Annotated in this window: 55 protein-coding genes and 1 pseudogene (1 of these 56 running past the window's edge); 41 read left to right on the top strand and 15 right to left on the bottom strand. The window is 32.2% G+C overall.

Annotation, left to right across the window (positions count from 1 at the left end):
• From BED47_RS19705 to BED47_RS19655, 11 genes are all read left to right on the top strand, one after another.
• Positions 1-365, top strand: partial view of an SRPBCC family protein gene (locus BED47_RS19705; RefSeq protein WP_069035052.1) — the 3' portion only. Its footprint begins 91 nt before the window's first position; only the last 365 of its 456 coding nucleotides appear in the window; its start codon lies off the left edge, out of view; it ends in the stop codon at positions 363-365.
• 178 nt (positions 366-543) lie between these two features.
• Positions 544-969, top strand: a complete 426-nt coding sequence (locus BED47_RS19700; protein WP_069035051.1) for a MarR family winged helix-turn-helix transcriptional regulator — start codon at positions 544-546, stop codon at positions 967-969.
• Positions 953-1,291, top strand: coding sequence for a DUF3147 family protein (locus tag BED47_RS19695; protein ID WP_069035050.1), 339 nt, complete (start codon positions 953-955; stop codon positions 1,289-1,291). The genes BED47_RS19700 and BED47_RS19695 overlap by 17 nt, the downstream gene beginning before the upstream one ends.
• Before the next feature lie 86 nt (positions 1,292-1,377).
• Positions 1,378-1,761 carry a YkvA family protein gene (locus tag BED47_RS19690; protein ID WP_069035049.1) on the top strand — a complete coding sequence of 128 codons (384 nt, stop codon included), beginning with the start codon at positions 1,378-1,380 and terminating at the stop codon, positions 1,759-1,761.
• Between the two features lie 427 nt (positions 1,762-2,188).
• Complete coding sequence (locus BED47_RS19685) at positions 2,189-2,656, top strand: DUF3291 domain-containing protein (RefSeq protein ID WP_069035048.1); 468 nt, start codon at positions 2,189-2,191, stop codon at positions 2,654-2,656.
• A 141-nt stretch (positions 2,657-2,797) separates the two neighbouring features.
• A complete protein-coding gene (locus BED47_RS19680; RefSeq protein ID WP_069035047.1) occupies positions 2,798-4,189 on the top strand; it encodes an L-cystine transporter in 1,392 nt (463 codons plus the stop codon).
• Positions 4,190-4,574: 385 nt separating this feature from the next.
• Complete coding sequence (gene pbp4b, locus BED47_RS19675) at positions 4,575-5,843, top strand: penicillin binding protein PBP4B (RefSeq protein WP_254664637.1); 1,269 nt, start codon at positions 4,575-4,577, stop codon at positions 5,841-5,843.
• 504 nt (positions 5,844-6,347) lie between these two features.
• Positions 6,348-6,521: a hypothetical protein gene (locus tag BED47_RS23825; RefSeq protein ID WP_175403529.1), complete on the top strand. Its 174-nt coding sequence runs from the start codon at positions 6,348-6,350 to the stop codon at positions 6,519-6,521.
• Positions 6,522-6,945: 424 nt separating this feature from the next.
• Positions 6,946-7,308: a lipoprotein gene (locus BED47_RS19665; protein ID WP_069035045.1), complete on the top strand. Its 363-nt coding sequence runs from the start codon at positions 6,946-6,948 to the stop codon at positions 7,306-7,308.
• A gap of 263 nt (positions 7,309-7,571) precedes the next feature.
• A complete protein-coding gene (locus BED47_RS19660) occupies positions 7,572-8,213 on the top strand; it encodes an FMN-binding negative transcriptional regulator (protein ID WP_069035044.1) in 642 nt (213 codons plus the stop codon).
• A gap of 567 nt (positions 8,214-8,780) precedes the next feature.
• Entirely contained in the window at positions 8,781-9,761 is a 981-nt protein-coding gene (locus tag BED47_RS19655; protein ID WP_069035043.1) for a cation diffusion facilitator family transporter, read from the top strand.
• A gap of 64 nt (positions 9,762-9,825) precedes the next feature.
• Here the strand turns inward: BED47_RS19655 and BED47_RS19650 are convergent, their stop codons facing one another.
• A complete protein-coding gene (locus BED47_RS19650) occupies positions 9,826-10,596 on the bottom strand; it encodes a hypothetical protein (RefSeq protein WP_069035042.1) in 771 nt (256 codons plus the stop codon).
• Positions 10,597-10,608: 12 nt separating this feature from the next.
• Positions 10,609-11,187, bottom strand: coding sequence for a matrixin family metalloprotease (locus tag BED47_RS19645; protein WP_069035041.1), 579 nt, complete (start codon positions 11,185-11,187; stop codon positions 10,609-10,611).
• A gap of 497 nt (positions 11,188-11,684) precedes the next feature.
• Between BED47_RS19645 and ftsZ the strand changes: the two are divergent.
• Positions 11,685-12,749: pseudogene (ftsZ, locus tag BED47_RS19640) on the top strand (cell division protein FtsZ); the annotation flags it as partial.
• A gap of 456 nt (positions 12,750-13,205) precedes the next feature.
• Here ftsZ and BED47_RS19635 read toward each other — a convergent pair.
• Entirely contained in the window at positions 13,206-13,418 is a 213-nt protein-coding gene (locus tag BED47_RS19635) for a hypothetical protein (protein ID WP_069035040.1), read from the bottom strand.
• A gap of 404 nt (positions 13,419-13,822) precedes the next feature.
• Here BED47_RS19635 and BED47_RS19630 point away from each other — a divergent pair, with 404 nt between their 5' ends.
• Positions 13,823-14,344, top strand: a complete 522-nt coding sequence (locus tag BED47_RS19630; RefSeq protein ID WP_069035039.1) for a sigma-70 family RNA polymerase sigma factor — start codon at positions 13,823-13,825, stop codon at positions 14,342-14,344.
• A complete protein-coding gene (locus BED47_RS19625; RefSeq protein WP_069035038.1) occupies positions 14,337-15,650 on the top strand; it encodes a DUF4179 domain-containing protein in 1,314 nt (437 codons plus the stop codon). Before BED47_RS19630 ends, BED47_RS19625 begins: the two co-directional genes overlap by 8 nt.
• An 83-nt stretch (positions 15,651-15,733) precedes the next feature.
• On the opposite strand, the gene BED47_RS19620 is transcribed toward BED47_RS19625, so the two are convergent.
• Positions 15,734-16,672 (bottom strand): patatin-like phospholipase family protein, encoded by a 939-nt coding sequence (locus tag BED47_RS19620; protein WP_069035037.1) that lies wholly within the window; start codon positions 16,670-16,672, stop codon positions 15,734-15,736.
• Positions 16,673-16,985: 313 nt separating this feature from the next.
• Here BED47_RS19620 and BED47_RS19615 point away from each other — a divergent pair, with 313 nt between their 5' ends.
• The 6 genes from BED47_RS19615 (at position 16,986) to BED47_RS19590 (ending at position 25,513) form a co-directional block, all read left to right on the top strand.
• Complete coding sequence (locus tag BED47_RS19615; RefSeq protein ID WP_025568698.1) at positions 16,986-17,186, top strand: alpha/beta-type small acid-soluble spore protein; 201 nt, start codon at positions 16,986-16,988, stop codon at positions 17,184-17,186.
• A gap of 307 nt (positions 17,187-17,493) precedes the next feature.
• Positions 17,494-17,925, top strand: coding sequence for an AbrB/MazE/SpoVT family DNA-binding domain-containing protein (locus tag BED47_RS19610; protein ID WP_254664631.1), 432 nt, complete (start codon positions 17,494-17,496; stop codon positions 17,923-17,925).
• Positions 17,926-18,446: 521 nt separating this feature from the next.
• Positions 18,447-19,403, top strand: a complete 957-nt coding sequence (locus tag BED47_RS19605) for a hypothetical protein (protein ID WP_069035036.1) — start codon at positions 18,447-18,449, stop codon at positions 19,401-19,403.
• 156 nt (positions 19,404-19,559) lie between these two features.
• Positions 19,560-20,303 (top strand): AlbA family DNA-binding domain-containing protein, encoded by a 744-nt coding sequence (locus tag BED47_RS19600; protein WP_069035035.1) that lies wholly within the window; start codon positions 19,560-19,562, stop codon positions 20,301-20,303.
• Between the two features lie 444 nt (positions 20,304-20,747).
• The gene (locus BED47_RS19595; protein ID WP_069035034.1) at positions 20,748-21,278 is read left to right on the top strand and encodes a hypothetical protein; all 531 of its coding nucleotides are present in this window, start codon (positions 20,748-20,750) and stop codon (positions 21,276-21,278) included.
• A 473-nt stretch (positions 21,279-21,751) separates the two neighbouring features.
• Positions 21,752-25,513, top strand: a complete 3,762-nt coding sequence (locus BED47_RS19590) for a S8 family serine peptidase (protein WP_069035033.1) — start codon at positions 21,752-21,754, stop codon at positions 25,511-25,513.
• 145 nt (positions 25,514-25,658) lie between these two features.
• On the opposite strand, the gene BED47_RS19585 is transcribed toward BED47_RS19590, so the two are convergent.
• The gene (locus tag BED47_RS19585; protein WP_025568705.1) at positions 25,659-25,841 is read right to left on the bottom strand and encodes a hypothetical protein; all 183 of its coding nucleotides are present in this window, start codon (positions 25,839-25,841) and stop codon (positions 25,659-25,661) included.
• 564 nt (positions 25,842-26,405) lie between these two features.
• Here BED47_RS19585 and BED47_RS19580 point away from each other — a divergent pair.
• From BED47_RS19580 to BED47_RS19565, 4 genes are read left to right on the top strand one after another with little or no spacing between them, the layout of a single operon-like run.
• Complete coding sequence (locus tag BED47_RS19580) at positions 26,406-26,996, top strand: TetR/AcrR family transcriptional regulator (RefSeq protein WP_069035032.1); 591 nt, start codon at positions 26,406-26,408, stop codon at positions 26,994-26,996.
• Between the two features lie 44 nt (positions 26,997-27,040).
• Positions 27,041-28,360 (top strand): purine-cytosine permease family protein, encoded by a 1,320-nt coding sequence (locus tag BED47_RS19575; RefSeq protein WP_069035031.1) that lies wholly within the window; start codon positions 27,041-27,043, stop codon positions 28,358-28,360.
• Between the two features lie 29 nt (positions 28,361-28,389).
• Positions 28,390-29,484, top strand: coding sequence for a DUF917 domain-containing protein (locus BED47_RS19570; protein ID WP_069035030.1), 1,095 nt, complete (start codon positions 28,390-28,392; stop codon positions 29,482-29,484).
• The gene (locus BED47_RS19565; RefSeq protein ID WP_069035029.1) at positions 29,484-31,064 is read left to right on the top strand and encodes a hydantoinase/oxoprolinase N-terminal domain-containing protein; all 1,581 of its coding nucleotides are present in this window, start codon (positions 29,484-29,486) and stop codon (positions 31,062-31,064) included. Before BED47_RS19570 ends, BED47_RS19565 begins: the two co-directional genes overlap by 1 nt.
• A gap of 179 nt (positions 31,065-31,243) precedes the next feature.
• Here the strand turns inward: BED47_RS19565 and BED47_RS19560 are convergent, their stop codons facing one another.
• Together BED47_RS19560 and BED47_RS19555 are read right to left on the bottom strand one after the other, a co-directional pair.
• Positions 31,244-31,786, bottom strand: a complete 543-nt coding sequence (locus BED47_RS19560) for a DUF1003 domain-containing protein (protein WP_025568706.1) — start codon at positions 31,784-31,786, stop codon at positions 31,244-31,246.
• A 334-nt stretch (positions 31,787-32,120) separates the two neighbouring features.
• Entirely contained in the window at positions 32,121-33,233 is a 1,113-nt protein-coding gene (locus BED47_RS19555) for a zinc dependent phospholipase C family protein (RefSeq protein ID WP_069035028.1), read from the bottom strand.
• 263 nt (positions 33,234-33,496) lie between these two features.
• Here BED47_RS19555 and BED47_RS19550 point away from each other — a divergent pair, with 263 nt between their 5' ends.
• The 5 genes from BED47_RS19550 (at position 33,497) to BED47_RS19530 (ending at position 37,197) form a co-directional block, all read left to right on the top strand.
• Positions 33,497-34,303 (top strand): protein phosphatase 2C domain-containing protein, encoded by an 807-nt coding sequence (locus BED47_RS19550; RefSeq protein WP_069035027.1) that lies wholly within the window; start codon positions 33,497-33,499, stop codon positions 34,301-34,303.
• Between the two features lie 157 nt (positions 34,304-34,460).
• Complete coding sequence (locus tag BED47_RS19545; RefSeq protein WP_025568710.1) at positions 34,461-34,658, top strand: helix-turn-helix domain-containing protein; 198 nt, start codon at positions 34,461-34,463, stop codon at positions 34,656-34,658.
• A gap of 144 nt (positions 34,659-34,802) precedes the next feature.
• A complete protein-coding gene (locus tag BED47_RS19540; RefSeq protein ID WP_025568711.1) occupies positions 34,803-35,264 on the top strand; it encodes a GNAT family N-acetyltransferase in 462 nt (153 codons plus the stop codon).
• A gap of 425 nt (positions 35,265-35,689) precedes the next feature.
• The gene (locus BED47_RS19535) at positions 35,690-36,586 is read left to right on the top strand and encodes a LysR family transcriptional regulator (RefSeq protein WP_069035026.1); all 897 of its coding nucleotides are present in this window, start codon (positions 35,690-35,692) and stop codon (positions 36,584-36,586) included.
• 152 nt (positions 36,587-36,738) lie between these two features.
• Positions 36,739-37,197, top strand: coding sequence for a GNAT family N-acetyltransferase (locus BED47_RS19530; RefSeq protein ID WP_069035025.1), 459 nt, complete (start codon positions 36,739-36,741; stop codon positions 37,195-37,197).
• Between the two features lie 98 nt (positions 37,198-37,295).
• Here BED47_RS19530 and BED47_RS19525 read toward each other — a convergent pair whose 3' ends face one another.
• The 5 genes from BED47_RS19525 to BED47_RS19505 form a co-directional block, all read right to left on the bottom strand.
• Positions 37,296-37,514, bottom strand: coding sequence for a helix-turn-helix domain-containing protein (locus BED47_RS19525; protein ID WP_025568714.1), 219 nt, complete (start codon positions 37,512-37,514; stop codon positions 37,296-37,298).
• A gap of 10 nt (positions 37,515-37,524) precedes the next feature.
• A complete protein-coding gene (locus BED47_RS19520) occupies positions 37,525-38,010 on the bottom strand; it encodes a DUF2975 domain-containing protein (protein WP_069035024.1) in 486 nt (161 codons plus the stop codon).
• A 172-nt stretch (positions 38,011-38,182) separates the two neighbouring features.
• Entirely contained in the window at positions 38,183-39,367 is a 1,185-nt protein-coding gene (locus BED47_RS19515) for a COG4705 family protein (protein ID WP_025568716.1), read from the bottom strand.
• Between the two features lie 205 nt (positions 39,368-39,572).
• Entirely contained in the window at positions 39,573-40,970 is a 1,398-nt protein-coding gene (locus tag BED47_RS19510; protein ID WP_139116377.1) for a tetratricopeptide repeat protein, read from the bottom strand.
• A 1,482-nt stretch (positions 40,971-42,452) separates the two neighbouring features.
• Complete coding sequence (locus BED47_RS19505; protein WP_069035022.1) at positions 42,453-42,968, bottom strand: DUF421 domain-containing protein; 516 nt, start codon at positions 42,966-42,968, stop codon at positions 42,453-42,455.
• Between the two features lie 445 nt (positions 42,969-43,413).
• Here BED47_RS19505 and BED47_RS19500 point away from each other — a divergent pair, with 445 nt between their 5' ends.
• Together BED47_RS19500 and BED47_RS19495 are read left to right on the top strand one after the other, a co-directional pair.
• The gene (locus BED47_RS19500) at positions 43,414-43,827 is read left to right on the top strand and encodes a VOC family protein (protein ID WP_254664630.1); all 414 of its coding nucleotides are present in this window, start codon (positions 43,414-43,416) and stop codon (positions 43,825-43,827) included.
• 268 nt (positions 43,828-44,095) lie between these two features.
• Positions 44,096-44,674, top strand: a complete 579-nt coding sequence (locus BED47_RS19495) for a dihydrofolate reductase family protein (RefSeq protein WP_069035020.1) — start codon at positions 44,096-44,098, stop codon at positions 44,672-44,674.
• A gap of 304 nt (positions 44,675-44,978) precedes the next feature.
• On the opposite strand, the gene BED47_RS19490 is transcribed toward BED47_RS19495, so the two are convergent.
• Positions 44,979-45,704 (bottom strand): YwaF family protein, encoded by a 726-nt coding sequence (locus BED47_RS19490; protein ID WP_069035019.1) that lies wholly within the window; start codon positions 45,702-45,704, stop codon positions 44,979-44,981.
• A 356-nt stretch (positions 45,705-46,060) separates the two neighbouring features.
• Here BED47_RS19490 and BED47_RS19485 point away from each other — a divergent pair, with 356 nt between their 5' ends.
• The 7 genes from BED47_RS19485 to BED47_RS19450 all read left to right on the top strand — a co-directional run bounded on the left by BED47_RS19485 (position 46,061) and on the right by BED47_RS19450 (position 51,280).
• Positions 46,061-46,546 (top strand): hypothetical protein, encoded by a 486-nt coding sequence (locus BED47_RS19485; protein ID WP_139116376.1) that lies wholly within the window; start codon positions 46,061-46,063, stop codon positions 46,544-46,546.
• A gap of 244 nt (positions 46,547-46,790) precedes the next feature.
• Positions 46,791-47,138 (top strand): DUF6054 family protein, encoded by a 348-nt coding sequence (locus BED47_RS19480; RefSeq protein ID WP_069035017.1) that lies wholly within the window; start codon positions 46,791-46,793, stop codon positions 47,136-47,138.
• Positions 47,139-47,343: 205 nt separating this feature from the next.
• A complete protein-coding gene (locus tag BED47_RS19470) occupies positions 47,344-47,820 on the top strand; it encodes a hypothetical protein (RefSeq protein ID WP_069035015.1) in 477 nt (158 codons plus the stop codon).
• Positions 47,821-48,274: 454 nt separating this feature from the next.
• A complete protein-coding gene (locus BED47_RS19465; protein WP_069035014.1) occupies positions 48,275-48,751 on the top strand; it encodes a GNAT family N-acetyltransferase in 477 nt (158 codons plus the stop codon).
• A 328-nt stretch (positions 48,752-49,079) separates the two neighbouring features.
• Entirely contained in the window at positions 49,080-49,916 is an 837-nt protein-coding gene (locus tag BED47_RS19460; protein ID WP_069035013.1) for an aldo/keto reductase, read from the top strand.
• Positions 49,917-50,012: 96 nt separating this feature from the next.
• Complete coding sequence (locus tag BED47_RS19455) at positions 50,013-50,492, top strand: ankyrin repeat domain-containing protein (protein ID WP_069035012.1); 480 nt, start codon at positions 50,013-50,015, stop codon at positions 50,490-50,492.
• A 218-nt stretch (positions 50,493-50,710) separates the two neighbouring features.
• Positions 50,711-51,280: a hypothetical protein gene (locus BED47_RS19450; protein ID WP_069035011.1), complete on the top strand. Its 570-nt coding sequence runs from the start codon at positions 50,711-50,713 to the stop codon at positions 51,278-51,280.
• 71 nt (positions 51,281-51,351) lie between these two features.
• Here the strand turns inward: BED47_RS19450 and BED47_RS19445 are convergent, their stop codons facing one another.
• Entirely contained in the window at positions 51,352-53,058 is a 1,707-nt protein-coding gene (locus BED47_RS19445; RefSeq protein ID WP_069035010.1) for a hypothetical protein, read from the bottom strand.
• Between the two features lie 440 nt (positions 53,059-53,498).
• Entirely contained in the window at positions 53,499-54,413 is a 915-nt protein-coding gene (locus BED47_RS19440) for an LCP family protein (RefSeq protein WP_069035009.1), read from the bottom strand.
• Positions 54,414-55,133: 720 nt separating this feature from the next.
• Between BED47_RS19440 and BED47_RS19435 the strand changes: the two genes are divergently transcribed.
• The 3 genes from BED47_RS19435 (at position 55,134) to BED47_RS19425 (ending at position 57,167) form a co-directional block, all read left to right on the top strand.
• A complete protein-coding gene (locus tag BED47_RS19435; protein WP_069035008.1) occupies positions 55,134-55,946 on the top strand; it encodes a hypothetical protein in 813 nt (270 codons plus the stop codon).
• Positions 55,947-56,071: 125 nt separating this feature from the next.
• Positions 56,072-56,662, top strand: coding sequence for a hypothetical protein (locus BED47_RS19430; protein WP_139116375.1), 591 nt, complete (start codon positions 56,072-56,074; stop codon positions 56,660-56,662).
• Between the two features lie 199 nt (positions 56,663-56,861).
• Positions 56,862-57,167, top strand: coding sequence for a hypothetical protein (locus BED47_RS19425; protein WP_069035006.1), 306 nt, complete (start codon positions 56,862-56,864; stop codon positions 57,165-57,167).
• Positions 57,168-57,671 lie beyond the last annotated feature (504 nt).

Below are 57,671 nucleotides of genomic sequence, written 5' to 3'. Positions count from 1 at the left end.
AATACTTTTTTGGAACTGCGATTGAATCTGATTGGCAAGTAGGATCAACTGTTTCTTATTTACGAAATGGCGAGGTTACAGACTACGGAACAATTTTAAAATGTGAACCAAATCGCTTACTCTCTTATACTTGGAATCACACAAACGATCCCACGAATCGTAAAGAACCATCTATCGTTACATTTGTGTTGAAAGAATTAGAGTCGACAGTTAGATTAACGCTGAAACATGAAAATCTAGAGCCTACTGATTTAGTAGATCGTGATGACACGTTTGAAGGATTAAATAACGGCTGGCCAGCAATTTTGAGTAACTTAAAAAGCTTGCTTGAAACAGGAACTACATTGCCACCAATTTCGATTTAAGAAAGGTAGTTTAAATGGTTTTTGAAAGGGACTCCCCATATGTCATGTTAACTGGCAGAGGGACGTCCCTTTTTTTATTGTAATAAATCTCCTAACTTTCTATTTCACATATATCGTATTATAAGATATAATCTGTCTATAAGAACTAATCGTATTATACGATATAAGGAGATTCGAAATGGATAAAGAAATAAAACAACTGAACCAATTATGGACTGATATTTACTATCTTTTACGTTATAAGCATAAAGAAAATATTACGCACCAAAGTGTTCGGATTTTACAAATTATCGATAAAGAAGCTGAAGTAGGGATAAAGGATATTTCTGAAGGAATTAAAGTCTCTCACAATACAGCCTCAGAACATGTTAAGCGATTACTAGAAAAACAATATGTTTATAAAACTCGTGGTGAGATTGATCAACGAAAAGTAATCCTAATGCTTACTGATTTAGGGAAAGAAGTATTGTTACAAAACTCCAGTTTAAATGAGGAAAAGCTTCAACAGCTTCTTTTTAAACAGATGACAGAAGAAGAAAGAGAAACGATTATGAAAGCCTTTAATTTAATGAAAGAGAGGGCTCAAAATGTACGCGATTATTAAAATATTTACTTCAGCAATTATTATCGGAGTGATTACTGAAGTAGCACGCCGATTTCCCACACAAGGTGGTTTGATTGCGGCATTACCTATCGTTAGTCTTTTAAGTCTAATTTGGCTAAATGTTCAGGGCGAACAAGTACAAACATTAAGTAAATTTGCATATGGAGTTGTACTTGGTATTCCGGGTACGGTGATTATGTTGTTGATTATAGGAGTAGCGCTTCAGCATTCAATACACTTAGTTACTTCAATCGGACTTGGCATTATAGGGTGGCTTGTTTATATTTTTGCCCAAGATTTAGTAGTAAAACATTTGTTTTAAATAAAAAAGTTTTTTGCGACTTTTTTACAATTTTGAAAAATAAGTTTTGATATAATGAGTTAAATAAACGCTAATTAGGAGATAAAATGTTAAAAAAACTAAAAATTTGGGCGAAGAATTTAAAACGACAAATCTTTACACTTTATTTTGCTTGCAAGGATGAACGGGTTCCTTGGTATGCAAAATTATTTATCGTTTGTGTAGTAGCATATGCTTTTAGTCCGATTGATTTAATACCTGATTTTATTCCAGTTTTAGGCTATTTAGATGATGTAATTCTCATTCCTATAGGTATTTATATCTCTTTAAAGCTGATACCAGATAATGTAATAGTCGACTGTGAAATGAAAGCAGAAGAAATGATGAAAAAAGGTAAACCTAAAAATTGGATAGTCGGATCATTCATTTTAATGATTTGGTTAGTGATTTTTATTTGGGTAATTTACAAGGTTTATCAATTAATTAATTAATTAATATTTTCAGACTGAATGAAAAAACGGCTGTCCTATTTTGAGGGTAGTCGTTTTAATTTTTTTATGAAAATCTTTAAAAATCTTATTCTTATCGAAAATGTACTTCCATGATTAATGTACACTCCTGGGGAGGATTAGATCGATATAAAAGAAAGAAATCCACAAGGTAATTATTCCTTGTGTTTTTTTATGAATTGGACTCATTTTATTTTAACCACGTATGATCTCAAAAAGGCATCACAAAACCAGAGTTAAATATCCCAGCTTTTCCTTTAACCCAAATTTAATATCCATACCATCCACAAAGTGTCCGACTTTATCCAATTCTCTACAAAATATAAAAATATTGAAAAAAAGAATTAGTTATGAAATAAAAGCTTACTGGAATATAAATTTAATAAAACCTGTCTATGGAGGACTATTTATGGCTTTTGTTGCAATCTATACAGTTGGTAGGCTAAAACACCCATATGACCACACTGCATCTCGACAATTTTTTTCTGTAGGAAATGATGTCTTTCGTCAGGCTACAAAATCTGGACACATGATTGACGCGTTTTCATCTGATGGAATCTCTCTCCCTGAAGAAGCTAGTAAGGGGGATGGTTATCCTATACTTACACTAACAATATGGAAGAATCTAGAATCCTTATATCGTTTTACGTACTCAGGGCACCATAAGCAAGCATTAAAAGATCGAAGCAAATGGATGGAATCTTATAAAGAACAGCACCTTTCATATGTTATATGGTGGACAGAGAAGCAAAGCGATGTTTCATGGGAAGAGGCCTTTAAAAGATATGACTATTACATTCAAAATGGACCAACTCCTACTGCTTTTGATTTTAAACATGCATTTGATCAATATGGTGAAGCGTTATTAATTAAGTAGTAATAGATTTCTAGATAAATTGTGCCTAAATGATAAAAAAGTAGGAATTTTACAAATAATTAATAATTCCTACTTGATTTATAGGAATACTTGTATTAATATTTTCGTAAATTAGATTATTAAAAGAAAAGGGGGAGAAAAATGAATACATTTCTTATCTGTGTAAATGTTGTAATCTTATTAGTACTTATGTATGGCTTGTATTTTATGCAAAAGAAGCATGTATCTTTTTCAAAGCGTGTATTCGCGGGTTTAGGTTTAGGTCTTATTTTTGGTTATATTATTCATCTAATCTATGGAACTGAACATGACGTTACAGTCGGAACAATCGACTGGTTTAGCATTGTTGGTAGCGGTTATGTAAAACTATTACAAATGATTGTTATGCCGCTAGTATTCGTTTCGATTGTCGGAGCGTTTACAAAATTAAAGTTAACTAAAAATATCGGTAAAATTAGTGTCCTTGTTATTGGGATTCTACTTGGTACAACAGCTATTTCAGCAGCTATCGGAATTGGATCCGCTTTAGGTTTTGGCCTTGATGGATTTAAAATATCAGCAGGAGCTGCAGAGACTGCTAGAATTACAGAATTACAAGGCCGTGTACCAACTGTAGAAGCGATGACAATTCCAAAACAAATCCTTGAATTAATTCCAAGTAATCCATTTTTAGATTTAACTGGTGCACGTGCAACATCTACAATTGCAGTTGTCATTTTTGCAGCGATTGTGGGAATTGCATACCTAGGGGTAAAACGTAAAGAGCCTGAAACTGCAGAGTTTTTTGGTAAAATAATTGATACACTTTATACAATAACGATGAGAGTCGTATCGTTAATTCTTCGTTTAACACCTTATGGAATCTTAGCAATCATTACAAAAGTAGCAGCAACAAGTGATTATGATGCAATCGTAAAATTAGGTAAGTTTGTAATAGCGTCTTATGTGGCTTTAATCTTAATGTTTATTGTGCATTTATTATTATTATCATTTGCAAAACTAAGTCCAGTAAGATATGTGAAAAAAGCCTTACCAACTTTATCGTTTGCATTTACATCACGTACAAGTGCTGGAACATTACCAATGACAATCAAAACACAAACAAAAGATTTTGGTGTTTCAGAAGGAATTGCAAACTTCGCTGGTTCGTTTGGACTTTCAATCGGCCAAAATGGATGTGCTGGTATCTACCCTGCAATGTTAGCTGTAATGGTAGCTCCATCAGCTGGTGTTGATCCAACAAGTGCATCATTTATTATCTCTCTAATTTTAATCGTAGCAATCAGTTCATTCGGTGTAGCCGGTGTCGGTGGAGGAGCAACTTTTGCAGCTCTTATCGTACTATCAGTTATGAATCTTCCAATCGCAATCGTTGGGTTACTAATCTCAGTTGAACCTCTAATTGACATGGGCCGTACAGCTCTAAACGTTAGTGGCGCAATGACATCAGGTATTCTAACAAGTAAAGCTACAGGAGAATTCGAAAAAGAAGTTTATCAGCAAGCTAATGTTGTAGATGTTGTTGAAGCATAAATTTAGTTTAAATGGATAGCCTATATTGGCTATCCGTTTTTTATATTATAAAGATAGAAATTTACAATCCTTTCCCTTGGTAGAAGAATAATCAAACTTTACAAACTACGAATCTCGCCTTTATACTAAAAATAGTTTGAATTTTCTTTCAATTATATGAAATGTAATTTTGAATTTTATTTTCAAAAATGAAACGAATATTCCAACGATTTGGCCTATGATCGTTTGGCTATTTTATTTTAAAGGGAGGAGATTTAAATTGGCTCGATTGACTCGTAGTATTGTAACGTCAACACTATCGCTTGCTTTGGTTACTACAACAGGTTCTGTCAGCTATGCTCAAACAAATGTAGAGAAAACCTCAATCCAGGCAGAGGTGAATGGAATGAAACAAATCAAACATAGTGATAGCTTTCCTGTGTTGAGCAAAGTAAAACGTCCTGAGGAGGTTGGATTTTCATCTGAGAAATTAAAACAAGTAGATGAAATAATCCAGCAGGATGTAAACAATGGTTTTCCGGGTGCAGTTCTAATGATTATTAAAGATGGAAAAATTGTAAAAAACACTGCTTATGGGTACTCGAAAAAATACGATGGGCTATCACCACTGAAACATCCTCAGAAAATGAAGACGAATACAATGTTTGATTTGGCATCAAACACTAAAATGTATGCAGTTAACTTCGCTTTGCAACATCTTGTTAGTACCGGAAAAATAGACTTGAATTCAACTGTACAATCATACTTTCCAAATTTTAAAGACAAATCAACTGATATAATTAAAGGGAAGGATACCCTACGCTTAATCGATATTTTACACCACACTGCTGGTTTTCCAGCTGATCCGCAATACCACAATCCTACTGTAGCAGGTTCCTTGTATACACAAGACCGTAATGAAACATTTGAAAAAATCGCTGAAACACCGTTAGAATACGTACCTGGTACGAAAAACATTTATAGTGACGTCGATTATATGATCCTCGGATTTATCATTGAGAAAATAACTGGCCAAAGACTAGACGACTATGTAGAAAATACGATTTATAAGCCATTAGGTTTAAAACACACTATGTTTAACCCTTTGCAAAAAGGATTCAAACCGAAAGATTTCGCGGCAACCGAGTTAATGGGGAATTCACGTGACGGTATCATTTCTTTTCCAAACATTCGTACATACACAATACAGGGAGAAGTGCATGATGAGAAGGCCAACTACTCTATGGGTGGCGTTTCTGGTCATGCGGGGCTGTTCTCTACGACAAGCGATTTAGCGGTTCTATTGCAAGTAATGTTAAATGGAGGTGGATATGGCAAAGTAAAATTATTTGATCAAAAGACGATTGATCAATTTTCAGCACCTTCCGATTTAAATCCAACCTATGGCTTAGGGTGGAGAAGAAATGGCTCTCCAAGTATGTCGTCTACGTTTGGATTGTATGCAAGTCCAAATGCGATTGGACATACCGGCTGGGTAGGCACTCTGACGATTATAGATCCGGATAATAATTTAGGGATTGTCTTATTGACAAATAAAAAACATTCACCTGTAATTGATCCACTAATAAATCCGAACAAATTTGTAGGGGATGACTTTGCTACAGGACAATATAAAGCCGTGGCGACTGCTGTGTATGAATCATTGATAAAATAAGGTTTAGTATCGAATAGAATGCATTACAATTATTAATTTTTATACTTACCTAGAAAAGAGAAAAATCGTCTATCTTGATTGATTTTCTCTTTTTTTTGTCAAAAATTATTTCAATTTATGCTCTGCTAAAGTAGATTGTTGATTTTCTTATTCAACTTCTATGAAAATCAGTTTCTTCATATATAGATAAATGACACATATCTAAAGAAAGCTAAGCTCAATCGTTAAAAAAAAGAGCTAACTAAAAAGCATAGTGAATGGTGGGTTAGATACATAAGAAAAATTTAACTTTTGTAGATAAATAGGCGGAATTCCCCGCTATATTTATTAGATGAGATTGAAGAAAAGACAGTTCCAGTTATAACAACTGCATTTAGGGGAAATCTTGATGGAGTATACTCGCATGATACTTATGAGGATTTTATTGAAAATGGTGGTTTTCTTATAGAAAGAAAAATAGATAATGTGGAAAATGCTATAAATGAGTGGGAAGAAGAATATGAAATGTCTGAGATTCAAATAGTCCTATTAAAATCCATTTTCAAACGTAAAATTGAAAATCCGACTAAAGACATCGTATTAAATGAAAAAGAAATAAAAATGATTGGGTCGGAAGATGAAGAAGGCCTAAGTGAAAGTAGAATATCATTTGAAGAGCTATTATTTTACTTATTATAAAATAATGTCATGCGAATAAGGCAGTGAGATACTTGAAGATAACGGGTCACAAAAGTGGCCCGTTTTTTATTGAACAAAATGTCAGTTTAGTTAAATTTCCATGAGTCTTTTGATTGATTAATACTTTTTGGTTAAATGATAAAATAAAAATGAATTTACAAATAAATATGGTATAGACTGATTTGATGGATATAGAGGTATGGATTTAGTAGTATCAATTTGCATGATTATGATAGTTTATTATTTAAGTCAAATTGTAAAAGAGTTACGAAAAAGATAAATCATAGTGTTATAAAAAGTTGAACATTGGGTGAGTGTGCAATGGATCAATATACACTAAGTAGAAAAGAGTAGTCGGGGCTATAGTATAAATCGGAAACAGGCTTCGTCAGAAAATCATAAATCTATTTATTGGAGGTCTATCGTGAAAAAAATCGTTCTACCTTTTTTGTTCGTTATCTTTCTTAGTGCATGTAATCATCATGCTGCAGAAGACAAACTGTTCGGAAAATGGTCTTACCACACAAAAACAACGAAATCGAATGAAGATGTTGATTATCAGATTGAATTTAAAGAAGACAAAAAAACAAAGCATGGGGTTCTTATGAGGTACACTACGAAAATGGCTTCTTTTAACCAAACGTTGGAACGACATTACAAAATCGTCTCGTCGACCGACAAACAAGTGAAGCTGAAAATAAAAGGGACATCAAACATTTTAACGGTAAAGGTGACAGATAAAACCATAACATTATTAGAACAAACATATAACCGAGTTGACGAATAAGTGTAAATGAAAAGGCAGATAAAGTTCATTCTGTTAAGTGGGTAGTGGTTGTAATTAATTCTTGATAAGGGTTCTAAAAGTTGCCTAATTAGACAACTTTTTTTAGTTTAAAAATAAACATTTATTTAACTGAGCTTCAATTTTAAGAAATTAAGTATTAGAACTTTTGGGAATTTTGTTGCAAATGCAACGAAATTGAGTTAGATTTAATGAGTGATATTTTTATTGCATTTGCAACAAAAAACAAGGGGAGATTCTGGATTATGTATATTCCAAAATATTATAAAGTCACAAATCCTAAAGAAATTTGGGATTTCGTTCAAAAAAACTCATTTGGTACGATTATCACAACAAAACAGAGTAGACCAATTGCTACTCATTTACCTTTAGGTATAACTAAAAAAGGTGAAGATTATTATATTACTGGACATATTGCATATGGAAATCCACAATGGAGAACATTTGAGAATAGTGAAGAAGTGCTTGTTATGTTTCAAGGACCTCACGCTTATATTTCGTCTTCTTGGTATGAAGTTGAGGAAGTTCCAACTTGGAATTATCAAGCCGTGCATGTTTACGGAAAAGCAAGCATTTTAGAAAGAGATGAATTAGTAGATGAACTAACAATCATGCTAGAAAAATATGAGAAAAATCGTGAAAACCCAGTACTCTTGGATAAACTTTCTCCAGACCTTTTAGAAAGTGAACTTAAAGGTATTGTTGGATTTAAGATTAAGGTGAATGAAATTCAGGCTTCATATAAATTGAGCCAGAACCGAAGCGAAAAGGATTATAATCATATCATTGATAATTTACAAAAAGAAAAAGATCCACAGTCAAAACAAATTGCTGAACTAATGGAAAAGAGATTAGAACATGTATCTTTTAAGGAAAGTAAAAAGTAAAAATGGTTTTAAAAATTGAAATGGAACTAATACATTTCATTAACTGCATATAAATTATTAAAAGCTGTCTTTTTAGATAGCTTTTTTTGAACCTCAAAAAAATTTAAGTATGACATAGGAATCTCAGTTAAAGGATGTGAAGATAGTTGTTGATTATGCTACTAACGGTACCAATTTTATTATTAGCATTATTTTGTTTATGGGTTTCAATTTTTACTAAAAAAAAGCTTTTAAAAAAGATATTTTTTTTCTTAATAGGAATAACATTGGCAATTATCGTGATTTATCTATTGGATTTCTATTTGTTTTTTCGTCTATAGAGGAACCTTCGTTTGTTAAAGAAAATGAGTTTCTATTCAACTCGTCAAATATTTTAGCCGAACAGAAATATTTTTGTTGAAGATACAAAAGAATAACGAAAACCTATGGTAATATTAAATTACATATCTTTCCAAATAAGTAAAAAATAAACTGTTGTTAGTTCGAATTTAATGAACTTTCCCTGAGTTAGCTAATAAAAAATATAAAAATACATAATATAAAAATACTAGTGAAGAGGAGTATAGAATGAAAGAATTTTTACAGCTTTTAAAAAAAGGTAATAAATCTGCATTATTAGCAGCTATTGTTAACGCTGTAATAGCGATAATAAAAGGAATAGGGTTTAGCATGACAGGAAGTGTTGCACTTTTTGCTGAGATGATGCATAGTGCTGCCGATACTGCGAACCAACTTTTTGTTTTTAGCGGTTCAGCTTTAAGTAAAAAAGCACCAACAGATCGGTTCCCAAACGGATTTGGTCGACTAGTTAATTTAGTTTTACTTGGAGCAGTATTAATTGTAGGAATTATGGCGTTTGAAACGATTGTCGAAGGAATTCATCATATTGTACATCCAACCCACTCTTCAGGACTGGCTATTACCCTTACTATTTTAGGTGCTTCGGTTGTGCTTGAAGCATTTGTACTTTACAAAGCAATGAAAGAAATTAGTCATGAATTAGGAATAACAACAAGTGGTTTTGGCGTAGTTACAGAGGCAATTTCTAATTTAGGAAAAGCAAAACCAGCTACAAAATTAGTTTTCTTAGAAGATACAGTAGCAACTTTAGGTGGATTATTAGCGATGATTGCTGTAATCATTGCTTACTTTACACCATTTCATCAAGCGGAAGGTGTTGCTTCTGTCATCATCGGTATTTTGATGTTCCTTGTTGTTGGAAAAGTTTTTCTTGATAATGCTGCAGGTGTAATTGGTGAATCTGATGAAGAAATGGAAGACAAGATTGGTGAAATCATAATGGAAGATCCAGATGTCAAAGATATTCAAGCTCTTACGGTTGTCAAAGAGGGTGAAGATTTACATGTTGAAATAGAAATTGAATTAGATCCTAATTTAACTATAGCTCAAGCTGATGACATAAAAGATCGTTTAGAAGAAAAAATCATGAAAGAAAAAGGTGTAACGGACGTAATTATCGAATTGGACGAAGATGACGGTGTTCAGAATTGGACTGATGATAATAAAACAGAATTAATTGAAAAATAAACTTTTAAGTGAGAAGGACTTGGTTATATTTCAAGTCCTTTTTCCTAATATGAAACATTATTATTTAGCTTTCTAGTTGATTATTTAGTTCCGTAACAGCATCATTAATTTTCAATTCCGTACCTTCTTCTTCTGTAGTTACATTTTTAGGTATACCACGTTTATATTTCTTCGTCTTAGTGTCTTGGGTAAATCTGCCCTTGTATGCTCCTCTGATCCCATATAACTTAGACTCTGTATTTATGGCATCTTTATCATCCACTAAAAAAGCGACCATATTTTGACCAGCTTTAGAATTGGGAATACCTTCTAACGATACTTCAAGTTTTTCCTGTAGCTCTGAATTTGATAAATCTTTGAACTTTTTATCTAGACCAAAGTCTTTTTTTGAAATTATTCCTCCATATTCTAATATCGAAATTGTTTTTCCTTTTAAATTTTTGTCTCCTGATAGAACATGTTTGATTTTAAAAGTTAATTTAGTATACGGTCTACCAATTCCAGCATTATTTTTTACGACATACGGTTCTACTGATTTTACAGTACCCTTTACGACTAAATCGGAATCTTTCATTAAGTCCTCGACTCGATCAAAGTTACCAAAAAGAGATGCACTAGCAATTACGGTTTCTATTTTATTTGATTGGTTATTTAATGGATAATTTGAAGGATTAGACTTGTTATCATCTGAACTTTTTATTAAGTCTTTATTTTCTTCCATTATATTTGCCGTATTGTTTTGTTTATTTGGTTTTTCATTATTAATATAATAGTAAATTAACGAACTAAAGGCTATAGTAACTAAAACACTAAATATAATACTATTTTTTTTCAATTCAATTCCTCCTTATTTATAAATGAAATTGATACCTTTAAATTGATCATCTAATGGGATATTGGTAGATGACTGGTTCCCATTTGGATGCATTAAATTTCCATAAACCTTTGTGTGATTTAAGCCAAACGCATGTCCTATTTCATGGGCATGAACAAGTCTTTTTTGCCAATCCGTTAATTTATTATAAGTTCCGGTTTGTAAATCTATATATGCCCAGTACCAATCAGTTTTAGAAGCGTCAACGTGTTTTTTTCCATACATAAAATATGTTATTCCAGCCGTTCCATCATCCTTTGTAGTAAATTTAAATACATCTAATACAGAAGATGATTTAGTAGTTGTTTCTCTAAAAGAAATAGGTGTAGTAATTGTTCCATAAATCCATTTATTCATAGCATCTTTAAATTTTTGCTTTTCTGTACCTAATGAACTATCTAGAAAATAATATTGTCTGTTTTGTCCATAATGACCTACTCCATTAACTAGTTTGTGGCCATAAGTATTATAGGCATAAGACGTTTTGAGCGGGATAGAAAAAGTTGTTAATATACAAACTAAAATAATTAAACTTGTAAATAATTTTTTCATACTCTCTCTCCTTTATAAATTTATTTTTAAAATAGTTGTGGAAATAATTTCTTATACATGTATATATTACCAAATTATACTTATAACATAGTGCGAATAAATGTATTGTTTGTGAATATTTTAACAAAGTATAAAGTGTAGTTGTGTTTTCTCATAAATCAATAGTTTCTTAAAGGATTCAATCAATAAGGAAAGAATTATATTAATTGTACAAACTTTTTAATGAAAGTTTGTTACGAAGTTAATAGAGATATTACATTAAGATGTTAAAATACATGTTTTAGTTAAAGGTATATTAAGGGAAAATTATCAAATAGATAACAGGTAGTTTTCTTGTATAGTAGTGTTAGGGGAATTAGGACAATTCTATGTCTTAAAGTGAATTGGATAATTCTAATCTACTAAAACGTACATAAAAAGATAAATCTTAGAATGATAATGAATGGTTCTTTGAAAAACGTGAAATTATGTAATCGGTATGACGAGGAGGAATGATCATGTTTGAATTTGAAAATATAGAACAGTTTGCAAGAATAAAAGTTATAGGTGTTGGTGGTGGCGGTAATAACGCCGTTAACCGAATGATTGAAGACGGAGTAGAAGGCGTTGAATTCATTGCTTTTAATACGGATGCGCAAGCACTGAAACAATCAAAAGCTGAAATTACAATGCAAATCGGTGCTACGTTGACGCGTGGTTTAGGAGCAGGTGCAAATCCTGAAATTGGAAAAAGAGCAGTAGAAGAAAGTAAGTCTCAAATTGAGGAAGTACTAAAAGGTGCAGACATGGTTTTCGTTACAGCTGGAATGGGCGGCGGAACAGGTACGGGTGCAGCACCTGAAGTTGCGAAAATAGCTCGAAAGCTTGGTGCTTTAACAATTGGAGTAGTAACTCGTCCTTTCAAATTTGAAGGTAAAAAGCGTGCAACAAATGCTGAAGGTGGAATTAAGGAACTTAGAGAAGCGGTTGATACTTTAATTATCATTCCAAACGATCGATTATTGGAGCTAGTTGACAAAAAAACACCGATGCTCGAAGCATTCCGTGAAGCGGATAATGTACTTCGACAAGGGGTTCAAGGGATTTCCGACTTAATCGCAGTACCAGGATTAATCAATCTTGACTTTGCGGATGTTAAAACAGTCATGTCTCATAAAGGGACAGCCCTTATGGGAATTGGTATTGCAAAAGGTAAAGATCGCGCTACAATCGCTGCTCAGAAGGCATTAAATTCTCCATTACTTGAAACTTCTATTAATGGAGCTCATGGTGTAATTATGAATATTACAGGTGGACGTAACTTAAGTCTGTTTGAAGTACAAGAAGCTGCAGATATCGTTGCTTCTGCATCTCACGAAGAATTAAATATGATTTTCGGTTCGGTAATCGACGAAAACTTAAAAGATGAAATTATTGTAACGGTAATTGCTACAGGATTTGCGGATAAAGAAGAGAAAATGGTAAGAACTCCTTCTAGACCAATAGAAGAAGCACCTAGCTTATACAATAGAGAGCAACGATTCCAACAAGATCAGAGATATCGTGTAGACCAACAGCAAGATTACGGTCGCTTTAATGATCAACAAGACGCAGGTCGATACACGGAACAGCAAAATTATGGACGTTACAATGAGCAACAAGATTATGGGCGATATAATGAACAAAATGATTATGGCCGATTTAATGAACAGCAAGATTATAACCGTTACACAGAACGACAAGATCAAAATCGTTACACAGAACAACAAGATAATAATAGATACAAAGAACAACAAGATTACGGACGCTATAATGAACAACAAGAATATGGTCGATACAATGAGAAGGAAGATTCAACTTCATATATTCCGGCATTCTTACGTAATCGAAAAAACAGAAATAGATAGATTTATAGATGTAGAAAAGGACATGAGTGTGGATGCTCATGTCTTTTTATTTTGGCTCCTTTTAAAAATTTTTATGTCTTTATAAAAGCTGCTTAAATTCTAATTCCACTCCATAGATCTACAAACGTAAAACTATTTCATTTCGATTCTGTTGATTTCAGCCTTAACTTTACTTCTTTTTCTCTTCCGATCTATCAATACTAATAATAATGGACCTGTACAAAAAAATAATACCTGTAAGAAAAGAACATACAATTTATACTTATGAAACTCTGGACCAACTATAATCAATACGGTAAACAGTATGTATGAAGTTATAATTAATATTTTTTTTGCTAATTTCATAATATTATCCTCCTGCTTCCAATAGGTTGTTGCACCGACAAAAAATATACCGTAGAAGATAAAATAGAATTAGTCTTTTTCAAAACTGTCTCTAATTTTTTAGTAAACGATTACGAAATTATGATAACATCTAAAAAGGTAAAATTAGCCAATATCTATTGTCGATATTGTTAATTTTTCAAATTTTTTAATAGCATATTACTCCTTTTGGAATTTAAGAAAAATCTACAAAACTATTATTTGTATGTTATTTTTGATTTTTTAAAAGTTAGCAATCAAATTCCGTAGATGGAGGCTTAATAAAAGATGGATTATGAAATTGATTCAAAAAAATTAAAAATTATTAAAACTTTTTTAGCTCTCAGGAGTCTAATGTATAGAACATCGAGATGGAGGGATTGAGATTGCAGGATCATAGTCTAGTGAAAAGGGCTATCAAAGGAGATGAGCAAGCATTTTTGTCAATTATGCATGAGCATAAAATATCATTATATAAAACTGCATTAGCTTACTTGAAGAATAAAGATGAGGCAATTGAAGCAATTCAAGAAGTAACCTTTAGAGCTTATCAAAACATAAAAACATTGAGAGAACCAAGTTATGTAAAAACATGGCTTATTCGGATTATGATTAATTACTGCCAGGATTATATTAAGAAGAATAATAGAGTAACTTTCGACGATGAATATATTTCACAGCTAGGTACGACCGAAGATTATAACTATATTGAAATAGAAGAAGCAATGTCACAGCTTGATGATACACAGCGACAGCTTTTACATTTAAAATATTTTCACGATGTCAAAATTAAAGATATTGCAATTATGTGGAATCGCCCAGAAGGTACGGTAAAGACTTGGTTGAATAAAGCATTGAGGTCATTAAGAGGAATCCTTGAAGAGAAAGGAGAAAAAGGCCGTGTTTGAAAAAGAAGAAAATGAATTAAAAAAGTGGAAAGAAAAATATGAAAACGTCGAATTACCTATTGATGAAATTGATGAGGCTATACAAATTGGACTTCAAAAAGCTAAAGTAACTAAGTTGGTAACTAAACCGAAACGGAAATCTAAGATTTGGTCTATTGTTGCAGCTGCTATTCTTCTATTGGGATTTCTTACAAGTATTCGTGTATCGCCAACCTTTGCTGATTATTTAACAAATATTCCAGGTATGGAGAAAATCGTTAAGCTTATACGTGATGATAAGGGTCTAATATCAGCTGTAGAAAATAAATATGCTCAAGAAATTAATATTTCTCAAGAGAAAAACGGAATTAAGGTAACGATTGATTCAGTAATTGCTGATGAGCAAGGAATAGTAATTTTTTACACGATTGATGCAAAAGAGACACAACATAATTTTACTTTAAAAGAAGTGAATCTCAAACCAAGTAATGGTGAAGAATTGCCAGAACATTCTTCTTCATTTGATCTTCCAGTAAAAGACGAGTTAAATACTTATACTAGTAAGATTGAATATCTTTTTCAGAAAACAAACGAGCAAAAAGATTTTTACCTAGATTTAAAGATAAAGAGTAAGGAGGTTTCAGAGCAATTTTCTATTCCATTCTCTTTAAAAAATCTAGAAAAAACAAAGCAAATATACGAACTAAATAAAACAGTAATGATTGAAGGGCAAAAGATAACCATTAAAAAAGTTACAGTTTATCCTCTTCGTGTAGCTGTACAAGTAAAAATGGATCCAAATAATACTAAGAAAATATTAGATTTTACTGATTTTGAACTTCTTGATCAAAATGGTGAAGTATGGTCTAAAATAACAAATGGAACTACTGCCAATATTCTTAGTGATAATGAACGAATTATCTATTTACAGAGTAATTACTTTAAAGATCCAAAAGAATTATATTTGGTTATTAATAAGCTACAGGCAGTTGATAAGGATGAAGACTATATTTTAGTTGATACTGAGAAACAACAAATTCTTAAACAGCCAAAAGGAAATTATGTAACTGACTTAAAAAAAGAAGGATCAGACTTGAAGTTCACCTTAAATACAAAAAAAGAATTTCATTACTCATTGGTTGAATCAATTTTTGATGCTAATGGCAAAGAAGTTGAAACTAGTGCAGAATCAACTGAATATCATGATGGTGGTAAGCAAATAGTAGGAATAACAATTTCTACTAAAGATTACGTTAATCCATTAAAGCTTAAGCTTGCGTTTTATCCTGAATATATTCGGGGGGATGCTAAAGTAAGGATTAAATGAGTTAATCTAACGGAACTGAAAAGGAAAAACAAAAACGTAATCTTTTCTATGAATATCAAGAAAAGATTGCGTTTTTTAAGTTACTACAGACTATTCACCTTTTGACAGTAAGGTTCAGGCGGATAGTTGTGTTTAAACTTTTCAAAATCCCAAGTTCCAAGAAATTTTTTTGCGGCTTGGTATCCATTTGTAAAAAGTGCTTCTTTTTCTTTTTTAGTTAAATTGAAATCTGTACTTGATATATCACCAGTTGGGATTTTTATTGTTCGTTCATTTACTTCAGTTGTAAGATGTCGAATGTCGTGTGCTTGTCTCATCGTGATAAATATTGATTTATAAAATGAGATTGGGGTATGACCATCCAGTGGTTTCGCAATAATTTCTTCATCTATTAAGCGAAAACCGAAAGTCGGCCATTCTTGATGATCATCGAAAATCCAAATTGGAAAATTACTTAGAATTCCGCCATCAACAATTAAAATTGGATAATTATAAAAAGGAGTTTTTAGTTTAATTGGTTGAAAGAAAAAGGGAATTGTACCACTCATTCTTACTGCTTGAGAAATTGTTATATCTTTTGCTGTTAAGCCGTAATCAGGTAAATCGTCAGGTAAAACGACCATCTTACCATTACTAATATCTGAAATAATGATTTTTAATTTACCTTTTTCTAAATCATCGAAATAGCGAACACCTTTTTTTGATAATAAAGCTTCTAACCATTCTTCTTCAAAGTCATTTTTATATAACCCATTTTTAAATAAGAGATTTAATCCTAGTCCTATTAAAGGAATAAAGTGCAACCATGTTTTAGTAATAAATTTCTTATAATCTAGATGATCCATAATTTCCTTTAATTCTTTTCCTGTATAGCCACATGCTAGAAGAGTAGCAACAATAGCACCAGCAGAAGTACCTGCCAAACGTGCCCATTCATATCCTTCTTCTTCTAATGCACAAATAGCACCAACATGCCCGATTCCTCGAACTCCTCCTCCTTCAAAGATACCATCTACTTTCATTTTGTTACACCTACCTTTCAGAAAAATGGAATTATACTAATATAATATATGGGAGTTCTGTTTAAGTGTGATTAGCTATTGATTCAATCATATTTAGCAATTAATTTATTTTTTGGGAAATAATCTGACAATCTTTGCAGATGAATTAAGATTTCAAATATCAAGGAAAACTCTATTTGCCATAAAATTTCGTATGAATCATTCAAATAGTTACAGAAATATTTATATGATGAATATTTTCAATTCAATATGAAATACTAACAGCAATCTGATAGTTTATATCAGAAAATTTTATTATAAGGGGCTACATATCATGGCAAACAGATCTTCAAATCAATATGTTTCACCAAATGCTGAATCTGCAATCGATCAGATGAAGTATGAAATTGCAACAGAATTTGGAGTACATTTAGGTCCAGATTCAACAGCTCGTGCAAATGGTTCTGTAGGTGGAGAGATTACAAAACGTTTAGTTCAAATGGCTGAACAAAGTCTCGGTGGATATACAAGATAAAAGATTTATTTTAAGAGATGAGTTAATTAAAGGTAATTCGTTACCGATTGATTAACTCATCTCTTTTTGAATCTTTTAAAAAATTTTACCTAATTTAACGAATACTAAAAAAGATAGGGTAAAAAGGATGATAATTAAGAAATATCAATAAATTTTTATTAATTTGTATTAATATAAGTAAAAATGAGTCGATATAAGTAGAGAGAAAATTAAAATAATTTGGTATTATTAAACTAAACTCAATGTAACTATAGAGAGAATTATATTGAGTAGATAAAGAGATAGAAATAAATGGGGAGTTGCAAGTATGAAATCAACTGGAATTATTAGAAAACTAGACGATCTTGGAAGAATTGTTCTACCAAAAGAACTAAGAAACACAATGAATTTAGAGAACAATGCTCCTTTTGAAATTCATTTTGAAGAAGGTATGATTATTCTTACAAAATATGATGAAAATTCCGGTCTAAGTGGAATTGTCCGAAGACTAGATGACTTAGGAAGAATTGTTTTACCAAAGGAATTAAGAAAAATGTTAAATCTAAATAAATATGAACCATTTGAAGTATTTATTGAGGAACAAAAGATTATCCTTAAACAATTTGTTTCTAGTAATGCTTGTATGATAACAGGAGTTATTGATGAAAATAATTTTTCGTTTGATAGTGGAAAGATTGTAGTAAGTAAATACGGCGCAGAAATTCTTCTTAAGGAATTGCAGGAATACATAGCTAAATAAAAAATCTCTAAAAGTGCTCTTTTATCTTTTCAAAGTAGAAGAGCACTTTTTTGTTTGAAATTAGTTTTAGGGAATAAGAGAGTTTATCCTTTCTAAAGTAATATAAAGAATCTCTTTTAGTGCTTTCAACGATTTACTACAAATTTGTTAAAACCCTCTAAAATACACCAAGATAATAAGACACTACATAGAATGATAATTTCCATTTTTCACATCTCCTTTTTTTGTTCTACTTTTAAGTTCTCTTAGGCTTTAATTGTCTTGAATTTTAAGATTGTATGTTCTGTTTTGTTTGAATGTTTTTATTATACACGAACATCTATTCTAATGTAAGTGGTTTTTTTAGAAAATAGATAGATTTTTTACGAACGTATATTCAAAATAGGTCATTTGTTCGATTATTTAATAATAAGATTAGTAAAAAAGTAGAACAGTCATACTCAATTTCTGTACTGTAAAAGTATGTTTCTTCCAGAAATATGGTAGGATATGGTTATGGAATTATTAGAAGGAGATAACGTATGGGCCTAATAGAGAATCAAAAGTATTTCTTTGAAAAATATAAAATCGATGAACAGGATTTTGAAAAGTACTGTTTAGACTGGTCAAAATATATTGAAATTTATAATGAATACATATCAGAAATTCCGAATCTTGAAACTGTAGCTACTTTTATTTCAGAAATACTCCGTAAAAATCCTGAAATTCATACTGTGAAATCAAGAATTAAATATCCTGATCATTTAATTGAAAAGATTATTCGAAAGACGATAAAAGGCAAAAAATCAGACTCATCTTATGAAATCAATGTTTCGAATTATAAATCAGAAATCACAGATCTAATTGGTATAAGAGCATTACATTTATATAAATACCAAGCTGCAGATATAGACAAAACTATTAGACAAAATTGGAATTTACATGAAAAAGCGACTATTTACCATCGCTTAGGAGATATGACAAGCGAACAGCATATTGAGGAGGAAAAGTTTCAGTTTTTAGTTCATGATGCCGGATATCGATCATGGCATTATGTGATTAAGTCGCAAATGACAAAAGTGAATTATTTAGCTGAAATTCAAGTAAGAACAATCTTTGAAGAAGGCTGGAGCGAAATAGATCATCAACTAAGGTATCCTTATGATTTAGATAATGAGATATTAAATGAACAGCTTTTAATCTTAAATAGACTTTCGGGTGGGGCTGACGAATTGGTCAATTCAATTCTTCATACTAAGATGACCATTTATCAACAAAATGAAGAAAAAGAATTTCGTGATGAAAAGATTCAGGAATTATTAAATGAAATTTCTAGTTTGTCAGAGGATGGAAAATTAACTGATGAGGATAAGAAGTCATTAGAAGAGAAAATTAAGCAACTAGAAGTTAAAAAGATTAAAGTAAATTATAGTAATCTGTTTAATAATCGCTCAGTTGAATATCACTTTAAACGAAGAATATTTCCTAGTGATTTTTAGATCATTGATATTAGAGGCCAAGGCTATGTGCTTTGGCTTTTTGAATTTTTTACCAGAAAAATTGTAGGATATTTAGGTGCCATTTCTTTTTTCCTAACATTAAATGTAATAACAGATCTAGTTTAGATTTTAAAAAATATGAAACTAGGTGGAATAATGGTTAAAAGGCCGATTTATAAGCAGGAATTTCTAAATACATTTAATTATGCAGATAAGAATTTTGATATTGCTTCTCTTAAAAATCTGATTGAACAATCTTTTGGAGAAAATAATGCATTGGATTTTAAGGAAACATTCGTTAGAGAGGACCAAATTGCAAAATTAATCATTGCAATGGCAAATTCTGGTGGAGGATCAATTATTTTTGGCGTAAATGATGATAATCACCCCGTAGGAATCCTTAAAGAAGAGCTAAAGGATCCAACCGATTTTCAAAGAAAATTAAATGGCTACTTACCTTCTATTCTAATTTATCATCTTCAACAAATTGATTACGATGAGAATGAAATGTATGGATATTTTAGTGGTAAAACCTTCTTCATCATTTATATCCCCGAGCAAAATCGGTATATCCCGTTTATTGCTAAAAGAGGCTCCGATAAATTATTTACAGATAAAATTTATATTCGAAAAAATACTTCAAACGAAACTGCCACAAACGATGACTTAGAAATTATTTTTAGAAAAAGGCTCATTGAACAATATGAGGACTTATCAAATATGAGTCTAAATGAGCATATGGAACAATTAAAGATCCTGTATCGAATCGCTGCAATTAGTGGTGATACAAATAAAACCCCAAAAAGTCAAAAAGATGATTTTAGTGAATTTATTGCCAGTATGATTGAGAAGAAGAAGCGGAAGATTGAGATTGTTTTGGAGGTTAGTAATATTGAGTGATTAGTATTGAGGTTAGAATAAAATGCAGAAATTATAGGAATGAAGATAAAACCAGGAGGATCGGTTTATCTTACATTCCATTTTTTATTTAATATTTAAAATTACTTGTAATAAGTATTTTCTATATAATCAGCATGTCTTAAGTCCTTCTCTACTTTTTCAATTTTTTTATCAGTATTCAAGTATCGTACATATTTTGATTCTTTCGTTTTTATATAAAACATCTAAACTAGGATTATCTTTTATTATAGTTGAATTAATAAAGAGTAAGATTTATGAATGTTATAATTTTGTGAAAGAATTATTTATCGTATAAAAAAGCTATAAACAATTGCTTAATCGCTTGTTTATAGCTTTTTTCATATAAATTTCATAGATTGTTACTCCACTGGAATATATTTCATTTTATAATTAGTAATAATAAGAATTAAATATGGAGGTAAAGTGTCATTGACTTTATTTTTATTGTTCGTTTTTATTGCAGTTTCCATAATTCTATTTAGTAAGGATAAAGTATCATCTAAGCTTGGTGAAAATAATAAACTTGTTTTTAAATTGAAAAATACTAGTTGGTTTCAAAATCATTTAATGTCAGGTATTTTCTTGTTTATTATGAATGCAACGTTGTTTTTTACTTCTTGTCTGTTAATTTATCTATTAACGTATCTACTAATTCCATTTCTCGACTTATTGGTAATGGTTTTGGCCGTCTTTGGAAGCTTCTTTTTATGGATGATTGTGAATAAGGCATGGCAAGGTTCAAACGCAAACCGAATTAAAATGAGTATTTTAGGGAGTAGTTTTTATATTTTATTATCAATTTTGTTTCTATTTTGGTTATTAAATCTTGAACCTTCTTATCCAGGTGAAGATCTGTTTATGAGATCATTAGGATTGATGATTGGATTAGTGGTTTCAATTGTTGCATTTCTATCTTGTTTGATAACTACCGGATTTAGTTTTAAAAGGATGTAAACTTTTAGAAAATCTATGAATAACCTAGGTTTTAAAACTTATATCAAATTATCTTAATAAAGGGAGAGGCACTTAACATAACAAAGAGTTAAGTGCTTTTATATAGTAAATAACCTAATTTTTAGCGAAAAAGGAATAGGTACATTTTTCCTCTAAAGATATTTTTATACGAATTTTTAATAGGTCTATTTAATTAGATTGAAAATTAAAAAGTAAAAAACTAATCATTTATTTTGTGAAAATAAGTGGGTTAATTTCATTTAAAAACGATTAGAAAAATTAGCGCGTTTTAATAAAATGCTGTTAAATCAGGAGCTAAATAACCCAATTGACCAATAATTGAATATTCTTTATATTTTGATAATGTAGAGTGCTTTTTAAGAAGTGGTTTGGATATGAACGATTAAAATCGATTTTAATAGATTCATATGAGAAGTCGCTTTTTTTATTTTATCAGAATAGGGGAGTGTAAGATGACAGGTAAGCCTAGGTTAAATAAGTATGTTACTGCGATGATGACGACAGCTCTTATTGCTGTTCCGACTTTTCAAGCGTTAGCTGCCGGGACAAGCAATAATGTTTCAAATTTAACAAATAGTAGTGCTGTAGAAACGAATCTTCAAGGAATTAACGCAAAAGCAAGTACAGGGAAGCATGTGATTACCCTTATTACAGGTGATGTTGTTACTGTAACAGAGTTTGCAGATGGACAAAGTGTGATTAGTGTTGAGCCAGCAGATAAAGCTGATGGTGGTTCACATATCATGACGGTTAATAAGGATACATATGTTATTCCAAAACAAGCGATGCCTTACTTAGCTTCTGGTGCATTAGATCGAGATTTATTCAATATCACTGCACTAATAGCGGATGGATATGATGATGCTTCTCAAAAGACATTACCTGTTATCGTACAGTATTCAGAGTCAAAAACTCGCTCAAGTGTGAAGCCTACATTAAAAGCTTCAAAGAAAACACATGAACTTGAAAGTATAAATGGAGCAGCGCTTTCTGCAGAGAAAAAGGATTCGAAAGAGTTCTGGCAAGATGTTAAGAAAAATATAAAATCTGCGGATTCTGTTAAATCTACAAAGTCATTAGTTACACCTGGAATTGAAAAAATTTGGTTAGATGGTCGTGTTAAGGCAACGCTTGAGCAAAGTGTTCCTCAAATTGGGGCACCTACTGCTTGGAATGCTGGTTACAACGGAAGTGGCGTAAAAGTAGCAGTTCTTGACACGGGTATTGATGCACAGCATCCAGATGTAGCTGGTCAAATAAAAGAAACAAAAAGCTTTGTTCCTGACCAAGATGTACGTGATTTTCATGCACATGGTACTCATGTTGCCTCGACTGTACTAGGAACGGGAGCAGCATCAGGTGGAAAATATAAAGGGGTAGCACCAGGAGCTAGTTTACTAGTAGGAAAAGTGTTAAGCAATGAAGGCTTTGGTCTTGATTCATGGATTATTGATGGTATGGAATGGGCTGCACATAATGCCAAGATTGTAAGCATGAGTTTAGGAAGCGATGAGTCAAGTGATGGTACGGATCCAATGTCACAAGCGGTTAATAATTTAAGTGCTGAGACAGGCTCTCTGTTCGTTATTGCGGCTGGTAATACAGGCCGTGAAGGAATCGGTTCTCCTGGAGCTGCAGATGCAGCACTAACAGTTGGTGCAGTTGATAAATCAGATAATCTTGCTTACTTCTCTTCACAAGGTCCACGTTTTGGAAGTGAAGGATTAAAGCCGGATCTAACAGCACCAGGTGTAAATATTACTGCTGCACGATCTCAATATTCAACTCAAGGAAGTGGATCTTATCTTTCAATGAGTGGTACGTCGATGGCTACGCCACACGTGGCAGGAGCGGCAGCGATTCTTTCACAACGTCACCCTGATTGGTCAGGCGCACAGCTGAAAGATGCATTAATGAGTACAACTAAAAAATTAGATGATATTAAGCCGTTAGAAGGTGGAACTGGACGTCTTGATGTTGCAGCAGCGACTCTTGGTGATTTGCGTGCGACAGGTTCACTTGATTTTGGTTTCTATGCTTGGCCACATGATAATGATGGATTGAAAGAGAAAACAATTACTTACACTAACGATAGTGATAAGCCTGTGACGTTAGATCTATCAGCGAAAATTACTGATAATAGCGATGCTGATGAACCTGCTGGTTTATTTAAACTTTCAACGAACAAGGTAACTGTACCGGCAAAAGGTAGTGCAAATGTAAATGTAACACTTGATCCGAATGCAGCTGCTAATGGTCAACGTTATCAAGGTCAGATTTCTGCAAATGTTGATGGTAAAACTGTTGTGCATACCGCTTTGGCTATGATTAAAGAAGAAGAAAGATATCCACTAACTTTAAAAGCTATTGGACGTGACGGTAATCCTACATTAGCGTATATCAATCTACTTGGTCCAAATGGTATTCCGGAGTTTATTGCAATTAACGGTACAACAGAATTACGTCTAAAACCAGGAACATATTCTGCAATGTCAATGATGGATGTTGATACTGATACTGACCACGCTGGCGTTGCACTTGTAGGAGATCCTGAAATTAATTTAAATGGTCCTCAAACAGTTACATTGGATGCAAGAAAAGCCAATGAAATTACAGCAAACGTACCGAATAAAACAGAAGCAAGCTTTAGAAAAATGGAATATTACCGTGAAATTGATGGCAACAATGTTGGTGACATCTATGTAATGCCGGCTATAGTTGATAAGATGTATGCTGAGCCAACTAAGAAAGTTAAAAATGGAAAATTTACATTCAACACTCGATGGAGATTGATTGAACCATACATGACAATTAATTTCAAAGGCAATGAATTAGATGATATCCCACAAGCAGGAAGTACGCCGCTAGATGGAAAATACAATTTTGACGCTGTTTATGTAGGTAAAGGGGCTCCAGCCGATTATAAAGGACTAAACGTTAAGGGTAAAGCTGTAATCGTTGATCGAAGTGATGAAGTAACTGGTATGGAACGTTCTGCAGCAGCATATGCAGCAGGTGCAAAACTAGTTATCACAGTAAATGATGGACCAGAAGAAATTAGTGAATATGTTGGAGTTGAAAATGATGATTACTCACTTTCAGATTCTCCAATCGCGGTTGTAGCAATTAGCCAAACAGAAGGTAAAAAATTGATTGAGACTGCGAAGTCCAAAAAAGTAACACTGGACGTAAAAGGTACTCCTAATTCGAAATACGTTTATGATCTTGTTGATAACCATGACAATGCAATTCCAAATGACGTAACTTATTCACCTAAAGCGAACGACCTTGTAAAAATTAATGCTGAATACAAATCTGATCAACCTACAGCAGGTGGTGAATTCCGTTGGGATATTCCATCTTACCGACCAAATGGAGTAGGTTATCAAATGAAATTAAATCTACCATCAGTTCGAACAGAATGGGTTTCTGCTCAAAAAGGCACTTCTTGGTATCATCAAGCTAGTGTGCTAGATACTGCTTGGGAAGTACGCCAGCCAAAAGCAACATACAAACCAGGTCAAACATTAGATGAAGAGTGGTTCTCACCGGTTGCTCGTCCTCGTTTAGGTGATGGCTTCTGGAAACCTTATCGTACAGGAAACAACTTAGTCATCAACATCCCTGCATGGGCTGATTCTGGAGTAGGAAGCACAGGTTCAGAAACTAATTATCCAGGTTCACAAACATTAAAACTATACCAAGGATCTAAACTAGTAAAAGAAGCAAAAGGACAAGCAATCTACTCATTTAATGAATACCCAACTGCAAATACGCAGTATAAAGTAGTTAGTGATGCTTGGCGCGATCCAGCTCGCTTTGATAATTCTGTAAAAACACATACAGAGTGGACATTCTGGTCTAAAGAGCAAGAAGAATATCAAACAGAACTTCCATTAATCTCGCTTGATTACAATGTAGAAACTGACATGAATGGTGATGCAAAATCAGGCCGTTGGGTCGATTTAGAAATGAAAGCTATTCAAGTAGCTGGTGCACCAGGAAACGGTAAAATGAAAGGTGCAACATTAGAAGTTTCATATGATGAAGGCAAGACTTGGGAACTAGTTGATTTAAATCGTGAAAAAGATGGCTGGAAAGCTAGAATTGAAAACCGTAAGAAGGCAACTTCTGTATCATTAAGAGCAAGTGCTTGGGATGATGCGGGTAATAGTATTAATCAAGATATTATTAAGGCTTTTGGATTGAAGTAAATAAAGAGTGAGTGAGGCACCTTCCTTGTGGAAGGTGCTTCTACCTTATGAGCAATAAATAAATTATTTTTAGTCCTTGTTGAAAACGGCTTAACTATTTCTCACAATTAAAAAAGGCACCTTCCACTTAGAAGGTACCTCTTAATCATTTATTTTGATCAGCTTTTTCAGCGTCTAATAATTCTTGCATGAACTTAAGATTATATGTATGGCTTTCTTTCAGTCTGCTATGTCTTGTTAGTTTGATTAAGTTTTGGTAGTGAGCGATTTCTTCCTCTAGTGATGAAATGACATTTGTACGATATTCTTTTAATTCTTGTTCGTTCATTTTTCATTCCTCCTATAATAGGGATTTAATAATTTAAGTATATCACTAATATGGAAAAATAAATCAAATTTCATTGTGAAAGAAGCAAGATTACACAAAATTTACAAAAAATTGTAGATCAATTAATTCGTAAGTAGGGAACTGAGGGCTTTAAAAAAAGCGATTATCTTATTTTAATATGATGTCCTGTAAATTTTCATAAATTATTTAAAATATTTTCAGAAAAATCATTGTATTCTGTGTATTGTGGTGGTAATATAGCTACAATATATTTTTTAGTGAATGGAGGTTTTCGAAAAATAGTAAAAGTTAGAAGTCATATTTTTTTTCGCTCGTTACCTAACATGTGTTAGGTAGATTAGAAAGTAATCTTATTTTTTTACCCATTTACCTAACGTTTGTTAGGTAGATTTTGTAAATTCTTTTCGCTCATTACCAAATAAACATAAGTTAGGAATTAAAGTAGATAAAATAAATATTTGAGTTAAAGGAAAGAAACTATATTTTTTTAACTCATTACCTAACGTACATTAGTTAGGTAAATTAGGGGGATATGTATAAAGGATGACTATTAAAACAAAATCAACAAAAGAAAATATTAAAGAAGCAGCAACAAAGTTATTTGCAAAAAAAGGATATTCTGGAATGACACTTAGAGAAATCGCAAATGAAGTTGGGATAAAGGCACCTTCTGTTTATGCTTTTTTTGAGGGAAAGGATGATATTTTTCTAGCTGTCTATAAAGAAACATTAGATGGACATTTATCAATCGTTGAGTCACATTTTAAAAGCAATCAATCTACTAAAGTTCAACTCTACTCTATTTTAAAATCAGCGATTGATTTTCAGTATCAAGAGGAACTAAAAGCTAAAATTTTAGTTCGTCTAATGACATCTCCACCAGAGTTTATAAAAGAAGATATTATGAAACGATTTGGTTCAATGGAGCTAGATGAGTATAAAATTCTTTTTGAAATTTTTAGACAAGGGATCGAGAAAGGGGAAATTAAAGATAGTGATTGTCATGCGTTAGCTTTATCGTTCCAATGCATAATGGACGGGCTGTTCTGGCAAATGCATCGTCATAGTGAAGAAGAGATTTATACAAGATTGGGTATCACATTTAATCAGTTTTGGAATGGGATTTCACAATAAATAAAGGTTTACTAACTGGTGAAAATAATGGGGAGGTCAGATTAATGGGAAATAAGTCAAATATTGGAGATGATTACTCACTATCAAGGGTGCCGCAATCGGCGCGACTACCAATGTGGGATATTATGCTTGTGAGAGTTGGTGCTTTGGCAACATTGTCTCAGTTTATGTTGGGTGCTTCATTAGGTTATGGGATGACTTTTTGGCAGGCGTTTTGGGCGACGATGTTCGGAAGTGTTCTGTTGCAAATTGTTAGTTTTCTATTAGGTTATGCCGGGGCACGTGAAGGTCTTTCTACTAGTCTATTGTCTCGTTGGACTGGATTTGGTAGATATGGCTCTAGTATTATTGGCTTTGTTGTTTCCATTTGTTGTATCGGTTGGTTTGGCGTACAGAACTCTGTTTTTGCAAATGGATTAGTCGAAGCGACCGGTGGTAAATTAATCCTTCCCGTTGCTGCTGCGATTACAGGTATAGGTGTAACTGTCTTAGTTATTTTTGGATTTAAACTATTAAGCCTAACAGCGAAAATTGCGGTTCCTGCTTTTCTAATCGTAGTAGGATTCGGAGTTTATAAAGTATTAAGTGATCATTCGATTATTAGTTTAATAGGAACGCCTCCTCCAGGTCAGTCACTTTCAATTGGCGTTGGTGCAACAATGGTTGCCGGAGGATTTATGATTGGTGCTGTTATTACGCCAGATTTTAGTCGTTTTGCTCGAAGCGGTAAAGATGTTTTTTGGATGACAACGATTGGTACTCTAGTCGGTGAATTAGGTGTTAGTATGATCGCTGTATTGATGTCACATGCAGCAAAAACAAATGATGTTGTAAGTATTATGCTACAAACTTCTGGTTGGATTGGTGCAGCAGTTGTTGTTTTCTCTACTGTGAAAATCAATAACTTGAACTTATATTCTTCTTCTCTAGGATTTACGAATATTATCGATACGATTTTTAAAGTTAAAGTGAATCGTGGAATTGTAACACTTGTAATTGGATTAATCGGATCATTATTATCCATTCTTGGTATTCTTGACCGTTTTGTAGATTTTCTAGTTTTCCTAGGCGTCATGATTCCACCGATTGCGGGAATTATGGTCATTGATTACTTTGTATTAAAAACATATCGAAAAGCGTTGGATGAAAGTAAGGAAAAGGGAACTTTACCAGCTGAACCAGAAAAGATTAATCCAGTGACATTAATTGCATGGGCAGCAGGATTTGCAGCTGGTTATTTTATAAAATTTGGTATTCCATCAATTAACTCACTTGTATTAAGTGGAATAGTTTATTACTTCGGTGTTTTAATTTTAAAAGCAATTAAAAATAAGCGCGTAGTGGATGAAAAAATTACCGCATAAAATTTCTGGATATTGGAGGTATTCTAAAAATGAGAAAAATAGGGAAACAGGAAATTGAAGATATTGCTGTAGGTGCTGCTTTACTAGGTACAGGAGGAGGGGGAGACCCTTACATAGGTAAGTTAATGGCTTTACAAGCGATTGAAGAATATGGCGAAATCACTTTATTAAATGTAGATGAGGTGCCGGATGATGCATTAATTGTTCCATCAGCGATGATGGGTGCTCCAACTGTATTGCTTGAAAAAGTTCCAAGTGGTGAAGAGATGTTTAGTGCATTTCAAAACCTTGAATCTTATTTAGGAAAGAAAATTTATGCAACGATGCCAATCGAGGCTGGTGGTTTAAATTCGATGATTCCGCTTGCTCTTGCAGCAAAGCTAGGATTACCTGTTGTGGATGTAGATGGCATGGGAAGAGCATTTCCAGAATTACAAATGGTTACATTTTACTTAGACGGTATTTCAGCAACACCAATGGTACTTGCTGATGAGAAAGGGAATAATTCTGTCCTATCAACAATCAATAATCTTTGGACTGAACGGATTGCCCGTGCAGCAACAATTGAAATGGGTGGTTCTGTCATGACTGCCATTTATCCGATGACAGGAAAAAATTTAAAAGATAGTGGAATTCGTAACATTCTTCAACTCGAAGAAGAGTTAGGAAAAGCGATTAGACTTGCAAAAGAAATCAATGCAGATCCAGTTAAAGAGGCATTAAAATGTGCGAAAGGCTTTGAACTTTTCCGTGGAAAAGTAACAGATATTAATAGAAAAACTGAAAGCGGATTTGCAAAAGGGATCGCAACATTTGAAGGCATTAATGAATATAAAGGGGAAACATTAGAAGTTCGTTTCCAAAATGAACACTTACTTGCACAAACTAATCAGCGCTTACTCTGTGTCACACCAGATTTAATTGCAGTACTTGACGCAGAAACAGGACTTCCAATTACAACAGAAGGGATTCGATATGGAGCAAGATGCGTAGTAGTCGGAATTCCTTGTCATCCAAAATGGAGAACTGAAAAAGGAATTGAAACAGTAGGACCAAAATACTTTGGCTACGATGTTGACTATATTCCAGTAGAAGAACTTGTTAAAAAAGGAGTGACATTATAATGAGTACATATAGAATTGGTATTGACGTTGGTGGAACGCATACGGATGCAGTTCTTTTAGATGAACGTAATCAAGTAGTATCTGAAACGAAATCCCCTACAACAGAAGATGTTGCGACAGGTATTTATACAGCTTTGAAGAAAATAATCGGCGATGCGAATGTACCAAGAGAACAAATAAAATACGCAATGCTAGGAACTACACATTGTACAAATGCAATTGTTGAAAGAAAGAGATTAAATAAAATCGCAGCGATTAGAATCGGAGCTCCAGCTACTTTAGCAGTAAAGCCTCTAGTTGGTGTCCCAGATGATCTTCGTGAAGCACTTGGAAAACATGTTTATTTAGTTCGTGGTGGTCACGAGTTTGATGGAAGAGAGATTGTTTCTTTAGATGAAGCACATCTGTATCAAATTGCAAACGAAATTGTAGGGAAAGTTGATTCGGTAGCAATTACTTCTGTATTTTCACCTGTTTCAAAATCTCACGAAGAAAGAGCAAGTGAAATTATGAAGGAAGTACTTGGAGATGATGTAGCTATTTCACTATCATCAGAAATTGGTTCAGTAGGATTACTAGAAAGAGAGAACGCTACAATTATCAACGCTGCAGTTGTAAATGTTGCAAAAACAGCGGCTGATGGATTCATTAATGCATTAAAAAATGAAGGAATTGAAGCAAAAGTATTTTTTGGACAAAATGATGGTACATTAATGTCTGTAGAATATGCCGTGAAATATCCTATTTTTACAATCGCTTGCGGTCCGACGAACTCACTACGTGGAGCATCTTATCTGACTAAAAGTTCAGATGCGATTGTTGTAGACGTAGGTGGTACAACATCGGATGTTGGCGTTTTAATTCAATCATTCCCACGTGAATCTTCTCTTGCAGTAGAAATTGGCGGAGCGCGAACAAACTTCCGTATGCCGGACCTAATTTCAATCGGACTTGGTGGAGGAACGATTATTCGAATCAAGGATAATGGAGAATTCACTGTTGGACCTGATAGTGTTGGTTATCGTCTTCCAGAAAAAAGTTTAATTTTCGGAGGAGATACATTAACTACAACAGACGTAGCAGTTGCGCTTGGAAAAGTCGAGCTAGGTGATGCATCAAAAGTAGCTCATCTAGATAAGGAGCTTTTAAATAAAGTTTATGTGAAAATGGTCGAGCTAGTTGAAGAAGCAATCGACAAGATGAAAACAAGCTCAGAAGACGTGCCAGTTATTCTAGTTGGTGGTGGTAGTATTCTACTTCCTGAAGATTTAAAAGGGGCATCAGAAGTCATACGTCCGCAACATTCAGGTGTAGCGAATGCAATTGGCGCAGCTATTTCCCAAGTAAGCGGTCAAGTAGAACGAATTTATAAATTAGTAGAATTAACTCGTGATCAAGCACTGGACATTGCAAAAGATGAGGCTAAACAAGAAGCGATTAAAGCAGGAGCAGATCCTAACAACTTGGTAATTGTTGATGTGGAGGATGTGCCATTGGCTTATTTGCCAGGTAATGCGACTCGTGTAAGAGTAAAGGCTGCTGGGGATTTGGCGCAGGTTGAAGTTAATGAATTAGTATAAAAAATGAGGCACCTTCCTTTTTGGAGGTGCTTTTTTAACATGTTGAAAAATTAAAAAGTTGCATAATGGAATCAAATTTCCCATAAAAAAATCCCCTTCATAAGGTAGAACAATCCATTCTTTTGATTGTCTACTATAAGGGGATCATAACCTATAAAGATCCATTTATATCAATATCTTTAATTTTTTTGTTTAAGTAAATCTCTAATCTCTGCTAATTGATTTTCAATATTAGTTAGACGACTTTGCATGTCACCAATCTCTTGTTCAGCTTTATAATTTATTGCAAAATCGATAACGGATTCATGCTTATCGCGTGCTGCTTGACGGTTTTGACTCATCATAATGACTGGTGCTTGAAATGCCGCAATAAAAGATAGACATAAGTTCAACAAGATAAAAGGTGCAGAGTCAAAATGAAAAGCTTTTGTGAATGATAGGCTATTCCAAATCATCCATACTGCAAGTGTACAACTAAACCAAATAATAAATTTCCAACTACCACCAAATTGCGCAATTTTATCTGCGATTCTCTCAGACAATTTTGTTCGTTGGGTGTAATCACTATTTAAATGTTGCAGAATTTCTGACTCATAACGATCCACTAATCGGTCAATACGTGATAAGTTTTCATGGTTTAAATCAATATCAAACCCTTGAATTTTTTTTGGTTTTTCAACTTGTTTTTTAACATAAATTTGCTTCCAAATGTTGTGTACCATGTTTCCAACCTCCTCTTTTCTAGAGGAAGTCTTCAAAAGCTTATAAAAGTTGGACTACATTTTTATGATGTAATCCTCCTCGGATATTCAATTGTATGACTTCCTCTGATGTCGTCGGTAAATTATCCGACTCACCTATACTGGGACTACCCATAAAAATGTTCCACCTCACTTTTTTCGTATAAATAATACCTTTACTATTATATGACGACTTATCCGATAGGACTATACTATTTTTAAATAATTTTTTATATTCCTTTAAATAGTCTTATGTATAAAGTGTGCTAGTTGCATTTGAACATCTATAACTTCCAGCTTTTCCGTTGCCTTTAGATTACTTAGAAATTGCTGAGATCTTCACGATTTTTATGCTTGAAACTTGATGATTAAAGTTGCCTAAATCATTAACATCATTTGTAAGAACAATCGACGCTCCTTTATAATTTGCATCGGAAAATAAAGTGACTTGATAGCCTGGTGCAATATGGATAGAAGAAATGGTATCATTACCAATCCCTTTTACAAGCTGATCGTAATCATAATTACCGGATCCAAGTATTTCTGACGCACCGCCAAAAGCATTTTCCTTATATACCGTCACAGGCATTTCTACACCGTTTACGCGAAAAAACATATCTATGAATCCAGCAGTCTCTCGTTCTGCTTGATTTAACTGAACAAGAGTCGGATTTTTTACCTCGTTTTTCCACATAGCAGAATAATAATTACTGTAAGCTGCTTGCCAGAAGTAATTAATGATCGTATCATTCCAAATTTGAGGTAAAACGGATTTTGCTTGTACCGCAGCTTGATGAATCCATGCTTCAGGATCAGTCGAAGCATTCCAATTATATAAACCTGAATCTGGCACCGTCATTTGACTTTGAATACTTTCCGCATAATTTTCAAACTTCGAATGATAGCCGGGTGCGTTATGATCTAGATTGGAAATATTTGAAGCATGTAGAGGCTGGGTTACATCTGTAAAATAGTGTAAAGACACTCCAAAGTAGTAGAATGCATTGTAAAAATCGCCTTTTTTATAGTAATCCGATGCTAGATTAAAATACTTCGCTCCTGATTGACGAGCTGTTGGATAAGAAACTCCCGTATAATTTGTTTGTGTGTCTGGATCATAGAAGTGAGACATAAATGTGCCAGTATCATAAAAAGGATTAATGTGATCCGCATCGTATAAGCCTTGTTCCCAACGATCTCTAAACTGATTAAGCAGTGTAGTAGGCTTGTTGATTGCAGGATTCGTATTATCAGCTATAAGTTTGACACCTCCATTTACGATGAAATGATGTGTACTATGGTCTTGATTATGAACATCCTCGTCAGACCATGCAAATGCTGTTTGATAATTGCCAAATAATGATGTGATTGCGAGAGCACTTCCTGCAACTAATGATAATAGCTTTTTGGATTGAATACGTTTTTTCATGATACACCTTCTTTTTTTGTATTTGGTTGTCTTACAAGCAACAATGTATAAGTATAATTAGTTTTTGTTAACGAGATATTTCATTTGTATGAAAATTTGTTAAATTTTGGAAATATTGCCAATCATGGAAATAGCGGCTTCTACACAGCTTTGATAATAAAGCCAAATTTTTAAGAATTAAAATAGAAAAAGTACATAATCCTTTTTGTGTTCCATATTAATTTAAAGACCTGCAAATTCATTTGTTTGGTGGTGATTAAAATATGGAGATTAGTACTACTGCTAGAATATCTCTTTCAAAAAATGTGTCCGAGGATGCAATGGTAGTAAACAACGAAATAAATGTATATGGGGTATTTGATGGAGCAACACCAATTACTCCATTTAAAAATGCTGATGGCATGAATGGTGCATATATTGCCTCAAATTTATTTAAGAAGTATTTTAAAAATCATTTTAGGGCTGAAATGACTTTATCTGAAGGAATTATTCTAGCAAATCGAAGACTGATGGAAGAAATGAAAATAAATAAAATAGATATAAACCGTCCAGAGGAACGGTGGTGTACATGCGTTGCCATTATAAAAATTGATAAGCAAAAGGTATCTTTTGCTCAACTTGGGGATTGTATGATTTTAGCAGAATACCATAGTGGGGAAATTAAAACTCTGACTAAAGATACTGTGAAGGACATTAGTATTAGGGCAAAAAAAAGGCGTGAAAAGGATAGAAAAAAAGGGCTGATTTTACCAGATGAATCATACTACCAGTCTATTAAAAATCAACTTATTTATAATCGAAGCATGGCTAATACAGTTGATGGTTATTCAGTTGCAAATGGAACCGAAGCTGTCGGAAACTATATTCAATTGGGATCTATTGATACTAAAAATTTAAAGTCAGTTTTACTAATCAGTGATGGTTTATTTCATCCGAAGTTTGAATTACTGCATGTATATAAGCTAATCAAGGAAATCGGTTTGGAAGATTATTCAAAAGGATTAGAAATGGAAGAGTTGAAAAGTAAGACTCATTCTGATGATAAGACTGGGATATTTGTTCGGTTTTAATTTTAGATGCCAAATTTAGGTATCTTTTTTTATGGATCAATATTATAACAAATATAAAAGTAATACTTTATAATCTAGAAATTGCAATTGAAAGTGCAGTCGTCTTATGTAACGGTGAAACTCCTGTAATTGAGGACTTTCCAAGAGAAATAGTGAAATGAAGAATGAAAATTTAATTGAATCAGTGAATAACGATCTGCCTTTACCAGAAATTTTAGATCAGATTGAGAGAAAGTACATATTAAAAGCTCTTGATGATTCACTTGGTCAGCATGCAAAAGCATCTAGAAAGCTTGGGATATCTAGACAAAGCCTTTTATATAAGATGAATAAGTATTTTTCTGAGAAAGTTTAGTGGGAGCTGGTTAGAAGGATTTAAATATTTGACGACCTATTGAATCATTTTTCTTTGATGCACATACAATTCTAGATATCATTCAAATTAATGCTTGGAGATTTTTACTTACTTATAGAAAATCAGAAAAAAGGAAGTGACTAATTGTTCAATATTATCAAAGTAACTCATGAACAAATTGAGCAAGTAATAAGTTTACGATTGAAGCTTTTAAATGAACTGGGAGAACTGAAGTCTCATGAAGAGGACAAACTGATCGAAACTTCAACAAGGGAATATTTGAATACTGCACTTTCAAAAAATGAATTTATATCCTTTATGGTAGTAAATAACGGAGTACCAGTTAGTATTAGTGGGATGGTCTTATTTAAAAGACCACCTTATTTAGAGAATTTACAAGGGATTGAAGCTTATATTCTAAATATGTACACAGTCTCTGAGTTTCGTGGTAAAGGATTAGCTAGAAAATTGCTTGAAAAATGTATCTATGAATGTAAAAAAAATGGAGTTAAGCGAGTTTGGCTGCATGCTTCAGAGGATGGACGGCCACTATATAAAAAAATGGGCTTTACTAAAAAAGATAGTGAAATGGAATTGTTTTTATAAAGAGTTTTTTTTCAACATAATGGCAGTTTAGTTATTTAAGGAATTTTATATCAAAGTAGATATTGAAGAGAATTTGTATAAATAATGTAAAATTTTTCCATATTAAAGGCGTATAACTAAAACAATTAAAATTAATTTTTATATAATAATTGAGTAAGATTACTTTCTTGTTTTTGTTTTTTACCAATATCACCTATTATTCAATTATTTTAGAGAAACTCTTTCACCAACGAGTTTCTCTCTTTTTAATTTTTGTTGAACGTACGCATGCAAAAGTTGAACAAAAAGAGTAGAAGACGAATTCTCCCACTTTAGGCGTATACAGATGATTCGTTTTTGAATTGTCCCACTTTTTCGTGCTAGAATGTATACAACTTCAATTGAAAGAAAATATAAGTGTGTATACTCTTATTCGAGGAGAATTTATGAATTTCGAGCAAATGGAATACATCGTGAAAGTTGCAAGCGAGAAATCAATCATTAAAGCTGCAGAAAAATTGCATATTACAAGTTCAGGACTAAGTCAATCGATCTCCCAATTAGAGCATGAAATGGGAATAAGTATTTTTAACCGTTCAAGAAAAGGGACATTTCCAACAGAAGAAGGAAAGATTTTAATAAATAGAGCTAGTGAAGTGTTAGAAATTATCAATAAGTTAAATGAAGAGTTGTATGATTATAAAAATAATAAAAAGATTCATTTGAAAATAGTAGCAGCTCCTACTTTTGCAGCTGTACTTCTTCGAGCATTGAACAGAATTAAAGAAGATCATCCAAATGTAACGATTGAAATCGAGGAAAAAGATCCACCATTAATAATGGAAACAATTAAACACACTGAATATGATTTTTGTTTTTTTCCTCAAGATTTAGAGATACTAAAGAGTGAAAAAAATATTAACTATGAAATCATTCGGACTGATCGTGTTCACGTTATTGTAGGAAAAAACTCTCCACTCTACCATCTTGACTACGTAACAAAAGCTGATGTATTAGAAATGGATACAGCGTGCTATTCAATCTATTCTGATTATTATTATTCTAAATTAATTAAAGAAAATAAAAATAAAATAAGAGTAACGACAAACAGTATGAATATACTTACAGAGGCTGTTAGAGAATATAATGTATTTGTATATTCTCATGAGTCAGGCGCTAAATTTCATCCGTACATTCTAAATGGAAACTTAAAATCTATTCCTTACAAAGAAAATAATGAATACGTTGTAAAGGATTTATGGGTAATCTATCCAAAAAACAAAAAGCTTTCTAATATTAGTAAAAAATTTATTGAAATTGTTAAAGAAATAGCCACTCAGTGATGAGAGGTTATTTTTTTGTTTACTATGTACATTTATTTTGAATGAAGAGAATAGATGAATTAGGATAAACGTCTCAATTAAATATTGGAAAAATTTGTTAAAATTATGAATTAGAGTAAATTGGCTCAAATAATTGTAACAAAGGAGAAACTATGCAGAACAGAAACGTAGAACTTGTGGAACTAAATGCAGAAAATTGGTATGAATGCTGTCTACTAGAGGTATCTGAGGAACAAAAGAGTCACATCGAACCGAATGCAATCTCTATTGCTCAATCGAAATTTGAACCTTCACTAAAGCCGTTTGCTATTGATTTTGAAGGTAAAACGGTAGGATTTTTAATGTTTAATACGATTGAAGAAGAGCTGGATGGCTATTGGATATATAGAATAATGGTAGATAAGAATTTTCAACAAAAAGGACTTGGCAAAATTGCTACACAGTTAATGATCGATGAGATGATTAAACAAACAAGTGCCAAAAGAATTGTTGTAGGATATCACCCTGAAAACCTAGGAGCACATAATTTATATTCAAGTCTAGGATTCATTGATCAAGGCGATCGATTTGGGAAAGAAATGGCAGTAGTATTAGATATAAAGCATCCGTAAATGTTCATTATTGAAAAACGTATAGAAGGGATAGCAATTAAGCTATCCCTTAAATTCTCTATTGATTCCAGTTAGTTAAATAATTTTCTTGTATGTTTTTATTGAGTGTCTTCGTCGATTTTGTACTCCAAAATATCACCTGGCTGACAATCCAATGTCTTACAGATTGCTTCTAATGTTGAAAAACGAACCGCTTTTGCTTTTCCATTTTTCAAAATGGAGAGATTCGCCATCGTAATCCCAACTTTTTCTGAAAGCTCCGTTACGCTCATTTTTCGTTTTGCTAACATCACATCGATATTAATAATTATTGCCATACCATCCACCTCAGACCGTTAAATCATTTTCTGATTTTATGTTAATTGCTTCTTGTAGAAGCTGTTGGAGGATAGCAGCAAAAACGGCGATAACCAACGAAGCAAAAATGATGATCAGTCCTAAAAATCCAATAGGAGGGTCAACTTTCTTCGCTATAAAATGAAAGAGTGGCATACCTAATACATAGATAACACTAATTGCAACCGCACAGTACTTTATGTTTTTTAACGCCTTTACAGATAATTCCGAGAACGCTGTGTTGTCGTCAATGTACCGTAAAAGATTGAAAGCCTGAAAAAGAGCAATATAAAAAGGCACAGCAGCTCCATACAAAACGATGAAAACGAGATATTTCATTGCTGCAATATTTGGATACATTTTTGCTGCGAAATTCGCAAAATGGGGTACCAAAAATATACATAAAGCAAGCACTGCAATTCCAGCGAGAAAAATAATTGCCTTTAAGAAAGTAGTTGAACTTCTTTTACCATTCATATTTAGTACCTCACTTATATAATGACAATATGAATTTAACATATTATTTATCGTTTTACAATAAATTTCTGTTGTTTTTTATTATATTATTATTGTTATTGAATATGCAATCGTTTTGACAAAAAGAAAAAACATTTCTCATACAAGAAATGCTTTTTCCTTAATCATTATTTTATTTATTTGTAGCGTTTATTACATCAAGAGAATGATTAATTGCCGTTTTACATTTATTTACATCTGGGGTTGATGTACGAGCCGCTGCTAATACAACGTCAATCGTACCATCAATTTTAGTCCACGAAGTACTATCTATTTTTCTAAGTTTAGCCTCTGAAGTATCCCATTGATGTTCCAAATTGTCAGCATCTTTTTTAGCTAAATTAAAATTCTTTGAGTTCACATCCGACAACATTTTATTTTCTATTGTTGCAAAATCTGTTAATTGACCAGATAATGTTGTTTCAGTAGAACCAGTATTGGATGATAATTTAATATAACCGCCAATACCAACAGCTAAGAAAATACACAGTGCTAAAATAGTTTGTGTCATTATATTATTTTTAGTTTTATTTTCATCTATTTTTTCAATATATAATGAAATATCAATTTTTGAAACAGCAAGGAAAACAATGATTCCTAAAATTGCGACCAGAAAAATGATACTTGTACTTGTTGTTCCTAAACCTAAACCACCATTCACTTTTGGTTGTGATAAATAATCTCCTAGTGATGCTCCAAGTGGACGTGTAAGAATGTATGCAATCCAGAACCCTAACATTCCATCAAGTTTTAAAAACTTCCAGGCTAAGAATACACAAAGTATGATCACAATAACTGTTACACCAGTTTTAAAATACCCTAGTCCAAGTTGTTCAGAATATAAATCCCCAACAGCAGTACCTAGTGCAAAAGTAAAAAGAATCGCTAACCAATAAAATATTTCTCTTTTTCTTGTGAAAATTGAATGGATAGAAAGTGTTTTTTCACTAAGAAACCAAAATAGAAACGTTAATGCAAGTAGCGCGGAGAATACAATCGTACTTGTTTCAAGAGGTACGCCAATCGCGTCAGTCAAATTATCAGTTACCAATGTACCGAATACACTTATTAGTACAACAGTGATCCAATAAATACTTGGAACATATTTCTTTGCCTTGAATTGAAAAAATAAAGAGATAAAAAATGCAACACCCATAAGGACTGTTGTAAGTCCTAAACCTAAACCAACGTTAAAATTCAAGAAATCAGCAAATGTTTCACCAACAGTTGTACATAGAACTTTAATAATCCAGAAAAATATTGTAACTTCTGGTACCTTGTTAAGCATAGTATTTATTGTCTTTTGTTTTGTCTCCATAATTGAATTCCTTTCTATTGAATTAAAGTACATTTGTATAATCACACATAATAATGAAAGGAAAATGAAAAACTGGACAATTGAACAATTTATTTTTAGAAATAGATATCTTCTTTACATTATTTTGGTTTAGTGCAAAAAAATTGAGAACAAAGTAAAGGAGTAGGTCAAATTCCTACTCCTTTTATTATTGAATAAATAAAGATTACTTTGCTTTATTAAAATCCTGTGTCGCTTCTTTGTTCATGCCTTTTTTAAGGTATGCATTTCCGCGATCACTGTATGCAAGTTTAAATTGGGGATTTAATTCAATTGACTTGCTGAAATCGGCAATGGCTTGATCGTACATCTCCTTATAGTAATAGGCAAGCCCGCGATCGTCATATACGAGGTAATCTTTTGAATTCAAACCAATCGCCTTGTTGAAATCGGCAATGGCTTGATCGTACATCTGCTTACTGAGATAGGCATACCCACGGTTGTCAAAAACTTGGTAATCTTTCGGGTTCAAATCAATGGCATTGGTGTAATCAGCAATGGCCTGATCATACATCTGCTTGCTTTGATAGGCAAGCCCGCGGTCGTTATATACGAGGTAATCTTTTTGATTTAAATCGATGGCCTTGCTGTAATCAGAAATGGCCTGATCGAACATCTGCATATGATAATAAGCAAGCCCCCGGTTGTCATATACCAGGTAGTCTTTTTGATTTAAATCAATGGCTTTGTTGTAATCAGAAATGGCCTGTTTATACATTTGCTTATTGTAAAAGACAAGCCCCCGGTTGTTATAGGCCAGGTAAAATTTTGCATTCAAGCCAATGGCCTTGTTATAATCGGAAACTGCTTGATCATACATGTGTTTATAGTAATAGGCAAGCCCGCGATTGTTATAGGCCTTATAATGTTTCGGATTTAATTCAATAGCTTTATCAAAATCAGAAATAGCCACATCGTACATTTGTTTATCCAGATAGACAAGCCCAAGATTACTATATGATGTTGCATAATCAGGTTTTAATTTTATAGACTGGTTTAAGTCAGAAATGGCTTGATCATACATCTGCTGATCGTAAAAAGTAAGCCCTCGATTGTTATATGACAAATAATCTTTCGGATTTAAATCAATGGCTTTGTTGTAATCGGAAATAGCCTGATCATACATCTGCTGATCGTAGTAGGCAAGCCCTCGATTGTAATATAAAATGTAATCTTTTGAATTCAACTCAATGGCCTTGTTGTAATCGGCAATGGCCTGATCATACATATGCTGATTGTAGTAGGCAAGCCCGCGGTTGCTATATGGCTTATATTTTTTCGGATTCAATTCAATCGCCTTACTATAATCGGCAATTGCTTTATCGTACATTTTTTTGTGATTATACGATAGCCCGCGATTGTTATAAGCTTCCCATAAATTAGGATCATTTTTTATTGCCTTGTTTAAATGGGAAATCGCCGCGTCATACTTCCCCTGTTGTTCTTCTTTATATCCTTTATTATTGTAATAAACTGCCAAAGAGCTACATCCACCTAAAACCAAACCAAAAGTCAAAATGGAGATTAGTTTTAAAAATGATTTTATTGCACTCACCTCTTTCATTGAATTTATCAATTCGAACAAAAGAATAGCTTATAAATGCAAGAAGATTTCCTCCAGAAAGAACAGCCTTCTCCTTTATAATTTTGTAACCATCAGAATCACCGTTTTGATTATATGCTTCATAGTGGATTACTAAGCTAGTTACATAGTCTCAAAAACGAATTGAATTTATAAAGAGGAAATATAAGATAATGTTAATTTTTAAATCTTTATCTTAATGAAACACGAGAGTCTAAACGCGTTTATTTTAAAATTAAAACAATCGATCAAATTATATAACTAATACATAGATCAATTGCTAGTATTTAGCAGGCATTCTCTTTATCAAAGTAATAAATATATACAGTAAAAAACACAAACGCTTCAATCCTTGAAAAACTATGCTTTAATTCAATAGACCATTCTTTAACTTGAATGAATTCTTAGTACAACTTTCCTTTAAATGTATCCAAGTAGTATTACTTTTTTTCCTCTCGCCATTTCCTAAAGCATTCCCAAAATCCATTAATAGTTCTATTTTTTGCATCGTGCTTTTGTTCCCATTCCATTAATATATTAGCGTTCAATCTCACCACTCGCTTCTATAAATTTATATTTTCTTTAAAAGATTCCACGATATATTAATTCAACAAAAGCATGCGTTAGCCAAACATGAATCCTCAGATTCACAACAGTGAATGGAAGTTTTTATTGTACTCCCATTGTAATTGAATAAGCAGCAAAAAGGATTTTAATTTTGTAGCTCTTTTTTTTGCTTTAATATCTTCAATTTAATTTAGAAATAAATATTATATAATATAAAAAAATTAATAGAGTGGGACAAAAGCGATATGCAAGATTTTACATTTAGACATATTAATATATTGATGTTGAATTTGGACAAGTTTAACTATCAAATAATAAAAGGTAAGGTAATTTTTATCCACTAGGATTTCAAGTAGAAAGTTATAAATAAAAAAGGATTTTCATTATATGAAAATCCTTTTTTATTGCCGATAACGAGTGTTTATGTAAACTAGAACAGAACATGACATGCACGACGTTAACAAGTCAATATACAACTAAAATAAAATTTACATAATTTTCCAAATAAAAAGGCGTATAACTAAAACAATTGATATTAATTTCTATATAATAATATTACATTTCTTGTTTTAATTTTTTACCAATATCACCTATTTTTTAGAGAAACTTATTCTGTGAGTTTCTCTCTTTTTACAAGCTTGTTTGCCTTTGCCCAATATATAAATTAACCCAAAGTAGAGAATCCCTTTCTGGAGGATTCTCTTTTTTTACCCAACTAAGACATGCGTTAGTTCAGCAAAAAATAAAAAAGAGAGAAACTCTAGATAAAGAGCTTCCCTTAAAAAAATAAGTGTTTTGGGTAAAGAAAATATTACATGATAAAATATGTAGATTTAAATTTAATTGTTTAAGTTACACGCCTTTCGTATGTGAAAATTTGCTTAAAATTTAATAAATTCACTTTGACTCGGGAATTTTTGTTTCAATTAATCTTACTAAATTTTGAATGTCTTGTTTAGTTGCAGGTTGTAAGTTTGGCTTCAATTTATATCCTATTTGCCCATTAGTTTCTAAAGTAGCCCATGCTACATCTTCAATTGAAGTTATTCCTAACTGGTGTAGACGCATTATTAAATTTTCAGTTGTAAGTCGTATTTTTTTCATGTTTTCTAAATTTAAGTTTCCATCATCTATAATAACGATTGATCTACCAGTTAGTAATAATTCGATTGATTTATATTTTATTTTTAGAAACTGAAATACAATTACAATCAGAATAAGAATAGAAGCAACACCTAAACTAGTCCAAATACTCTTATTTTCAATTGGACGACTTAGTAATGGGCCAATTGTACTCATTAAAACAATTTCAGAGATTGTTAATTTGGAAATAGAGTTTCTTCCAGCTATTTTTAATAAAAAAGTTCCCATAAAAACAATTAGCATTGCTTTCCAAACAATATCTAGTTGCATATTATCATCCTTTTAAACTTAATTTTCCAAAGTGAATTAAAGAATTTTCATTAAAAAAGGTAGTCTTCATCTTGGATAAGAACAGCAAATGCTGCTTTTTTTATATGAATAAGGAAATTAATATCCCTCATAAATATCCACATGATGAAGCAGATAAAAAATCACGATAAGTATCACATGTATTACTGTTAAAGCTACATCTAGGTTCAATAAATTCTCTAATCTAAATATAATTTCTAATTAAACTAACGCAATGCTTTGGTTGAAAAACACAATCGGCTGAAAAGTTGGTTTTTTAATTGAGATAAAGGAGGCAGGTTTGTTGAGAAGGATATTTTCTGTTTTAAGCGAATTGTAATTTCAAACAAACCTTACACCAATACAGATATTGAAAATAACAGGTACATAGGAGGTATGAGATAGGGTGATTAATAGAATAGATCATGTGAGTATAAACGTAAACGATCTTTCAGAGGCTAAAGCGTTTTTTATTGACCTTGGACTTGATGTGAAAGCGGAATGGGAATTGGATGGAGAAATGTTGGACAGAATAGTTGGGCTTAATAATGTGAAAACGGCATGTGTAGGAATGGGGATGCCAGATGGTGAGGCATGGATCGAGCTAGTCAAATTTTATACACCGTCAGATGATAAAGATATACAGAAACCTCTTGCAAATACACTAGGTATCCGACATATTTGCTTTGCTGTTGAAGATATTGAAGCTATTATTGCAAAATTGAAAGAGAAGGGCACGGAAATATTTAGTGAAATACAGCAATATGAAGAAAGCTATAAGTTATGCTACGTTCGTGGCCCAGAAGGAATTATTTTAGAGTTGGCGGAGAAAATCAAATAAATTTTAAAAACTATCGGGTGAGTTAGGAAGAACATGATCGACAATTTTGTCGTTGTTTTTTAATGTCTGATTGATAGTATTGATTAATTTAGAAATGGGGAAATTATCAAAGATTTGACATGAAAAACCTGATATTAGTTTTTTCCAAGTGAAGAATATAAGAAAATGATTTAAGAAGAAAACTATCTTCTAAACAATAAAAACAGTTAGAAATTCCTTGTTTACATAAATAAAGAAAATAACTATAACTTAGTACAAGGAGGATTTTATGAGAAATGTTATTTTATTTTTACATTCTTCTTTAGATGGTTTTGTAGAAGGACCAAACGGTCAAATGGATATTGGATGGGTATCTTACAATGAAGAATTAGAAAAGCATGCTAGAGAAATTTTAAGTACTGTAGACACAGTGTTATGGGGAAGAGGAACATATCAAATGATGGAAAATTATTGGACATCAGTACCTTCTAACCCAGAAGCATCAGAATATGAAATTGAACATGCTAAATGGATAGAAGAGACATCAAAGGTTGTTTTTTCTACTACACTTGAAAAAGCTGAATGGAATAATACAAAATTAGTAAAAGAAAATATTGAGGAAGAAATTAAAAATATAAAAAAACAGCCAGGTAGAGATATCATTATTTTAGGAAGCCCTAGGTTTGCACATGCTCTTATGGAACTTGATTTAATTGATGTCATTAAAATTACTATTTCACCAGTTATTATAGGAAGTGGTCTACCTTTGTTTAAGGCCTCGGAATATAGACGCAACCTCTCACTTGTGGAAAACAAAACATTTAATTCTGGTGCAATTGGCCTTACATATAATATTTTAAAATCGTAAGTTATATAAGCAATGAAAACTGGAGCAACTAATGAAAACATTAGTTGTTTTTTATTGTACAAACTTCCAGCAAACAACAATAAGTTACTGCATTATTAACTTAGAAATCAGACCATCTAGTAGGTCCAAAAATACTTTTCTTTTATAGCAGCAATCATATTTTTTTATTTTGCAGGTCATGTATTCATGGATGGGTACAAAAATTTATTAAATTAATTGAGATAATCGACATACAAAAAAGCCAATCCCAAACTAGGGATTGGCTTTTTCCTTAAATCTTCAAAACATATGTAAAGAACTTTAATTAATTTCTTTGCATTTTCCTTTTTAACCAAAAAGGACTATACAAAATGTAAAAGCTCACAATCATTACCAATTCTGCCGAGAGAAGATACCATGGCCAAGGTCCTAGATAATCTAATAGGGAAGTATTTTCGGGCTTTTTCATGAGATACATGAAGTTAGTTTTCAGCGACTTATTAATGAAAAATACGCAAGCTGCATAAAGGTTAACAATGAGAACGGTCACCCACATAGATGGTATGGTCGGTCGATATTTGCTGGCTACCAGCAAAATCAAACAGGCAAGCACCACTCCTCCGTGCGAAACAAAAAACTCGAAATATCGAAAATGTGGAAACGAATAATGGCCAAGATCAGGTGTCAAGATGGCTTGAATGGAACTGGCTAAACCGGCAAAATACATGAATTGAAACACTCTATAGCTATTTGTCAGAAGCATTATAATTCCCAGAATGACAGTAATATCACTAAGTTCAAGTGGCAAACCTGTTTTAAGCGACCAAGCATTCTCATACACAAGCCACATATGAAAAAAAATCTCAGAAGCCAATAAGAGAAATGCTAAAGAAAAACGAAAAAGTCGTTTTTTCCCCGAGTCCTGAATCTGTTTTCTAAAGACAAATAGAAGAACACTGAGAATCAAAATAATTCCGATCGTTATTAGATGATCTAATGAAAAAAGGTGAAACGGACCCAATTTTGAATGAAATTGAAAAAATCTTTCCAACTTAATACCCCATTAATTGATTTGATTTTTATGTAATAATTTTAGTTTGGGGCAAACTCTACCAGTTCTATACAGGATTTAACGTTTCAATTACCAAAGTAGTGCCTAATAGGAGCATTTTTTTTACATTAAAGTACATTAAATATTTAATAAAGGATTCATATAAAAAAGGTAGTTTCATAGATTTGTGTACAAGCAGTTTTTTCTCTTTTTACATATTATTTATAGATGTCCCTAATCTAATATTATTGATAGAAAGGAAGAAATTAATTGACTAACAACTTTGAAGAAAATTTCTTAGAAGTAAGTTCATCCGAAGAGTGTGGTGAGAATGAAGGATGGGATGTGATAAAATAGTGAAGGCAATTACAACTGGTGTATTTCATGTGCCTGTTGATAACCAAGCGCCAGATAGCAATGATATGATCAACATCTATTTCAAAAATCCAAGTTCAAAAACGCTTAAAGCTAATTTCGTTGTAGAATTTTCCGCTCCTGGGGTACCTGCCGGCGTTCAAAACCCAGAAATATCATCCCCAGCATTTGGTAACTGGACAGTAAATGTTCTCCCTCAGCATACACTCCTCATCGTTGTCACTGGTCCATCATCTCCTCCAGCTTTCGGAACATGGCGTTTTACATTTTGGGGCGATATTGACCGGAATGAGAAGAAAAACAAACTTAGTGTGGAAGTAATAGCTGGAAGAATATTTGGCTCTGGACCGGATTTGGCTTTTAACAATGCAGGGGCGACTTTCCCCCATGCGTTGTTTGTTGATGCAGAAATTGAAAAAACTGGACCATCAATTCCAGTCCCACCAGGAGGTATCATTTCGGTCTAATAAACTAAATAGTTTCTCTGACGCCTTTGAGACTTAAACTAAAAAGATCAAGTGGACCTATCTACTACCTCATGTGTAATAATAAAAAAGCTGCGGAATAGCGGCTTTTTTATTATTGAGCAGTATCTTCAATTAAATAGGATAATTTGCTTTGGAAAATTAAAAGAAATTATTGATAGAATTAAAGTAAATTAATTTAGGATGTATTCTTATATATCACATTATAAGGAGGATAATGTAAGAAATGAAACATTACTTAGAATTCACTGTAAATATTAATCCAAATCAAGCAACTCAACTTATTTTAGAGGACTTAGATTTAAAATCTAATTTGATTTTTCAGGATAATAAAGTTGCTGATGAGAAAGAAGTTGTTATTCTAGTTTTTCAAAAATTCTTTTTCAGAAACAATAGTACAGCTACTTTGACGGTTACAATTGACAACTTTAGTGGTGTTACGTATGTTAAGTGCATTTCCTCAGGTAATGGCGAAGGAATATTTGATTTTGGTTGGGGAGCAGGGAAAAGTTTTATCAAACCGATAAGACTAAAGTTGGCGACTAATATATTGGATGTAATTGAGGATAATTAATCTTTGTAGTGGGTAGTTTTCTTGCTGCTACAGCGGATCTTTTTATTTTAAGCACCCCTTCATTTATAAAATCTTTATAATAATCATTATGAAAGAGTGTTATTTTTGATAATTTTAGTACCGTTTCTATAACGCTACTTTTTAAAATTTTAATACCAACTGAAATAAAAAGCATAGTATTTCATACCAGATTAGGGGAAGGTTTATGCATGAAAAACCGATTTATTTAATTAAGCCTAGAATATTTACCTCAGATAAGTATTATAAGGTATATGTAAAAGGAGCTAGTCTTATTTTTGTAAAACTAGGTGGACAATTTTATGTAGAAAATGCAGTTGAAGAACAGCATTTTATATTAGGGCTGGTATTTTCCTTTTTTAGAAAGAAAGTTTTTGCAAAAAAACGTTCAGTCTTTGAAGCAAATATGGATAAAGAAATAGAAATTAATCCAGATTCCTTATTAGCTAAAAAATCTAATTTTAAAATTGATCTAAATAGTTTAAAGTCAATTCAAATAAACAATCATCCAACATTTCATTCAGGTTGGGAAGATAATGGGAGTGTTAAAATGACATTAATCAACGGAAAAAATCTTAAATTTAATATTCCTAAGTCTGTTTCAACTAAGTCAATTATCGCGATATTTGAATCCGAAAATTTACCAATACAAAATGTTTTTTAAAACTGAAGTTCAACAAGTGTGTAAGAATTAAAAATGAGGTATATTGAGAAATCATATTTTCTATTTAAATGATCATTACAACAAAGTAGTAAAATGGGATATTCGTACTGAAAGAAAAGTATTAGCAGGATGGAGATTATTATGCTGCCTCAGATAAGAATAGGAAAATGGCTAATCGAAGTTGATATTGATCGAACACGAGAATTTTATAATAAAGAAATGGAAGTTTGTAACTGCTTATATTGTAAAAATTACCTTGAAGTTACAAAGTATTTTAAGCCAACTGTAAACGATATAAGCTAATATTCCCTGGATTCTAAAAGAAGATCCTGAAGATTAAGTCTGAGATGAACAAACAGAAATAGATTGAAGTCTATTCAACTGATCTATTTGTTTTTAAAGTTCACATTTATAAATTACGGCAAAGTTAAAACAACCAAAGAGGTGAAACTGCATGGAGATTTCCATCCGAAATGCCAATCAAAAAGACTACGAGTCGTTATTATCTTTATTTAGACAGGTTCACGATTTACACGTTTTTGAACGACCAGACCTATACAAAGAAAACTCAACTCCAGTAGATGAAGAGGAATTCAATAACCAACTAAAAGATAGTAAACAGCATATTCTGGTGGCAACTCTAGGTCCTGTAATAGTAGGCGTGGCAGTTTTGAAGGTAGACGAAATACCTGAAAACTCATTTGTTAATGCAAGGAAGATCTTACTTGTTAATAGTTTATGTGTTGATGATGCGAGTAGGAAAAAGGGAATTGGGAGAAAACTCATGCAATCTGTTCTTGATTTCGCGAAGGATTTAAACGTTGATAGTATTGAATTAGGTGTTTCAGAGAGCAATCAAAATGCGATCCATTTTTATGAGTCTATTGGAATGGCAACAAAAAATAGAAAAATGGAGTTTCGTTTAAGTTAAGCAAAAGAGACGCCCGTAACGGTATCTCTATTTTTAGTTAATTAGTCACGCCCTACATTTTTTACATAAATCGTAGCCAAGGATTAGATTCTAAACAAACAGAACTATATCTTTTTTTTACGTTAAATAGGAGTAGATTTAAACAATATCGAAGAATGGATCCGAAATGGAAGTGTAGCAGTAGGGGGAGGAGGCAAATTAATTGCACCTGCTAAAAATGGAGACTATGATCAAGTTACAGACAATGCAATTCAATATATGGAAAAGGTACGTGCTGCCAAAAAATCTTTGCAGCTTGTATAAAATAAAAAAATTGGAGGTCATTTAGATGCTAACAAATTTAAAAGAAACAGTAACATTACATAATGGAGTAAAAATGCCACGATTAGGCTTAGGAGTTTTCAAAGTTTCTGAAGGAGAAGAAGTTGTTGAATCCGTAAAAGCTGCGATCCGAAATGGCTATATAAGCATTGATACTGCAGCAATCTACAAAAATGAAGAAGGCGTTGGTCAGGCCATTAAAGAATCAGGTATTGCTCGCGAAGAATTGTTTGTAACGAGTAAAGTTTGGAATTCAGACCAAGGTTATGAAACTACTTTACAAGCTTTCGAAACGAGTCTGAATTTATTAGGGCTAGATTATTTAGATCTTTATCTCATCCACTGGCCTGGTGTTGACAAATATAAAGATACTTGGAAGGCACTTGAAAAATTATATAAAGACGGACGTGTCCGTGCAATTGGTGTAAGTAACTTCCAAATTCACCATTTACAAGACTTAATGAGCGATTGCGAAATTAAACCAATGGTTAACCAAGTAGAATTCCATCCACATTTAACTCAAAAAGAGCTATTAGCTTTCTGTAAAAATGAAGGAATTCAAATGGAAGCATGGTCACCTTTAAAACAAGGTCAGCTTTTAGAAGAGCCAGTTTTAACAAAAATTGCTCAAAAATATAATAAATCAGTAGCACAAGTCATCTTAAGATGGGACTTACAACATGATGTAGTTACAATTCCAAAATCAATCAAAGAACACCGCATCGTAGAAAACGCAAATATTTTTGACTTTGAATTAACACAAGAAGACATGGAAAACATTGATTCATTAAACCAAGATAGTCGAGCAGGTTCACATCCTGATACGATGAGAGTTGGGTTTTAAGTTTGTAATTTTAGGGGAGTCTCGTTTGAGATTTCCCTGTTTTGTTTTATGCGATGTTATAATTAAAAAAGCAATCTTTGAAAAGGAAGAAACTAAATGCCTACTAAAAAAGCAGATATTACTACATTAGCTAGATTTGGAGATTATGAATCATTTAAAACTAAATTTATTTCTGATGATATTATTAAAAAAGATGAATTCAGTACTGATTTATTAGCAAAAGCTATTGCAGGTGAAAACTTTGAAATAGCCTTATTTCTAATTAAACAAGGCATAAATGTGAACGGAATTAATAAAGAAGGAAATACGGTACTTCATTTAATATGTGACTATCCAAATATAGATGTTGCCAAAGAAATACTTCAAAGTGGTGGAGATATTAACGTTCGTAATAAATATGGAAATAATGCGATGTGGACTGCTGTTTTTAATTGCAAGGGAAAGTATTATGAAATGGTAGAGCTCTTTATGCAATATAATCCTGATACGACTACGAAAAATAATGCAAGTAGATCTCCATTGGATTTTGCAAAACAGGTTGGAGACGATAAATTAATAGAGATTTTAATGAAGTGAAAAATAATAAATCCACAAGAGAATGTAATTAGTTTATAAGTCCAGATGTAGGATTACTTGAACAAAACTATGAGCCGAGCAATTGGCTCTTTTTATCTATATGGAAGAATAGTTCTGCATAAAATACCCTACTATTGAAGGAATAAAAGTTTTATTCAAAATGGTACAATTATTTTTATAACAACACGTTTTTCATTAACATATTTTAGAGGTTAATTATGAAAATAAAATTATTGTACTATGCTCCATTTTTATTAACTGTGGTAGTAGTTATTTGCTATGGCATACCTGAAACTTTATCATTTGTTTTTGGATGTCTATTCACTTCAATATTTATCTTTGAACTTCGAATTTTAGTTCTTTGTTTATCATATGTTCTTTATTTTTTGATGATAGGAAAATACTTTAATAAAACAGTGGCGTCTTCTTTTCAAGCTGCTTTAAAAACAATAGCCTTACTAGGGATCTTTTTATTAGTTTCGCTTAATATTTATGAGCCAATCGAAAATATAGTTTATTTTACAAATGAAACAAAAACTGAATTAACGAAGCGGTCGCTAAATTTATACCAAGAAAGAATGAAAACAAAAGGAAAAGTTGAAGGAATTTATCAAACTAGTAAAATGCATGGCTGGGGTAAAGTTGAAGTTAATGGCCTTGCAGAAGGTAGGATACTAGAAATCTACATAATGCCAATTAAAAAAGAAGATAAACGCAGCGTAGATTTTTATTATCTATATATTGATGGGAAATGGAGACTAGAAAGAACTGAAGCATTTTTAAATTAAATAATAAAATAAAAAGCCTGTATCATTGATTACATGGTAATCGTGGATACAGGCATTTTTTGTTTAATAAATTATTGCTGCTGAATATGCGGTTGTTCCTTTAAATGATCCGTCAACTCATCTACTACAAACGCAAATTCATCGTAAGATACACATTCCAATGGGAATTCTAGTGCAACTTTATTTTGCTTGTTGTAAATAGCTACAACTTTTGAACGTCGATCAAGCATTCTTGTTTTCATGTTAGATTTTTGAATTGTGATTTTTTTTATGTCTTCTAATAAAATTTGAGAGTGAGCATCCTTATCGGTATATCGGACAACATTGCCGACGATTTCGATTTTATTTTTTAATAGTTTGGTTTTATAAATATGGTATGAAACGATTAAAACTGCAAGTAAAGATGTTAAAGTGATGTATACAGGGTCCATTGTGGAGAATGCTTGATATCCTCTAAAAGCTAGTAGGACATACCAAGCGTAGAACCATTTACTTATTTTTGGTTTCCCTTCGTAGTATACAATTGAAGCATCTTCTTCTTTTTCGTTCGCTCTTTTGTCCATAAATAGTTGTACATGTTCTTCGATTGATTTTTCATTGAACTGTCCATCTTCTAAATAAGTCCCATCCCACATATGAACAGAGTCATCTTCTTCCTCAAGAGCATAAGCTCCTACCCATGCTGGAATCACTTGATCATCATGTGAAACGGAAGCTAAATAATAACGGATTGGTTGGTTATATGAATTTTCAATATCAAGATGTTTAATTAACTCGATTGTTTCAGGTACAAAATCATGTTCTTGCACGATATATAGAAACAAGTGACTTTTAGCGAAGTATTCTTGTTTTTTCTCTTTAATAGGGAATAAGTGTTCTTTTCGAATTCTGAGTATTTCCCAATAAAAGTATTCTGTGGATTCAATATTTGTTGCACATTCCAACAGTAGATCTTCAGGTACGTCAATGTCACGTTGAAGAGCGGCAATAATTGCGTTCGTTCGAATAAACGGGTCAGTAAATGACATTGCTTCTTTAATAAAAGGTGTCATCTCATCGTTAAAGTAATACTCCATTAAAGATAGATAGATCGACATAGTTGAACGGATTTGTAAATAGGTTTCTTTCCAAGAGCCATACACAAACTTAATATCATAATCATTTTGATAAGGAAGAAATTCCTCTACTTGCTTTTGATAATCTACTAATAACAATGGTCCGATGTATTTTGTTTTGAAACGGTCTAGATAATTTTTATCTAAACAGTATGACAACAATCGATAAAAAGTAGTTTTATATTCTTCCACTTCAAATAATTGAGAATGTTTTTCTAATAGTTTAATAATGATGCCAGGGTTGGCATATAAAATATCTAATGGTAAGACAACTTGTTTGTTTTGAATATCTTGTTCAATTAATTCCAAGATTGCTAGTTCATATTCTTCTCCGTCAAAAGAGGTTATGTACCTGAATACCTCTTCTTTAGCAGCCTTACTATATTCAGGGTAATATTTTATTAAGGCCTCTGTTAGTTCAGGTATTTCGAAATGAGAGATGAAATTGATTAGATGGTAACTAGGTTCATCCCATACCTTAAATGATGTTGGATATGGATAAGCTGCTTCTTTTGCTAACCATTCTAAAGTTAATAAATTAAATTGTAGGTTGTCTACTTCTGATAGTTCAATTAATTCAAAAATTGCATCATGTCGAATAGCAGGATCTGTATGTTTTAATCCTTCGACGATACGTTTCAATTGAGATTTATAATTTGACACAATATTCCTCCGATATCTAGTTGTAAGTTTACATTTCTAACGATATTTTAATTTTATTGGAAATACTTATAGATAGCCACTGTTAAATACTTCTAAGGGAGCAGGAATGAGTGATTTATTCTTAAATACATGTGGAAAACTAAGGCAGCAGAAATAGAGTTAATTAATCTATGAAACTTTTAAAAGTAATAAGGATAATCTTTTACATCAGGTTGATGAGTCGATTCAGTTTTTTGAGGCGGCAGCGGAGCCTAAAGAGTTGTATATAATTGATGGTAAGCATAATGATTTTATGTATTATGAGTATCCTGTGTTTCAGGAATTTGCTGGGGAGCTTAAGGGATTTTTTGGGAAGAATTTGAGTTATACTAAATTGGAGACAGTAAGATAAAAGTTTTTAATGTTTATTTACTTAAAAGGACGCATTTTGCGTCCTTTTATTAATTTAAAAACCACTCCAAAGCCTCTTTATTTTTTTCAAGATCTAGTTCCAAAACTTCACCGGCTTTTTCATATCTTTTTGGAGTGAAAGCTTTGTTTACAGGAATTCTCAATGTCTCTACATCTTTGTCTTTACCCTTAACTATGTAATCAGAACTTATTTTTAATAAGTCCATTGTTGACATGTTGGTTTGTATGTAAGGCTGAATCACACCTAACGTTTTAGGCAAACTTGCAATTCCTTTAATAGTAAGTACTTGCGATTTAATAGCTTCCAGTACTTTTTGTTGTCTAACAACTCGATCGAAATCACCTTTAGCATCATGTCTAAATCTTGCATAACCTAAAAGCTCTTTTCCATTTAATTGTTGAACCCCAGATTGAAGACTGACTCCGATATGACTTTCCATTGGTTTTTCTACATTAATTGTTACTCCCTTTGGGGCAATTTCATCAATCATTTCTTCAAAACCTTTGAAATCTATTATTGCATAATACTCAATTTCGATTCCAAAATTTTGTTGAATCGTTTGCCGTAGAAGTTCAGCCCCTCCGAAAGAATAAGCTGCGTTAATCTTATGTTTTCCATATCCCGGAATTGAAACATAACTATCCCTCATAATTGAAACTAACTTTGCTTCGTGTTTTTTATTATATTGTAAGATCATAATTGAATCCGTACGAGAGCTGTCACCTTTTTTACGAGCATCTTCTCCCAACAATAGGATGTTAGTTTTATTAGGTATTTTAGTAGAATTGAATTTTATAGTTTTTTTATTAACGTTTTGTTGTCCTAACTGGGTTCCTTTTTTATATTGATAGAATCCATAACAAAGCGTCCCTGATATAAGTATGAGTAGGATTAAACTTAATTTTAATAAAAGACTTTTCTTTTTCTTAGGATTTCTATTCATAGTTTTCCGTTACCTTACAGCTCCCTCCTTGAACTTGCGCGGCTCTTACACTCATTTCAAATTAACTACTTCAAACTGGCCAAAAATTAGTAGGTTAAACTATTTTATATTTTTATAAATTTTGTATAAAAGTCCAATTATTACGCCTAAATATAAGGATAGAGTAATCAAGAACGAGTTTAATTCATCAAAGTTTAGTAAAACAAGTATTATTGTTAAAAGATAAAATATGATAGGTGAAGCGATTGCAAAAACAAAAATATTTTTCATTTAAGTAACCTCTTTATTATATTTTGAATTAATTAGAAAACCTTATCTATCAAATCGATCACCTCTTTATGTAATATATAATGTTTTTAATTATAGTAATCTTGGGAATGAATTTAGTGGAATTTTTGTGAATGTTTTAGTAAAACGTTACACATTTTTACTTTTAAAAGTACTTTTGTGAAGATTATATAAAATATAGGAATAATGCATGTTAATAGAATCATAGGTGTTAAATTTTCATGGGTTTCAATAGGAGAAAACGCAGCCGTAGAATATAATGTGATAACGTTCACAAAAATGACAATGAGTTTTAGTAAAATTTACCTTTAAAATGTTAAGCTAATTCCGTAAACGTTTACTAAAAAACTAGTAGTTACGAATGAAAAAGATTACTTCATTTAAGGAAATTTCTAACTGATTTAGTAAGGACACGGAGAAAGGGGAGGTAACATGAAAAAGTACTTAGGATTTAAGAAGTTAGGAGTAGCCATACTGACAGCAGGGATTTTATGTGTAACATCACCGACATTTGCAGCAAGCCCAGTTCAATATAAAATCGATTCGGCTAAAAAGGAAAATGCACAATTGAATTACATTAAAAAAGAGGGGTACAAACTGGAAAAACCAGTACAGTCTGTCGTGTATTATGACACTTCTCATGTACAAGAATCAAAGGCGAAATTAAAAGCATCTTCAGCTACATCAATTACTACAAATGCAGTTGTTACACCAAAAGCGATAGCGGTTGAACCGGGAACAACAAGGGTTACGACATACCAATATCCTGTTAGCGGAAGTCTTTATTTTGTTGAGAAAAAGAGTGGTGCTACTGCGAATTCAATATGGAACGTGAGTATGTATATTGTAGGAAAACTAGTGGGTACTGTTGGCGGTTTTATTCAAGATGGATTATCACTTGCGCTAGATTCAGTTGATAAAACTGCTGGGGCGTCTGTACAAACATTTAAATCATACCGCTACACAGAAAAAAATGGCCAAGTCTACAAAACTAGTAAGAGCTGGGGAACTTACTATACTGCAGAACAAGAGGAAACATTTAAACATGCTTTAAATACTTATCGTTCAAAAAAGTATAATGAAACTAGATCTGTAAACGTTGATTATGTACCATCTAGAGGATACTCTGCGTTTAAAATTGCTTATTCAACTAACTACAAAAATAATAAAGCTATTTCTGATCGAGCTTGGACAAACTGGTATAAAGGATACAACTATTATAAGACACCTGAATTTGCAAGCTAAATCTAACTTTTAATTTATAATGGTGATCTTTATATAGGGCAAAAACTAAAAAAAGAAGGAGAGGAATAGGGGGGACCCTATTCCGTTCTTATAAAATGAAAAAACTATTTATAGTAATTGTTACAGTGTTAACTATCTCGATTTTCACAGCTTGTGAAAAAATAGAAGCTTTAGAATCGAAACCTGTTTCTATACCAACCACTGCAGAAAAAACTTCTCCAACAAAGGAAAATGGTGACGATACGATGAAAGTTGAATCGGCAGATATTTTGAAGAAAAATTCATATGAATTCTTATCAGATAGTAAAAACTTTCAAGTTGAAGCTGAAACTTATCAATCTGCTGAGGGAAGAATAGAGATTGATGTTAGAGTTTCAAAACCAAAAACTTACATGAAAAATGTCATCGTCTCAGGCCAATTACCAATTAATGCTTATGAAGTATTGTATACTCCCGATTTGTTGATTACGAACATTTTAATGAAAAAATCTTTTTCAGATAAAGCAGTTTCTAAGGATTTTACAATCTCTCCATCTATTAAATCTCCAGGAGGTATTTCTGCAGGTAGAAGTTTTAACTTATTCCCTGAAGAGACATTCGAAGACGCTATAGCGAAATTAAATGAGATTTCTATAAAAGTAAGCTGGGTTGATAAGAGAGATAAACCTCATACTGAATATATAAAGACAAAGATCCAGATTAAACGGCCTAAATAGAAAACATTGCCACTTTGTTTAATTACAAATGGCCCAGATTTCGCTGGGGCTCTTCGTGTTGTATCAAGTTTTATGTTATGTGAAAAAATGTAAAATAGTTCACAAAAATGACAAAGTGTTACAATTTACCTTTTAAGATGTTAAGTTAATTTCGTAACCGTTTACTAAAATACTAGGAGAGTAAATTTAGGCTAGAAAAATGAATATAAGAAAAATATTATTTATTATTTTATTTATCATTGTCTCATTCTATTTACTAAGTTTATTGACAGGACCAATAATGTTTTTTAATAAGAAAAGTAAATCATATCTAACTAATGAAGTTATAAGTATACCAATATCAAATACATTTCTTCCTATTAATGGGTCATATAGTCTTGGAGTAGGGGAAGGTACACCACTAAATTTTACCTATATTTACTCAAGTGATAAGAAAGACTTGTTTAATGAAATCTATTCGATCAATCTCAGTAATGAAGATTCAATTAGTATTGAGATGGATTAATGGGAATTACAGAAGAACAAATAGAAAAGACAATTAAGTATAATAATTAATCATTTTAGTTCAGTTTAAATAGATTAAATATCGCTACATTTTATTGCCTAACATAACTTAATAAACCACAAGAACTGAAATTGAGAGGTTAGTATTATGAATTCAAAACCAATGTTTTTTATGAACTTTTCTCTATTATTCGGGATCATTTTTCTATTATTCATAGAAATTAAGGGTTTTTATAATATTGAGTGGTCACGATCAAATATAATAATAGCTATATTGGCTATATGTTTTGTCATGCTAATATTAATTCTTTTTATTAATATTTTGTTCAACTTTATTTTAGACAGATTTACATCATATAATTTAGATTGTAAAAAGAATCAAGAAAAAGTTTTATTTACTATTTTCTTAGCTAATCAATTATTATTTTTAATCCCAATAAAACAGAAAATAATAATGAAAAAATAATAGGTGTAATATATTTATAATCTTGTAAGGTAAAATATA

This window comes from Gottfriedia luciferensis (genome assembly GCF_001712755.1).
GTDB classification, from domain to species: Bacteria; Bacillota; Bacilli; order Bacillales; family Bacillaceae_G; genus Gottfriedia; species Gottfriedia luciferensis_B.
This window is presented reverse-complemented; position numbering and strand designations above follow the sequence as displayed.

Bases quoted from the DNA above. Each gene is read 5' to 3' on its own strand.
- BED47_RS19530 (WP_069035025.1), top strand. From the start codon at position 36,739: ATGCAGAACAGAAACGTAGAACTTGTGGAACTAAATGCAGAAAATTGG.
- BED47_RS19460 (WP_069035013.1), top strand. From the start codon at position 49,080: ATGCTAACAAATTTAAAAGAAACAGTAACATTACATAATGGAGTAAAA.
- BED47_RS19700 (WP_069035051.1), top strand. From the start codon at position 544: ATGGATAAAGAAATAAAACAACTGAACCAATTATGGACTGATATTTAC.
- BED47_RS19480 (WP_069035017.1), top strand. From the start codon at position 46,791: ATGAAACATTACTTAGAATTCACTGTAAATATTAATCCAAATCAAGCA.
- BED47_RS19575 (WP_069035031.1), top strand. From the start codon at position 27,041: ATGGGAAATAAGTCAAATATTGGAGATGATTACTCACTATCAAGGGTG.
- BED47_RS19690 (WP_069035049.1), top strand. From the start codon at position 1,378: ATGTTAAAAAAACTAAAAATTTGGGCGAAGAATTTAAAACGACAAATC.
- BED47_RS19525 (WP_025568714.1), bottom strand. From the start codon at position 37,514: ATGGCAATAATTATTAATATCGATGTGATGTTAGCAAAACGAAAAATG.
- BED47_RS23825 (WP_175403529.1), top strand. From the start codon at position 6,348: ATGTCTGAGATTCAAATAGTCCTATTAAAATCCATTTTCAAACGTAAA.
- BED47_RS19520 (WP_069035024.1), bottom strand. From the start codon at position 38,010: ATGAATGGTAAAAGAAGTTCAACTACTTTCTTAAAGGCAATTATTTTT.
- BED47_RS19605 (WP_069035036.1), top strand. From the start codon at position 18,447: ATGGGCCTAATAGAGAATCAAAAGTATTTCTTTGAAAAATATAAAATC.
- BED47_RS19620 (WP_069035037.1), bottom strand. From the start codon at position 16,672: ATGAAAGTAGATGGTATCTTTGAAGGAGGAGGAGTTCGAGGAATCGGG.
- BED47_RS19440 (WP_069035009.1), bottom strand. From the start codon at position 54,413: ATGAATAGAAATCCTAAGAAAAAGAAAAGTCTTTTATTAAAATTAAGT.
- BED47_RS19565 (WP_069035029.1), top strand. From the start codon at position 29,484: ATGAGTACATATAGAATTGGTATTGACGTTGGTGGAACGCATACGGAT.
- BED47_RS19535 (WP_069035026.1), top strand. From the start codon at position 35,690: ATGAATTTCGAGCAAATGGAATACATCGTGAAAGTTGCAAGCGAGAAA.
- BED47_RS19515 (WP_025568716.1), bottom strand. From the start codon at position 39,367: ATGGAGACAAAACAAAAGACAATAAATACTATGCTTAACAAGGTACCA.
- BED47_RS19465 (WP_069035014.1), top strand. From the start codon at position 48,275: ATGGAGATTTCCATCCGAAATGCCAATCAAAAAGACTACGAGTCGTTA.
- BED47_RS19550 (WP_069035027.1), top strand. From the start codon at position 33,497: ATGGAGATTAGTACTACTGCTAGAATATCTCTTTCAAAAAATGTGTCC.
- BED47_RS19470 (WP_069035015.1), top strand. From the start codon at position 47,344: ATGCATGAAAAACCGATTTATTTAATTAAGCCTAGAATATTTACCTCA.
- BED47_RS19560 (WP_025568706.1), bottom strand. From the start codon at position 31,786: ATGGTACACAACATTTGGAAGCAAATTTATGTTAAAAAACAAGTTGAA.
- BED47_RS19610 (WP_254664631.1), top strand. From the start codon at position 17,494: ATGAAATCAACTGGAATTATTAGAAAACTAGACGATCTTGGAAGAATT.
- BED47_RS19615 (WP_025568698.1), top strand. From the start codon at position 16,986: ATGGCAAACAGATCTTCAAATCAATATGTTTCACCAAATGCTGAATCT.
- BED47_RS19450 (WP_069035011.1), top strand. From the start codon at position 50,711: ATGAAAATAAAATTATTGTACTATGCTCCATTTTTATTAACTGTGGTA.
- BED47_RS19590 (WP_069035033.1), top strand. From the start codon at position 21,752: ATGACAGGTAAGCCTAGGTTAAATAAGTATGTTACTGCGATGATGACG.
- BED47_RS19570 (WP_069035030.1), top strand. From the start codon at position 28,390: ATGAGAAAAATAGGGAAACAGGAAATTGAAGATATTGCTGTAGGTGCT.
- BED47_RS19495 (WP_069035020.1), top strand. From the start codon at position 44,096: ATGAGAAATGTTATTTTATTTTTACATTCTTCTTTAGATGGTTTTGTA.
- BED47_RS19555 (WP_069035028.1), bottom strand. From the start codon at position 33,233: ATGAAAAAACGTATTCAATCCAAAAAGCTATTATCATTAGTTGCAGGA.
- BED47_RS19435 (WP_069035008.1), top strand. From the start codon at position 55,134: ATGAAAAAGTACTTAGGATTTAAGAAGTTAGGAGTAGCCATACTGACA.
- BED47_RS19685 (WP_069035048.1), top strand. From the start codon at position 2,189: ATGGCTTTTGTTGCAATCTATACAGTTGGTAGGCTAAAACACCCATAT.
- BED47_RS19600 (WP_069035035.1), top strand. From the start codon at position 19,560: ATGGTTAAAAGGCCGATTTATAAGCAGGAATTTCTAAATACATTTAAT.
- BED47_RS19580 (WP_069035032.1), top strand. From the start codon at position 26,406: ATGACTATTAAAACAAAATCAACAAAAGAAAATATTAAAGAAGCAGCA.
- BED47_RS19585 (WP_025568705.1), bottom strand. From the start codon at position 25,841: ATGAACGAACAAGAATTAAAAGAATATCGTACAAATGTCATTTCATCA.
- BED47_RS19645 (WP_069035041.1), bottom strand. From the start codon at position 11,187: ATGAAAAAATTATTTACAAGTTTAATTATTTTAGTTTGTATATTAACA.
- pbp4b (WP_254664637.1), top strand. From the start codon at position 4,575: ATGAAACAAATCAAACATAGTGATAGCTTTCCTGTGTTGAGCAAAGTA.
- BED47_RS19680 (WP_069035047.1), top strand. From the start codon at position 2,798: ATGAATACATTTCTTATCTGTGTAAATGTTGTAATCTTATTAGTACTT.
- BED47_RS19635 (WP_069035040.1), bottom strand. From the start codon at position 13,418: ATGAAATTAGCAAAAAAAATATTAATTATAACTTCATACATACTGTTT.
- BED47_RS19510 (WP_139116377.1), bottom strand. From the start codon at position 40,970: ATGAAAGAGGTGAGTGCAATAAAATCATTTTTAAAACTAATCTCCATT.
- BED47_RS19660 (WP_069035044.1), top strand. From the start codon at position 7,572: ATGTATATTCCAAAATATTATAAAGTCACAAATCCTAAAGAAATTTGG.
- BED47_RS19655 (WP_069035043.1), top strand. From the start codon at position 8,781: ATGAAAGAATTTTTACAGCTTTTAAAAAAAGGTAATAAATCTGCATTA.
- BED47_RS19505 (WP_069035022.1), bottom strand. From the start codon at position 42,968: ATGCAACTAGATATTGTTTGGAAAGCAATGCTAATTGTTTTTATGGGA.
- BED47_RS19545 (WP_025568710.1), top strand. From the start codon at position 34,461: ATGAAGAATGAAAATTTAATTGAATCAGTGAATAACGATCTGCCTTTA.
- BED47_RS19695 (WP_069035050.1), top strand. From the start codon at position 953: ATGTACGCGATTATTAAAATATTTACTTCAGCAATTATTATCGGAGTG.
- BED47_RS19425 (WP_069035006.1), top strand. From the start codon at position 56,862: ATGAATATAAGAAAAATATTATTTATTATTTTATTTATCATTGTCTCA.
- BED47_RS19455 (WP_069035012.1), top strand. From the start codon at position 50,013: ATGCCTACTAAAAAAGCAGATATTACTACATTAGCTAGATTTGGAGAT.